The organism is Limimaricola hongkongensis DSM 17492 (assembly GCF_000600975.2).
Lineage (GTDB): Bacteria > Pseudomonadota > Alphaproteobacteria > Rhodobacterales > Rhodobacteraceae > Limimaricola > Limimaricola hongkongensis.
In genome coordinates this window covers 80,749-135,285 of sequence record NZ_KK088649.1, presented here as the reverse complement: position 1 = coordinate 135,285, position 54,537 = coordinate 80,749, and the positions used below count along the sequence as shown (strand labels likewise).

The following is a 54,537-nucleotide window of genomic DNA, read 5'->3' as shown; positions in this document are numbered from 1 at the left end:
CGCCGCCGATGCAGAACACGCCGTTGGGCAGCATCCCGAAATTGCCGGGCCCGGCATTGGTGACGAGACGCATCACCTCCTTGCCCTCTTCGAGATAATGGCCGACGGGGCGGCGGTCGGGGTGATACATCCCTGCGTTCATCGCGAAGACCAGCGCTTCGCCGCTGGCGGCGCGGTCGATCGCCTGGAAGCTGCCGTAAAGGCCGCCATCATCGTCGGTCAGGAACAGCCGCAGGTCGTCGGCGGCGGGATCGACCTCGCAAATCGTGTAGGACAGCCCCTCATGCGCGATGTCCTCGCAAGGCGAAGCCAGTCCCGGCAATGGCAACGCGCAGGCGGTGGCAAGACCGAGCGCGGCCAGGGCGGAGCGTGGCGTCACGCCCCGTCCTCCTCCGGCGCGTCCCCGGAGGCGGCCACGTCGCGGCGGACCTTCTCGTCCGACAAGAGGCGGCGGGTTTCGTCCATGCGGTCGAAGGTGCGGTCGATCTCGAATTTGAGATCGGGCGCGTGCTTGAGCTTCATGTTGCGCGCCAGCAGGTGGCGGATCTCGGGCTTGGCCCGGCGCAGCGCCGCCAGCATCGTCTCTTCGTCGCCGCCGCCCAAGGGCAGCACGAAGCAGGTGGCGCGCTTGAGATCGGGGGTCGCGCGGACCTCGCCGACGGTGATCGACATGGCCGACAGGTCCGGCTCGTGCAGGTCGCCACGGGCCAGCAGCTCGGACAGGCTGCGGCGGATCAGCTCGCCCACGCGCAGCTGGCGCTGCGAGGGGCCACGGGGTTCGGAGGAACGGGATTTGCTCATGCGGCTCCATCTAGTCTTCGCGGGCGGGCTTGCCAAGCGGGCGCGGAGCGCGCGAGACAGGGGCAATCGATGAAAGGACGGCGCATGACCGAGACGACACCGGGGATCGTGATCATGGGGGCGGCGGGCCGGATGGGCCGGATGCTCGTGCAGGCGGTCTGCGACAGCGATCACGCGCGGCTCGCCGGCGCGGTGGTGCGCGCGGGGCATGACTGGGTCGGGCAGGATGTGGGCCACGCCATGGGCGGCCCGGCGCTGGGCGTCATCGCTTCTGACGACCCGCTCGAGGCGATGGCCCGCGCGCAGGCGGTGATCGACTTCACCACGCCCGAGGCCACGCTCGAGATCGCGCATCTCGCGGCGCAGGCACGCGCGGTGCACGTGATCGGCACCACCGGCTTCGACGCCGCGCAGCTGGAACGGCTGGTCCCGGCTTCGCGCCATTCGGTGCAGGTGCGGGCGGGCAACATGAGCCTCGGGGTGAACCTGCTCACCGGGCTTACGAAGATGGTCGCGGCGGCGCTCGACGATGGCTGGGACATCGAGGTGGTCGAGGCGCATCACAACCGCAAGGCCGACGCGCCGTCGGGCACCGCGCTGATGCTGGGCGAGGCCGCCGCCGAGGGGCGCGGCGTGACGCTGTCGCAGGTCGCGGATCGCGGCCGCGACGGCATCACCGGCGCCCGGACCGAGGGGCATATCGGTTTTTCCGCGATTCGCGGCGGCGACATCGTCGGCGAGCACGACGTGATCTTTGCCGGTCAGGGCGAACGCATCGTGCTGCGCCACATGGCGACCGACCGGATGATCTTTGCCCGCGGCGCGCTCAAGGCCGCGCTCTGGGGGCCAGGGGCATGCGCCCGGCGCCTATGACATGATCGACGTGCTCGGGCTCGACCGCTGACCTCTCAGAAATCGATGGCGAGACCCTGTTTTTCCCAGTCGCCGTAGCGCACCGGCTCGGGGCCGTCGCGGCCGCCGAGCTCGGTCGGCAGTTTCGCGGCGGCGGCGTCGCGTGCCGCGCGGCGGGCGCGCGCTTCCTCAAGCGCGCGCTGCGCGGCGGGGGGCAGGTCGCGGGCTTGGGTCGGGGTCTCGTCGGCCATGGCGGCTCTCCTGATGCGGGCGCGGGGCGGGGCGGCGCTTGTGCGGCGGATGCTTGGGATATACGTGCTGGGCCGTCTCCAACAACCCCCGGACCCGCCATGACACCCGACCGCACCGCCCCAGAGGACGGCATTGCCGCGCGCCGCGCCGCGCTGCACCTCATCGAGCAGGCGACGGGCGGGCAGCGCCTCTTGTCCGAAACCATCGGCGCGGGCGCGCTGGAGCGGCTGTCGCCGCCCGACCGGGCCCGCGCGCAGCGGCTTGCCACGCAGACCCTGCGCCAGCTGCCGCGCGCCGACCGGGCGCTCAAGCCGTTTCTCGTGAAACAACCGCCCCTCGCGGTGCGCAACGCGCTGCGGCTCGGCGCGGTCGAGATCATGGAAGGCGCGGCTGCGCATGGCGTGGTCAACGCGCTGGTGCAGATCATGTCCAAGGGCAAGCGCACCCAGAGCTACAAGGGTCTCGTCAACGCGGTGCTGCGCAAGCTCGGCGACCAGCCGCCAGAGGCCTTCGCCAAGCTGCCGGTGCCCAAGCTGCCGAACTGGCTGCGCGGCCCGATGGTCGAGGCCTGGGGCCGCAAAGCGGTCGACGCGATGGAGGCGGTCCACGCCGCCGCCCCGCCGCTCGACCTCACGGCCAAGGGTGATCCGGCGGCGCTGGCCGAACGGCTCGGCGGCGCATTGCTGCCGACCGGGTCGGTGCGGCTGACCGGGGCGGGGCAGGTCTCGGCCCTGCCGGGCTTCGAGGCCGGCGACTGGTGGGTGCAGGACGCCGCCGCCGCGGTGGCCGCGCGGGTGCTCGACGCGCAGCCCGGCGAACGGGTGCTCGATCTGTGCGCGGCGCCGGGCGGCAAGACGCTGCAGCTTGCTGCCGCGGGCGCCGAAGTGACGGCGCTCGATCTCTCCGAAACCCGGCTCGGGCGGCTGCGCGAAAATCTCGGCCGCACCGGGCTCGCGGCGCGGGTCGTGCAGGCCGACGCGCTCGAATTCGACGAGACCGGTTTCGACGCGATCCTGCTCGACGCGCCCTGTTCGGCCACCGGCACGATCCGCCGCCACCCGGACCTGCCCTACGCCAAGGACGGCGCGGAGTTCGGCGCGCTGATCGGCTTGCAGGCCGAGATGATCGACCACGCGCTGACGCTGCTGAAACCCGGCGGGCGGCTTGTCTTCTGCACCTGTTCGCTGCTGCCAGACGAGGGCGAGGTGCAGGTCGAGGAGGCGCTGGCGCGGCACGGGGATCTCACGCTCGACACCGGGGCGCTGGCGCGTCCGGGCATCGAGGCGGGCTGGATCGGCCCGGAGGGGCTGCGCCTGCGCCCCGATTACTGGGCCGATCGCGGCGGCATGGACGGTTTCTTCATCGCCTGTCTCCGGCGCGGGCCCGAGCGCGGGTGACAACCGCCCGCCTCCGGCCCTAGCATGGCGTGGCGCGGGAGAGGGAGAGACAGGCCGGTGGCCGTGATGCAGCTTGGATGGGGGATCGAGCGGCTCAGGTGGCGCGCGGATGCGCGCGCCCCGGTGCCCCACGCCCTGTCGCGCCCCGCCGCGCCGGACGGCGCGGGCGATGCGGGCCGGGGGCGCGACCTGCTGGCGGGGCGGCATCACCGGGCCGGGCAGCTGGTGGAGGCGCAGGGCCGCGCGATCTGGGCGCTCGGCCCGGAAACCGACCCGCAGGGCATCGCGCTGCACGGCTTTGGCTGGCTCGACGATCTCGCGAGTTTTGGCGGCCCGGCGGCGCGCGATCTCGCCTGGCGCTGGCTGCGCGACTGGATCGCGCGATACGGCGAGGGGCGCGGGCCGGGCTGGACGCCGGACATGCTGGCGGCGCGGCTGTCGCGCTGGGTGGCGCATGCGGCCTGGCTGGGCGAGGCGCCGTCGCCCGAGGCCGAGATGGCGGCATTCCTGCGCAGCCTGTCGCGGCAGTCGCGCTGGCTGGCGCGGCATTGGCGCCGCGCCGCCGCCCCGGCGCGCATCCATGCGCTGGCCGCCTTGATCGGGGCCGAGACGGCGCTGCACGGCGCGCCGCGCCAGCCCGCGCGCCGCGCCGCCGCGCTGGGGCAGGCCGCCGCCGACACGATCGGCGCCGATGGCGCCATCGCGTCCCGCACGCCCGAGGGGCTGCTCGATCTGGTCTGCGATCTCAACGCCGCCGCCGCGCTGCTGGGCGATGCCACGGCGCCCGCGCATCGCGACGCGCTTGGCCGTGCCGCCGCCGTGCTGCGGTCCTTGCGCCATGCCGATGGCGGGCTGGCGCGGTTTCATGGCGGCGGGCGCGGCGCGCCGGGGCGGCTCGACCGGGCGCTGGCCGAGGCGGGCGTGCCTCCGGGGCCGCCTGCCGTGGGGCTGCGCATGGGCTATGCCCGGCTCGCGGCGGGGCGGACCAGCGTGATCCTCGACGCCGCCGCGCCGCCCAGCGGCCCGCGCGCGATCCATGCCCATGCCTCGACATTGGCCTTCGAGATGACATGCGGGCGGCGGCCGGTGATCGTCGGTTGCGGCTCCGGCGCGCATCACGGTCCCGACTGGCGCCGCGCCGGGCGCGCGACGCTGTCGCATTCGACGCTCTGCCTCGAAGGGCTGTCCTCGGCCCGGCTGGGCCGCGGCGCGGATGGCGCCGAGCCGCTGGTCGAGGGGCCGGGCGAGGTGCTGGCGCATCGCGCCGATTCCGACGATCTGCAGCGGATCGAGGCCAGCCACGACGCGTGGCGCGCCAGCCACGGGCTGACGCATGACCGCAGGCTCGGTCTCGACCGGAGCGGCGCGGCGCTTCTGGGCGAGGATCTTCTCACCACGCTCGGCCCCGCCGACGAGCGCGCCTTCGACTGCGGCGAGCCGGGCCGGGCGCGATCCGGGCGTCACCTTCGCGATCCGGTTTCACCTGCACCCGCATGTGACGCCCGAGCTGGACGCCCAAGGCACCTGCGTGCGGCTCCGGCTGCGCTCGGGCGAGGTCTGGACGCTCGCGCATGACGGCGGCGCGCGGTTGTCGCTGGCGCCCTCGGTCTATCTCGAAAAGAGCCGTCCCCGCCCGGTCCCGACGCAACAGGTGGTTTTATCCGGCCGCGCGATGGCCTATGCGACCCTCGTTCGTTGGTCGCTCGTCAGCTCGGGCGACGCCGGGACCGCCCTGCGCGATCTGCGCAACGGCGAGGACGATCCGGCGTGAGACCCGCGGACGTGGACCAGGAAGGACGCCCCATGACTTCGCTTGCCCCGCTGCGCCGCGCGCTGCTCTCCGTCTCCGACAAGACCGGTCTGATCGACCTTGCCCGCGCGCTCGATGCGCGCGGCGTCGAGCTGCTCTCCACCGGCGGCTCCGCGAAGGCGCTGCGCGAGGCGGGCCTGCCCGTGCGCGACGTGGCCGAGATCACCGGTTTCCCCGAAATGATGGACGGGCGGGTCAAGACGCTGCATCCGCGCGTGCATGGCGGGCTGCTCGCGGTGCGGTCGGACGAGGCCCATGTCGCGGCGATGGACGAACACGGCATCCCGGCGATCGACCTTCTGGTGGTCAATCTCTACCCCTTCGAGGAGACGGTCGCCAAGGGCGCGGATTACGACACCTGCATCGAGAACATCGACATCGGCGGCCCGGCGATGATCCGCGCGGCGGCCAAGAACCACGCCGATGTCTGCGTCGTCACCGATGTCGAGGATTACGACGCGCTGCTGTCGGAGCTGTCGGAGAATGACGGCCAGACCGGCCTGCCGTTCCGCAAGCGGCTCGCCCAGACCGCCTATGCCCGCACCGCCGCCTATGACGCCGCCGTCTCGACTTGGATGGCGCAGGCCATCGGCGAGAGCACGCCGCGCCGCCGCGCCTTTGCCGGCACGCTCGCGCAGACGCTGCGCTATGGCGAGAACCCGCATCAGAACGCGGCCTTCTACACCGACGGCTCGGGCCGCCCCGGCGTCGCCACCGCGCAGCAGGTTCAGGGCAAGGCGCTGAGCTACAACAACATCAACGACACCGACGCGGCCTATGAGCTGGTGGCGGAATTCGGCGGCGACGCGCCCGCCTGCGCCATCATCAAGCACGCCAACCCCTGCGGCGTCGCCACCGGCGGTTCGCTGGTCGAGGCCTATGCCCGCGCCTTCGATTGCGACCGCACCTCGGCCTTCGGTGGCATCGTCGCGCTGAACCGCCCGCTCGACGGCGCGACCGCCGCCGAGATCGCCAAGATCTTCACCGAGGTCGTGATCGCGCCCGGCGCCGATGCCGAGGCACGCGAGATCTTCGCGGCCAAGAAGAACCTTCGCCTGCTGGTGACCGAGGCGCTGCCCGATCCGCGCAGCCCCCGGCTCACCTACCGGCAGGTCGCGGGCGGGCTTTTGGTGCAGGATCACGACACCGGCGCCGTGGCGCGGGGCGATCTGAAGGTCGTCACCAAGCGCGCGCCCTCGGCGCAGGAGCTCGACGACCTGATGTTCGCATGGACCGTGGCGCGGCACGTCAAATCCAACGCCATCGTCTATGCCAGGGACGGCCAGACCGTGGGCGTCGGCGCGGGCCAGATGAGCCGGCTCGACAGCGCGCTGATCGCGGCGGCCAAGGCGGGCCGCATGGGCGAGGCGCTGGGCCTCTCCGAAAGCCCGGCCAAGGGATCGGTCGTGGCCTCGGACGCCTTCTTCCCCTTTGCCGACGGGCTGATGGAGGCGGCGGGCGCGGGCGTGACGGCGGTGATCCAGCCCGGCGGCTCGATGCGCGACGACGAGGTGATCGCCGCCGCCGACGAAGCCGGTCTGGCGATGGTGCTGACCGGCATGCGGCATTTCCGGCACTGAGGGGCTTGTTGTGCGGCTGACCCTCTGGACCGGGTTTTGGGTGTTTCTCGCCGATCAGGCGACGAAATACATCGTGGTGCATGCGCTCGGGCTGATGGAGCGGCTGCAGATCGAGGTGATCCCCGGCATTCTCGAATTCCGCATGGCGTGGAACCGGGGCGTCAATTTCGGGCTGTTCGCGGGCTTCGACATGCGCTGGGCGCTGATCGGGCTCGCGCTCGCGATCTCGGGGGCGGTGCTGGCCTGGATCGCGCGCGACGGCGGCGGGCGGCTGGCGCTGGTCTCGGCGGGGCTGCTGGTCGGCGGCGCGCTCGGCAACGTGGTCGACCGGGTGCTCTATGGCGCGGTGGCCGATTTCCTGAATGTGAGCTGCTGCGGCATCTCCAACCCCTATGCCTTCAACATCGCCGATATCGCGATCTTCGTCGGCGCGGTGGGGCTGGTGATGTTCGGCGGCGACAAGACGCGCCCCGAACGGGGGCCGGGCCGGGGCGGCAAGGGCCGCTCCGGGCACGACGCAAAGAACCCGTGACCCGGCGCGCGTCATGCGCTAGGCAGTTGATCGGACACAAGGACGGGGACGACTGATGCGACTGGCACTGGCCGCGGGGCTTTTTGCGCTGACACTCGCCGCCTGCGGCGGGAGCGACGGCCCGGCGGGCCCCGATCCCAACACCGTCGTGCCGCAGCAGCCGCTCGAGATCCCGGCGCGGCTCGACCTGCCGCCGCCGGCGCCGGGCAGCCCGAACCGCGCCGCGCCCGCCGCCTCGGAGATCGCGCTGCGGACCAATAACGGCGAGACGCAGCTGCGCCCGCCCTACTGAACGCTCGCGCCGCCTCACGAAGCCGTGGCGGTGCTTGCGGTGTCCGCGTGACGCCGTAGGTTGAGCGCAGCGAAGGAGGCACCCCATGCTGCGCAGACTGGCTTTGGCCGCCCCCGTCATCCTTGCCGTGCCCGCGATGGCGCAGGACGCCGCGCCCGCATCGGCGCCGGATGACGCGGTGACGACCTACACCCTCGACAACGGCCTCGAGGTGGTGGTGATCGAGGATCACCGCGCCCCCGTGGTCACCCAGATGCTGTGGTACCGCGTCGGTTCCGCCGACGAGCCCGAGGGTGCCTCGGGCGTCGCGCATTTCCTCGAACATCTGCTGTTCAAGGCCACCGACGATCTCGCTTCTGGCGAGTTTTCGGCCACGGTCGCGGCCAATGGCGGCACCGACAACGCCTTCACCTCGACCGACTACACCGCCTATTTCCAGCGCGTCGCCGCCGACCGGCTGCCGCTCATGATGGAGATGGAGGCCGAGCGGATGAACGACCTCCGGCTGACCGATCAGGACATCGAGACCGAGCGGCAGGTGATCGTCGAGGAGCGCAACCAGCGGGTCGAGAGCAACCCCGGCGCGCTGGCGCGCGAACAGATGAACGCCGCGCAATACATCAACCACCCTTACGGCCGCCCGGTGATCGGCTGGATGCACGAGATCGAGGGGCTGGGCCGCGAGGATGTGCGCGACTTCTACGAGACCTATTATTCGCCCAACGACGCGATCCTCGTGGTCGCGGGTGACGTCGAGCCCGAGGAGGTGCTGGCGCTGGCCGAGGCGCATTACGGCCCGATCCCGGCCGAGCCCGAGCTGCCCGAGCGCATCCGCCCGCAAGAGCCGCCGCAGCGCGCCGCGCGCAGCCTCGTCTATGCCGATGAGCGGGTCTCGCAGCCCTATCTCACCCGCAGCTACCTCGCGCCCGAGCGCGACGCGGGCGACCAGCGTCGCGCCGCCGCGCTGACCTATCTGGCCCGGATCCTCGGCGGCTCCTCCTTCACCTCGGTGCTGAGCGAGGAGCTGGTGTTCGAGCGCGAGATTGCGCTGCACACCGGCGCGGGCTATGACGGCATGTCGCTCGACGACACGACCTTTTCGCTGTCGGTGGTGCCCAAGCCGGGCGTGTCGCTCGGTGACGCCGAGGCGGCGCTCGACGAGGTGCTGACCGGCTTTCTCGACACCGGGCCCAGCGCGGCGCAGATGCAGCGCATCCGCACCCAGCTCGGCGCCTCCGAGATCTATGCCCGCGATTCGGTCGAAGGGCTGGCGCGGCGCTACGGCGCGGCGCTGAGCCAGGGGCTCACCGTCGAGGATGTCGCGGCCTGGCCCGAGATCCTGCAATCCGTCACCGCCGAAGAGGTGGTCGAGGCGGCCCGCGCCGTGTTCGACCCCGACCAGAGCACGACCCTGCGCGTCGTCCGGGACCGCGAGGAGGAACCGAAATGATCCGCATCCTGAGCCTGACCCTCGTGCTGTGCGCCGGCCTGACCGGCATGGCCCGCGCCGCGATCGAGATCGAGGAAGTGACCTCGCCCGGCGGCATCACCGCCTGGCTGGTCGAGGACCACACCATCCCCTTCACCGCGCTGGAGATCCGCTTCGATGGCGGCACCTCGCTCGACGATCCCGACCGGCTCGGCGCGGTGAACCTGATGACCGGGCTTTTGGAGGAGGGCGCGGGCGAAATGGATGCGCGCGCCTTCCAGGCCGCGCGCGAGGATCTCGCGGCGAGCTTTTCCTTCGATGTCGGCGCCGACACGCTGCGGGTGTCGGCCCGGATGCTGACCGAGAACCGCGAGGAAGCGGTTGCCCTCTTGCGCAAGGCGCTGGTGACGCCGCGCTTCGATCCGGTGGCGGTCGAGCGGGTGCGCGGGCAGGTGCAGTCGATCCTCGCGCAGGATGCGCAGAACCCGCGCCGCCTTGCGGGACGCGCCTTCTACGAGGCGGCCTTCGGCGACCACCCCTATGGCCGCCCCGACAACGGCACGCCCGACAGCGTGGCACGGCTCACCCGCGCGGATCTCGTGACGGCGCACAAGGCGGCGCTGACCCGCGACGGCGTGCATGTCGGCGCGGTGGGCGACATCACCCCCGAGGCGCTGGGCGCGCTGCTCGACGATCTTCTGGGCGGGCTGCCGCAATCGGGGCCCGACCTGCCCGGCCATGTCGATTTCGGGCTGCCCGGTGGGGTCGAGGTGATCGACTATCCCTCGCCGCAATCGGTGGCGCTGTTCGGCCAACCGGGGCTCAAGCGCGACGACGAGGATTTCTTCGCGGCCTACGTGCTCAACCACATCCTCGGCGGCGGCGGGTTCGAAAGCCGCCTGATGACCGAGCTGCGCGAAAAGCGCGGGCTGACCTACGGCGTCAGCACGGATCTGGTGCCCTTGGAGAACGCCGAGTTCTGGATCGGCTCGGTGGCCTCGGCCAATGACCGCATGGCCGCCGCGATCGAGGTGATCGGCGACGAATGGGCCCGCATCGCGCAAGAGGGCGTCACGCAGGCCGAGCTGGACGCGGCCAAGACCTTCCTCACCGGCGAGTACCCGCTGCGCTTCGACGGCAACGGCCCGATCGCGGACATCCTCGTCGGCATGCAGGTCACCGGCCTGCCCAAAAGCTACGTCACCGAGCGCAACGCCTTCATCGAGGCGGTGACGCTCGACGAGGTGAACCGCGTGGCGGCCGAGCGGGTCGACCCGGAGGCGCTGCATTTCATGGTGGTGGGCCGCCCCGAGGGGCTGGAGGCCGCAAGCGCCCCGCGGGTCGTGCTGCCCGAAGTCGTGCTCGGGGCGCAGTGAGCCCCTCGCGCCGCGCGGGCGCGCCGTGCTAGTCTCGGCCCCATGACGCTGCAAGACGCCCCACCGCCCGCGCGCCCCGTGATCCGCCAGCTCGACGAGGCGGCGATCAACCGCATCGCCGCCGGCGAGGTGGTCGAGCGCCCGGCCTCGGCGGTCAAGGAGCTGGTCGAGAACGCGCTCGACGCCGGGGCGCGGCGGATCGAGGTCACCATCGCGGCGGGCGGCAAGCGGCTCATCCGCGTGAAGGATGACGGCTGCGGCATGACGCCCGACGAGCTGCCGCTGGCGCTGGCGCGCCACGCCACCTCGAAGATCGACGGCTCCGACCTGCTGGCGATCCACTCCTTCGGCTTTCGCGGCGAGGCGCTGGCCTCGCTCGGCGCGGTGGGGCGGCTGACGCTCACCTCGCGCGCCCATGGCTTCGAGGCGGCGGCGATCCGGGTCGAGGGCGGGCGGCTCGGCCCCGTCACCCCCGCCGCGCTCGATCGCGGCACGGTGGTCGAGCTGCGCGATTTGTTTCACGCGACCCCCGCCCGGCTCAAGTTCATGCGCACCGACCGGGCCGAGGGGCAGGCGCTGGCCGAGGCGCTGCGCCGCCTTGCGATGGCCGAGCCGCATGTCGCCTTCACCTTGCGCGATGCGACCGAGGGGCGCGACCGCGAGATCTTCCGCGTCGATGCCGAGACCGGCGATCCGGTCGCGGCGCTGGGCCGCCGTCTCGCCGCCATTCTGGGTCGCGCGTTCCACGACAACGCCCTGCCCGTGGATGGAACGCGCGAGGGGCTGCATCTCACCGGTTTCGCGGCGCTGCCGACCTATTCGCGCGGCGCCGGGGTGAGCCAGCACGTCTTCGTCAATGGCCGCCCCGTCACCGACCGGCAGCTCACCGGTGCGCTGCGCGCGGCCTACATGGATTTCTTGTCGCGCGACCGCTTTCCCGCCGCCGCGCTCTTTGTCGAATGCGACCCGCATCTCGTGGACGTCAACGTGCACCCCGCCAAGTCCGAGGTGCGGTTTCGCGACGCGCAGGCGGTGCGGGGGCTGATCGTCTCGACCATCCGCGCGGCGCTGTCGGGGGCGGGGCACCGCGCCTCGACCACCGTGGCGCAGGAGACGCTGAGCATGATGCGCCCCGGTCCGGCGGCGGAGCGGGCGGGCGATGCGGGCGGGCTGATCGACGAAGAGGACCGCCCGGAACGTTCGGAGCGCGGCACTGCCCCGGCGCGCGTCTACCAGATGGACCGCCCCTCGATGGGGGCGATGCAGGTGGCGCGGACGGGGCAGGCGCCGCTCGCGCAGGGCTTTGGCGAATCGAGCTTCGGCTTCGAGACCGCGCCGCCCGCGCCCGCCGCGCGGCTGCCCGGCACCGAAACCCCTTCGGCGCGGGTCGAGCCGGAGGAGACGCCGGGCGGCGAATCGCTGCCGCTCGGGGCGGCGCGCGCCCAGCTGCACGGCAACTGGATCGTCGCGCAGACCGAAACCGGCATGGTGCTCGTGGACCAGCACGCCGCGCATGAGCGGCTGGTCTATGAGCGGCTGAAACGGCAGATGGCCGAGACCGGGGTGGCGGCGCAGGCGCTGCTGGTGCCCGAGATCGTCGATCTCGGCGCGGGGGCGGGGCGGCTGCTGGAGGCGGCCGGGGAGCTGTCGAAGCTCGGGCTCAGCATCGAAGCCTTCGGCCCCGGCACGGTCGCGGTGCGCGAGACGCCCGCCATCCTGGGCCGGATCGACGCGGGGGCGCTGTTGCGCGACATCCTCGACGAACTGGAGGATCTCGACGCCTCGACCGCGCTGCCCGCGCGGCTCGACGCGATCCTGAGCCGGGTGGCCTGCCATGGTTCGGTGCGGTCGGGCCGCCGGATGCGGGCCGAGGAGATGAACGCGCTGCTGCGCGAGATGGAGGCGACGCCGGGATCGGGCCAGTGCAATCACGGGCGGCCCACCTATGTGGAACTGCAACTTGCGGATATAGAGAAACTGTTCGGCCGGCGCTGAGCGCGCTTGCCGGGAACCCGGTCACGGTTATGTGGGCGGACGGGATCGAAAGAGGAGGGACGCGATGCGATACGTGATGACGGGGGGCGCTCTCGCGGCGCTGCTGCTGGCTGGATGCGCCGAGGTCGGCCCCGTGGCGGGGCCGATCGCGGCCTCGTTCGCCGCGCCGCCGGTTCTGCCGCCCAGCGCGCCGGTGCGGGCGCTGCCCGAGCCCGAGCCCTTCGCGGCCGAGTTCGCCGAGCCGCCGTTTTCCGAAGGCATCGTGTCGGTCATCACCGAGGACGGGCAGGGCCGCATGGCGACATACCGTCTCGTGCCCTGCCAACAGGGCCGCGCGATCTGCGTCGGCGGTCGGGCCGGGCAGCTGTCGCGCGCGGGCGACACCTATGTCGTGAGCGGCGTGGGCGGGAAAAGCTTTCACCTCCAGACCGGCGGTGACGGTTTCGTCACCTATGGCGGCAAGACGGCGCGCGGGCAGGTGCCGCTGGCCTGGGAGCATTTTCCCGAGATCGGCATCTGATCGCGGGCGGGCGGATCGACGTCGCGCCGCGCCGCCGATCCGCCGCATCCGGGGTTTCGCCGGAGCGCGCCGATCGTTATGGAGGAGGCCGACGAAGCCCAAAGTGGCCGGAACGGTAGGTGGCGTGGCGGTCGACCCAGACAGGGGGCCAAGGCGCCGCGTCGTCCTCGCATCGCCGCGATCCTCGCGGCGGGCGCCGGCCATTGCCAGATCGAGAGGTCCGCGATGCGCCACATCTTCCTGCCGACCACCGCCCTTTTGGCCGCGCCCGGCGCGGCATTCGCCCATCCCGGCCACGTGGCCGATCTTGCCGGTCACGACCACTGGGTCGCTGGCGCGGCCATTGGCCTTGCCATCGCGCTGGGCCTGTGGGGTGCGCTGAAGGGCGGGCGCAAGGAGGAGACCGCCGAGACCTCCGAGGCCTCCGAAACCGGGGATCAGCAGGGCGACGAGGCCCGCGCATGAACGCGCCCCAGCCCAAGACCGGGGTGATGATCTGCGGCCACGGCTCGCGCAGCCAGTCGGCGGTGGACGAATTCGCGGTGCTGGCCGAAAAGCTGCCCGCGCTGCTGCCGCCCGACTGGCCGGTGGAATACGGCTATCTCGAATTCGCCAACCCGGTGATCCGCGACGGGCTCGACCGGCTGCGCGAGCAGGGCTGCACCCGCATCCTCGCCGTGCCCGGCATGCTGTTCGCGGCGATGCACGCCAAGAACGACATCCCCACCGTCCTGAACACCTATGCCGCCAAGCATGGCATCGAGATCATCTATGGCCGCGAGCTGGGGGTGGACCCGCGCATGGTCGCCGCCGCCGCCGACCGGATTCAAAGCGCGCTCGACGCCAACCCCTCCGACGTGCCGATGCACGAGACCTGCCTGGTGGTGATCGGTCGCGGCGCGTCTGACCCCGACGCCAACGGCAACGTCGCCAAGATCGCGCGGCTGCTGTGGGAGGGCATGGGTTTCGGCTGGTGCGAGACCGGTTATTCCGGCGTCACCTTCCCGCTGGTCGAGCCCTGCCTCGAACACGTGGCGAAACTCGGCTACCGCCGCGTCGTCGTGTTCCCCTATTTCCTGTTCTCGGGCATCCTGATCGACCGCATCTACGGCTTCACCGACCGGGTGGCCGAGGCGCATCCCGATCTCGAGGTGGTGAAGGCGGGCTATCTCGGCGACCACCCCGAGGTGATGAACACCTTCTCCGAGCGCGTGACCGAGCTGGTGGGCGAGGTCGTCCCGCCGACCTGCGGCATGTGCAAGTACCGCACGCAGGTGCTCGGCTTCGAGGCCGAGGTCGGCGCGGTGCAGGAAAGCCATCACCACCATGTCGAGGGGCAGGGGGCGAACGCGCCCGGCTCCAACGTGGCCGATTGCGCTCTCTGCGACGATTTCTGCACCGGCATGTGCCGGCTGGACGCCGAGGCGCAGCACGCGCATGCCCATGCCCATGGCCTGCCGCATGACCACGCGCATGACCCCGGCCACGCCCATGGCCACCATCACCACCACGGCCATGACCACGATCACGACCACCACCACGCGCCCTACCCGCAGGCCGATCACCCGCTCGGACCGCTCAGCGTGTTGAAGTCGCGCAAGTGATCTTCACCATTCTCCAAATACGCAGATCCCCCGGCCTGTGCCGGGCGGAACGGAGGCCGTGATGCGCCCCTACGAGACCGACCCCGCGAAGATCTACGCCCAGAGCTTTGCCACGGTGCGCGCCGAGGCGCGGCTCGATCGTTTTCCCGAGGATCTCCAGCCGATGGTGATCCGTCTCATCCATGCCTGCGGCATGGTCGAGATCGCTGACCGCCTGGCCTTTTCGCCCGCTGCCATGGCGGCGGGGCGCGCGGCGCTGGCTTCGGGCGCGCCGGTCTTGTGCGATTGCGAGATGGTGGCGGCGGGGATCATCCGGCGGCACCTGCCGGGCACCGAGGTGGCGGTGACGCTGAACGACGAGCGCGTGCCCGACATGGCGCGCGATCTCGGCACGACCCGTTCGGCGGCGGCGGTCGATCTGTGGCGCGACCGGATCGAGGGCGCGGTGGTGGCCGTGGGCAACGCGCCCACCGCGCTGTTCCACCTTCTGCAGCGGCTCGATGCGGGCTGGCCGAAACCGGCGTTGATCCTGGGCTTTCCGGTCGGCTTCGTCGGCGCGGCGGAATCCAAGGCGGAGCTTGCGAATGACCCGCGCGGCTGCGATTTCGTGGCGCTCAGGGGCCGCAAGGGCGGCTCGGCCATGGCTTCGGCGGCGGTGAACGCGCTGGCCAACGGCATTTCGGAGGAACGGGGATGAACGCGGTCGCAGCACAGGAGCCATGGCTCCACGTCGTCGGCATCGGCGAGGACGGCATGGACGGGCTCTTGCCCGCGACCCGCGCCGTGGTCGAAGCCGCCGAGATCATCGTCGGCGGCGACCGGCACCACGAGCTGGCCGGCGCGGTGGGCGCCGAGCGCGTGGCATGGCCCAGCCCGTTCGATGCGCTGGTCGACCGTCTCAAGGGCTACAAGGGCCGCCGCGTCGTGGTGCTGGCCACCGGAGATCCGCTGTGGTTTTCGGTCGGCGCGCGGATCGGCCGGGCGATCCCGGCGTCTGAGATCGTCTATCACCCGCAGCTTTCGGCGTTCCAGCTGGCGAGCGCCCGGATGGGCTGGAGCATGGCGGACATCGAAACGCTGACCGTGCATGGCCGCCCGGTCGAGCAGATGATCGCCTTCATCCAGCCGCAGGCGCGGCTGCTGATCCTGACCACCGGTTCGGAGACGCCCGGACAGATCGCGCGTTTTTTGACCGAGCGCGGTTTCGGCAAGAGCCCGATGACGGTGCTGGCCAATATGGGCGGCGCCGACGAGCAGCGGTTCGACGGGATCGCCGAGGCCTGGGATCATGATGTGCCTGCCTTCAACACGCTGGCGGTCGATTGCGTGGCCGCGCCCGACGCCGCGCTGATCCCGCGCGTGCCGGGGCTCGACGACAGCCTGTTCGTGTCCGACGGCACGATGACCAAGCGCGAGCTGCGCGCCGCCACGCTGGCGAAACTGATGCCGATGCGCGGCGCGCTGTTGTGGGACATCGGCACCGGGTCGGGCTCGGTCGCGATCGAATGGATGCGGGCGGCGCGCTACGCCAATGCCATCGGCATCGAGCCGCGCGCCGACCGCCGCGCCATGGCAGCGGCCAACGCGCTGGCGCTTGGCACGCCGCGGCTTCGGCTGGTCGAGGGCGAGGCGCCAGCGGCGCTCGCGGGCTTGCCCCCGCCGGACGCGATCTTCATCGGCGGCGGGCTCACGGCGGAGGTGTTCGAGGCGGCATGGTCGGCGCTGCGCCCGCTCGGGCGGCTCGTGGCCAACGCGGTGACGCTTGAAAGCGAGGCGGCGCTGATCGGGCTGCACGCGAAGCATGGCGGATCGCTGGTGCGGATCTCGGTCGCCCGCGCCGAGCCCGTGGGCCGTCTGACCGGCTGGCGCCCGGCGATGCCGGTGATGCAGTGGAGCCTGATCAAACGATGACCTCTCCCGCAACGGGCACGCTTTACGGCGTCGGCCTCGGCCCCGGCGCGCCCGATCTGATCACCCTGCGCGCGGCGCGGCTGATCGAGGGCGCGCGCATCGTCGCCTACCCGACGCTGGCGGGCGGCGCGAGCTTCGCCCGCTCCATCGCCGCCGATCTCATCGCGCCAAAGGCGCGCGAGATCGTCATGGACGTGCCGATGACGGTCGAACGCGGCCCGGCGCAGGCGGCCTATGACGCGGGCGCGTCGCAGATCGCCGAGGCGCTGGAGGCCGGTCAGGACGTGGTCTGCCTGTGCGAGGGCGACCCGTTCTTCTACGGCTCCTTCATGTATCTCTTTGCGCGTCTCTCAAGCCGCTTCCGGGTCGAGATCGTGCCCGGCGTCACATCGCTCACCGCCGCCGCAGCCGCCGCACGCCGCCCGCTGGCCGCCCGCAACGAGCGGCTGACCGTGCTGCCGGGGCCGCTGCCGGAGGCGGAGCTGCGCGCCCGGATCGAGGGCGCCGAAAGCGTCGCGATCATGAAGCTCGGGCGGCATTTCCCCAAGGTGCGCGCGGTGATCGACGATCTCGGCCTCACCGCGCAGGCTGTTTACGTCGAGCGCGCCACGCTGGAGGCGGAAGTGGTCCGCCCGCTGGCCGAGGCGCCCGACACCGCCCCCTATTTCTCGATGATCATTCTCACGAAGGGAGCCGATCCTTGGCTGTGACCCCCGTTGTTCTCGCACTCTCCCGCTCGGGCGAGGCCGTGGCCCGCAAGGTGGCCGAAGGCTTGGGCGCGCCGCTGCATGGCCGCGAGGGCCGGGTCGAGAGCGCCGACGCCTTTTTCGCCGATGCGCTCGACCACGCGCGCGATCTCTTCGCCGCCGGAACGCCGGTGATCGGCGTCTGCGCCTCCGGCATCCTGATCCGCGCCGTGGCGCCGATGCTGTCGGACAAGCGCGCCGAACCGCCGGTGGTCTCGATCTCCGACGATGGCCGCGTCGTGGTGCCGCTCCTGGGCGGGCATCGCGGCGCGAACCGGCTGGCCAAGCGCATCGCCGAAGCGCTCGACGCCCAAGCCGCCGTCACCACCGCGGGCGACGTCTCGCTCGGCGTGGCGCTCGACGAGCCGCCCGCGGGCTACCGGCTGGTGAACCCGCAGGACGCCAAGGGCGCGATGGCGGCGCTCCTGTCGGGCGGCGGCGCGACCGTCGCGGGCGAGGCGCCTTGGCTGGCCGAACTGCCGCAAGGGGACGCGCTGCGCATCACCGTTTCCGACGCGCCGCAGCCGGATCTCGGCCCCGGCCACCTCCATTTCGCGCCGCAGCGCGCCGTGCTCGGCCTCGGCTGTGCGCGCGATTGTCCGCCCGAGGAACTCGCCGCACTGGTGCGCGACACGCTGGCCGAGGCCGGGATCGCGCCGCAGGCCGTGCAGGCCGTCGCCTCGATCGATCTCAAGGCCGACGAGCCTGCGATCCTGAATGTTTCACGTGACATCGGCGTGCCGCTGCGGCTCTTCACCGCCGCCGAACTCGAAGCCGAAGCGCCGCGCCTCGCCACGCCCTCTGACGTCGTCTTTGCCGAAGTCGGCTGCCACGGCGTGTCCGAAGGCGCGGCTCTGGCGCAGGCCGGGCCCGACGCGACGCTCGCCGTGACCAAGCGCAAGACCGCCAACGCCACCTGCGCGCTGGCCATGGCGCCTGCGCCGATCACCGATCTGCGTGGCCGCCGCCGGGGCCGCCTCTCGGTCGTCGGCATCGGGCCGGGACAGTCCGGCTGGCGCACGCCCGAAGCCAGCCGTCTCATCGCGGAGGCCGAGGAACTGGTGGGCTACGGGCTCTACATCGACCTGCTCGGACCGCTCGCCGCCGGCAAGCCGCGCGCCGATTTCCCGCTCGGCGGCGAGGAGGATCGCTGCCGCTACGCGCTGGAACGCGCCGCCGAAGGTCGCGACGTGGCGCTGATCTGCTCGGGCGATGCGGGCATCTACGCCATGGGGGCGCTGGTCTTCGAACTGCTGGGCCGCGAGGCGGGCAATGGCGGCGTCACCGATGCCGCGCGCCGCGTCGAGGTGGTCTGCACGCCAGGGGTTTCGGCGCTCCAGGCCGCCGCCGCGCGCGCCGGTGCGCCGCTCGGCCACGATTTCTGCGCCATCTCGCTGTCGGACCTGCTCACCCCGCGCGAGGACATCGTGAAGCGGCTGCACGCCGCCGCCACAGGCGATTTCGTCATCGCTTTCTACAACCCGGTGTCCAAGCGGCGGCGGACGCTGCTGGCCGAAGCGCGCGACATCCTGCTGGCGCATCGCCCCGCCGATACGCCGGTGCTGCTGGCCTCTTCGCTCGGCCGCCCCGAGGAGGAGATCCGCTACCGCCGCCTCGACGAGCTGCAGGTCGACGAGGTCGACATGCTGACCGTCGTGCTGGTCGGCTCATCGCAGTCGAAGCTGGTGCCCTTGGGAGAGGGGCCGCGCATGGTCACGCCGCGCGGCTACGCAAAGAAGATCGATGCGCGCTGAACGACCGGCGCGGCACGAAGCGCCGGTCGCCATGCGTATTTGGGGAATGGTGAAAGGGATCGCCGCGACATGACCGTCTATTTCATCGGGGCCGGGCCGGGCGACCCGGAGCTTCTCACGCTCAAGGCCGCGCGGCTGATCGGGGCCTGCCCGGTCTGCCTCTATGCGGGGTCGCTGGTGCCCGAAGAGGTCGTCGCGGGCGCGCCCGAAGGGGCACGGGTTCTCGATACAGCGCCGATGACGCTCGACGAGACCCACGCCGAGATCGCGGCGGCCCATGCGCGCGGGCAGGACGTGGCCCGCGTGCATTCGGGCGACCCGTCCCTTTACGGCGCCATCGCCGAGCAGATCCGCAGGCTCAAGGCCGACGGCATCCCCTATGAAATCGTGCCCGGCGTGCCCGCCTACACCGCCGCCGCGGCGGCGCTCGGGCAGGAGCTCACGATCCCCGAGCTGGCGCAGTCCATCGTGCTCACCCGTATGTCGATGAAATCGACCTCCATGCCTGCAGGCGAAACGCTCGAGAACTTCGCCGCCACCGGCACCACGCTGGCGATCCATCTCGGCATCCGGGCGCTGCGCGACATCGAACGGCGGCTCACGCCGTTCTATGGCGCCGATTGCCCGGTCGCCGTGGTCTACCGCGCCAGCTGGCCCGACCAGCAGGTGATCCGCGGCACGCTGTCGGACATCCACGCCAAGGTGCGCACGGCGAAATTGACCCGCACCGCGCTCATTCTCGTGGGCCCGGCGCTGGGGGGCGATCAGGGTTTTCCCGACAGCGCGCTCTACGATCCGGCCCAGCCGCATGTGCTGCGGCCGAAAGCGCGGGCCTGACCGGGAATTTTCCGGGAACGTCGCTTGAATTTCATATTCTTCTGCGCAGGATGGGACGGAGGGGGAGGACCAGCCATGACCGATTACCTGACCAAGGACCTGCAGGACGCCATCGAGGCCGCGCGCCGCGCCGCGCAACGCAGGTCGGGCCGGCTTTGCGTGCATGATGGCGACGACGTCCACCCGGTGCTGCGCATGTGGGACACCGGCTTTGCCCTCGCCGCCAAGGATGCGCCGATCCTGCACGGCTTCGTCGACCTCTATGACGGGCCGCGCCATCTCTACCAATGCCTCGTCATGACCTCCCGCGTCGAGGAGGGCGAGCGCGTCTACGAGTTCAAGCGCCACAGCCGCGTCGCCGACAGCGCCCCCGTCGATTTCGAGCGGAGCGAGGCGGAGCCGGCGCTGCGGCTGCCCCGCCTCTGACCGGCTATTGCAGGTCCGAAAAGGCGGCCTGCAAACGCGATACGGCCTCGGCCACCCGCGCGCGCGGCGTGGCGATGTTGAACCGCTGGAAGCTTTCGCCGCCCAGGCCAAAGCTGGTGCCGTGGTTCACCGCGATCTTCGCATCGCCCTCGATCCGCGCCAGCACCTCTTCGCGCGTCATGCCGGTGCCCGAGAAATCCACCCATTCGAGATAGGTGGATTCGAGCGGCATCGGTTTCACGCCCGGGATCTGCGCGACCCCGTCCTCGAACAGGCGCCTGTTGCCGTCGAGATAGAGCCGCAGCGCCTCGAGCCAATCGACCCCCTCGGGCGACATCGCCGCCGTCGCCATGGCAAGGCCGAAGGAATTGGGCGACAGGCCGAGCGCCGACATCCGGGAGGCGAAGCGCGCCTTGAGCGCGGGGTCCGAAATGATGACGTTGCCGATATGCGCGCCCGCGATGTTGAACGTCTTGGTCGTCGCGGTCAGCATCACGAGCCGGTCGGCCACGCCGTCGATCCGCGTCATCGCGGTATGGGTGAGGCCGGGCATGGTCAGGTCGCAATGGATCTCGTCGGAGACGAGGATCAGGTCGTGCCGCCGCGCGAAGGCGGCCCAGCCCTCGAGCTCGGCCCGGCTCCAGACCCGGCCGCCGGGGTTCTGCGGCGAGCACAGGATCATCATCTTCTCGCGGCCCGTCATCATCGCGTCCCAGGCGTCGAAATCGGGCACGTAGCGGCCGTGATCGAAGGCCAGGGGACACTCGACCACCTCGCGCCCCGCCGACCGGATCACGCGGGCAAAGGCGTGGTAGACCGGGGTGAACAGCACGATCCCGTCGCCCGGATCGGTCCAGGCATCGACGCACAGCCCCGTGGCGTTGACGAGACCATGGGTGGTGAAGATGTCGTCGGCGGCGGGCCGCCAGCCATGGCGGCGATCCATCCACCAGCCGATCGCCGCGCGCTGCGCCGCGTCCGAAGCCGCGTAGCCGTAAATGCCATGCGCGGCCATGTTCTCGACCGCCGCCTGCACGCAGGCGGGCGGGCGGAAATCCATGTCGGCCACCCACATGGCCAGCCCCTCGTCGGGGCTGACGCCGTAGACCCGCTCCATCATGTCCCACTTGGAACAATTGGTGCCGCGCCGGTCGATGATCTCGTCGAAATCAGGGGCGGGGTGGTGGTCACGGCTCATGGCGCTCTCCTGCAGCTTCAGGCCGCGAGGCTGCACATGCGACGCGCCGGGCGCAAGGGGCGCGATATTGCCATGCGGGCCGCTTGGCCCTAGATCGGCGCCATGACATTGCGCCCCATCCTCATCCACCCGGACCCGCGTCTCAAGACCGTGGCCGATCCCGTAGACAGCATCACCGACGAGATCCGCCGGTTGGCCGACGACATGCTGGAAACCATGTACGACGCGCCGGGCATCGGCCTCGCCGCGCCGCAGATCGGCCAGATGTGCCGGCTGCTCGTGATGGATGCCGCCAAGGAGGAGGACGAGAGCGCCCGCCCGATGGTGCTCGTCAATCCGACCGTGACCTGGACCTCCGAGGCACGCTCGGTCTACGAGGAAGGCTGCCTGTCGATCCCCGAGCAGTTCGCCGAGGTCGAACGCCCGGCGGAGGTCGAGGTGCAATGGCTCGGGCTCGACGGCGAAACCCATGCCGAGCGGTTCGACGGGCTCTGGGCGACCTGCGTGCAGCACGAGATCGACCATCTCGATGGCAAGCTCTTCATCGACTACCTCAAGCCGATGAAGCGGCAGATGATCACCCGCAAGATGGTCAAGCTCAAACGCGAGCGGGCGCGCGGCTGATGGCCGTGCTCGACATCGTCACCCACCCCGCGCCGGTGCTGCGCGCCAAGGCGAGGCCCGTGGCGCTGTTCGACGCGACGCTGTCGCAGCTTGCCGCCGACATGATCGAGACGATGTATGACGCCCCGGGCCGCGGGCTCGCCGCGCCGCAGGTCGGCCTGCCGATGCGGATCTTCGTGACCGACGTGGATTGGCGAACCGGCAATCCCGCGCCCAAGGTCTTCGTGAACCCCGAGATCGTCGAGGTCTCCGAAGAGACCGTGCTGCGCGAGGAGGGGTGCCTGTCGATCCCCGACACGCCCTGCCGCGTCCGGCGGCCCGCGCGCGTCACGTTGACATGGCAGGATCTGAAGGGGCTGGGGCAGGAGGCCGTCTTCGAGGGCATCGAGGCCACCTGCGTGCAGCACGAGCTGGATCATCTCGACGGCATTCTCTGCATCGACCGCCACGAAGAGGAAGACTTTTCATGACCCGTCCCTTCCTGCGCTGGCCGCACGCCACGCTGCGCAAGCCCGCCGCCCCGGTCGAGGCGATCACCGACGAGATCCGCGCCCTGTGGGACGAGATGATCGACGCAATGGATGCGATGCCCGGCGTCGGTCTCGCCGCGCCGCAGATCGGCGTGAGCCTGCGCCTCGCCGTGGTCGATGCCTCGGATGCGCGCAAACAGGCCATCCGCATGGCCAACCCCGAGATCCTGCACGCCTCCGTGCAGCTGCGCGAGCACGAGGAGGCGTCGCCCAACCTGCCGGGCGTCTCGGCGGTGATCTCGCGGCCCCGCGCGGTCACGGCGCGGTTCCTCAACGCGGATGGCGAAATCGAGGAGCGCGATTTCGTCGGGCTCTGGGCGACCTCGCTGCAGCACCAGATCGACCATCTGGACGGCCGGATGTATTTCGACCGGCTGAGCCGGCTCAAGCGCGACCGGCTGGTCGCCAAGGCAAGAAAGTTTTCCTGATGCGCATCGTCTTCATGGGCACGCCGGATTTCTCGGTCTTTGCGCTCGACGCGCTGGTGCGCGCGGGCCACGAGATCGTCTGCGCCTATACCCAGCCGCCGCGCCCGGCGGGGCGGGGCAAGAAACCGCGGCCCAGCGCGGTGCAGGCCCGCGCCGAGGCGCTGGGGCTGGAGGTCCGGCACCCGGTTTCGCTCAAAGGCGCCGAGGCACAGGCCGAGTTCGCCGCGCTGGACGCCGACATCGCCGTGGTCGTGGCCTATGGGCTGATCCTGCCGCAGGCGGTGCTCGACGCGCCCAAGCGCGGCTGCCTGAACATCCACGCCTCGCTGCTGCCGCGCTGGCGCGGCGCCGCGCCGATCCAGCGCGCGATCATGGAGGGCGACAGCGAAACCGGCATCTGCATCATGCAGATGGAGGCCGGGCTCGACACCGGGCCGGTGCTCTTGCGCGAGGCGACGCCGATCGGGGCGACCGACACCGCCGCCGACCTGCACGACCGGCTCGCCACGCTTGGCGGCCGGCTGGTGGTCGAGGCGCTGCGCGACCTCGACGAGCTGCGCCCCGAACCGCAGCCCGAAGCGGGCGTCACCTATGCCGCCAAGATCGACAAGTCCGAGGCGCGCATCGACTGGACCCGCACTGCCGCCCATGTCGCGCGTCACGTCAACGCGCTCTCGCCCTTTCCGGGCGCATGGTGCATGGCCAATGGCGAAAGGCTGAAGCTTTTGCGCGCCGCCGCCGGGCCGGGCGAGGGTGCGCCGGGCGCGGTGATCGGCCCCGCCACCGTGGCCTGCGGCGATGGCGCGGTCGCGCTTCTGGAGCTTCAGCGCGAAGGCAAGCGCCCGCTGCCCGCCGCCGAGGCGCTGCGCGGCAAGGGGCTGCCAGAGGCGCTCGATTGACCGGCCAGGCGCGCCGATCCCTTTCACTGCTCTCCAAATACGCATGGCGCGCGGGGGACCACCGGCGCGCCATGCGTATTTAAGGAATGGTGAAGGGGATCAGCGCCTGACGATCAGCCGCGCGCCGGGGATGACGTGGCGGGCGAGCCAGATGAGATCGGGGCGCGCAAACGCCACGCAGCCCTCGGTCGGATAGCCCGCGCGGCGGCGCTGGTGCAGGAAGATGGCCGAGCCTTTGCCGGGTTCGCCGCCTTCGTTCCAATCCGTGACAAGCACGATGTCGTAGAGCGGATCGGCCCGGCGCAGCGCCTCGTGGCTGGCGGGGTAGGGCGCGCGGACATGGCTGTTATAGGCCGGGTCGCCGCTTTCGTCCGACCACAGATCGCCCGGCCGGATCGGCTCGGCCCATGGCTGCGGCGCGGCCAGCCGGTCGGGGCGGTAGAACATGCCGGTGATCCGGTGCGCGCCCACCGGCGTCGCACCATCGCCTTCGCGCTTGTCCGCCCGGATGCCGCCCTTGCCGATCGAGCAGGGCAGGTGACGGCCCATGAAGCGCAAACCGCGGCGGGTGAGGACGAGATCGGCAGGGGAATGGATCACAGAAGGTGTCCCGACTTGGCCGCCTTGGTAGCGAGGTAGTGGTGATTGTGCAGCCCCTCGCCGACCTTGAGCGGCACCCGCGCCTCGACCGCGATCCCGGCCTCTTGCATGCGGGCGACCTTGTTGGGGTTGTTGGTGAGCAGGCGAATGCGCGAAAAGCCCAGCCGCTTGAGGATCTCCGCGCCGATGCGGAAATCGCGTTCGTCATCCTCGAAGCCAAGCCGGTGGTTGGCCTCGACCGTGTCGAAGCCCTGGTCCTGCAACGAATAGGCCCGCATCTTGTTGGCAAGCCCGATGCCGCGGCCCTCCTGGTTGAGATAGAGCAGCACGCCCTGCTGCGCCGCGCCCATCTGGTCGAGCGCGGCGTGCAGCTGCGGGCCGCAATCGCATTTGAGCGAGCCCAGCACGTCGCCGGTGAAACAGGCCGAATGCAGCCGCACCAGCGGCGCGCCGTCGCGCGGCGGCTGGCCGATCTCGACGGCGTAATGCTCCTCGCCGCCATCGCCGGGGCGGTACACGTGCAGGCGCCCGCGTTCGGCGGCCTCCATCGGCAGGCGCGCGGCGGCGACGGGGGCGTAGGCCGGGGTGATCGCGGGCGGCAGCGGCAGCTCCAGCCGGGTCAGCTCGTTGGCCGCGGCAAAGCCCGCCGCATTCTCGAGCGGCAGCACCAGGGCGGCCGGCAAGAGCCGCGCCGCCTTGACCAGCGCGATCGCGGCGCGGTGCGTCTCGGCCGAGCCGTCGCGCAATGTCTTCAGCGGACCTTTCATCGGCGTGTCGAGATCGCCCGCCGGGTCGGCCACCGCGCGCACCCATGCGCAACCGGCGTCAGGGGGCAGCACCACGCGCGCGATGTCCTCGTCATAGGCGCGCGCGCGCAGCGTCACCGCGCGCCGCCCCGTGATCGCCAGCACCGGCGCACCGCCCATCTTGCGCAACTCGGTCAGCCGCTCGGGCCGGACCGCCTCCGCCGCGAGCACCAGCGCGCCCGTCTCACCGCCCAGAACCACGGGCACGCCGAGACGCAGATCGGCCAATGCGCGGGCGCGGCGTTCGACGGGATCGGGGCGAAAGGGCATGGGCGCATCCTCGCGGCAGGCCGGGCAGCCCCGGCGCGAGTGGCGAATGTAACATTTCCCCCGGCGGCGACAACTCGACGTGAGAGATGGACACGAAACTTGAGCCACATGTGATCGTTACACATCTGTAGAGCGGACAGGTCATGGAGGCGTCGAGATGGCACAAGTGAAGAAGATCCTTTTGGTCGACGACGAGGACGACCTGCGCGAAGCGCTGAGCGAACAGCTCGTCATGACCGAGGATTTCGATGTCTTCGAGGCGGGCAACGGCCACGAGGCCATGGCGCAGGTCAAGGCGGGGCTGTTCGATCTCGTGATCCTCGATGTCGGCCTGCCCGACACTGACGGGCGCGAGCTGTGCCGCGTGATGCGCAAGCAGGGCGTGAAATGCCCGGTGCTCATGCTGACCGGTCACGACAGCGACAGCGACACCATTCTGGGCCTCGACGCGGGCGCGAACGACTATGTCACCAAGCCGTTCAAGTTCCCGGTGCTGCTGGCGCGCATCCGCGCCCAGCTGCGCACGCATGAACAATCCGAAGACGCGGTGTTCCAGCTCGGGCCCTACAGCTTCCGCCCGGCGCAGAAGCTCCTGGTGACCGAGGACGACCGCAAGATCCGGCTGACCGAGAAGGAAACGAACATCCTCAAGTTCCTCTACCGCGCCTCCGAGGGCGTGGTGGCGCGCGACGTGCTGCTGCACGAGGTCTGGGGCTACAATGCGGGCGTGACGACGCATACGCTGGAAACCCACATCTACCGGCTGCGCCAGAAGATCGAGCCCGACCCCTCGAACGCGCGGCTGCTCGTCACCGAATCCGGTGGCTACCGGCTCGTCGCCTGAAGGGCGGAACCGGCGCGGCCCCGGCGCGTTGTCCAAGCGAACCCCTTGTGGCGGGGTCATGCCACATACCTCCCTGTTGGACTTGGCCGGGCCTTCGTGCCCGGCTTTTTTTCGACCAGCGACCAGCGACCAGCGACCAGCGACCAGCGACCAGCGACCAGCGACCAGCGACCAGTGCGCGCGAGGCCGGGCGGGACCTTTGGTCGCGCGGGCGTGAGCGGAACCCGCTGGGGTCGCGGGCCGGGGAAGGCTAGGCTGGCACGGCCCCTCGACAGGAGAGCCCTGATGCAAGTCTTCCGCCCGTTCCTTTTCGCCGCCGCGCTCGTGCCGCTGCTCGCGACCACCGCATTGGCCGAGACCGAGACGCTGCAGGTGCGCAACCGCTCCGGCGTGGATCTGGTGCGCATGTTCGCCTCGCCGGTGACGGATGAATACTGGCGCGACGATCTTCTGGGGGAATACGTGCTGCCCTCGGGGCGCAACGCCGACGTCACCATCCGCAACGTGTCCGAATGCCTCTATGACCTGCTCATGATGTTTTCGGACGGCGCCGTGGTGCCGGGCCGGGTCGATGTCTGCGAATCCGAACGCTTCACCATCCAGCCCTGAGATCCGGGGCCGGGGCGGTGGGTGGCGCTCGGGCGCGCGACCGGCTAGGCAGGCCCGGCCCGACAGCCCGGAGACCGCGCATGCCCTTCACGCTCTGCACCTGGAACATCAACTCGGTCCGCCTGCGCGAAACGCTGGTCGCGCGGCTCTTGCAGGAGGAGGGGCCGGACGTTCTGTGCCTGCAGGAATGCAAGAGCCCGGTCGAGAAGATCCCGCTCGAAGCCTTCCGCGCGCTGGGCTACGACCACATGATCGCGCGCGGCCAGAAAGGCTATAACGGCGTCGCCATCCTGTCGCGCCTGCCGATCGAGGAGGTCGCGGCGCATGATCACGCGGGGCTCGGCCATGCCCGGCACATCGCCGGGCGGCTGGAGAACGGCGTGACGATCCACAATTTCTATGTTCCCGCGGGCGGCGACGAGCCGGACCGCGAAAAGAACGAGAAGTTCGGCCAGAAGCTCGACTACCTCACCCATATGCGCGACGATTTCCACGCCAACCGGCCCGAACGCGCGATCCTCGTGGGCGATCTCAACATCGCGCCGCGCGAGGATGACGTCTGGAGCCACAAGCAGCTTTTGAAGGTGGTCAGCCACACGCCGATCGAGGTCGAGCATCTCGCGCAGGTGCAGGATGCGGGCGACTGGGTCGACGTGACCCGGCAGGACATTCCCGACGGGCCGCTCTATTCGTGGTGGTCGTACCGGGCCAAGGACTGGGAGGCCGCCGACCGGGGCCGCAGGCTCGATCATGTCTGGGCGACCTCGGACATCGCGGGCGCCGCGCATGGCAGCCGGGTGCTGAAATCGGCGCGCGGCTGGGACAAGCCGTCGGACCACGCCCCGGTCTTCGCCAGCTTCGACCTCTAGAGGGGCTTGGCGCGAGGGCGCCGGGCCCACATATAGTCTCATCGAAACATCAGGCCCCACGGGGCCGCCACGCATGCAAGCAGGAGCCTCTCAATGCTCGGTCTCAACGACAGCGCCCCCGCCGCCCCCGCCAAGGACGACCTGATCCGCGAGGGCTCCGACGCCACCTTCATGCAGGACGTGGTCGAGACCTCGAAGACGGTGCCGGTGATCGTCGATTTCTGGGCGCCGTGGTGCGGGCCGTGCAAGACTCTGGGCCCGGCGCTGGAGGCGGCGGTCCAGAAGGCCGGCGGCAAGGTGAAGATGGTCAAGATCGACGTCGACCGGAACCAGGCCTATGCGGGCCAGCTGCAGGTGCAGTCGATCCCGACCGTCTATGCCTTCTGGCAGGGCCAGCCGGTCGACGGCTTCCAGGGCGCGCTGCCCGGCTCGGAGATCGAGACGTTCGTCCAGAAACTCGTCGCGCTGGGCGGCGGCGAGGAGGATGGCGGCCTCGCGGACGCGATCGAGGCGGCGCAGGGCATGCTCGACGAGGGCGACGCCGCGAGCGCGGCCGAGGTGTTCGGCGCGATCTTGCAGGAAGACGACAAGAACGCCGCCGCCTATGCCGGTCTCGTCGCCGCGCATCTGGCGCTGGACCAGGTCGAGCAGGCCGAGGCGATCCTCAACGGCGCCCCCGCCGAGATCGCCCGCACGCCCGAGCTGGACGCGGCGCATGCGCAGATCGCGCTGGCCAAGCAGGCGTCGAACGCCGGGCCGGTGGCCGAGCTGCGCGGCCGCGTCGAGGCCGATCCGGCGGATCTGCAGGCGCGCTACGACCTTGCCACCGCGCTGCATGCCAAGGGCGAGACCGCCGAGGCGGTCGACCAGCTTCTGGAGATCTTCCGTCGCGACCGCGAATGGAACGACGCCGCCGCCAAGGCCCAGCTCTTCACCATCTTCGAGGCCTTGCCCGCCAAGGACCCGATCGCGCTGGCGGGACGGCGCAAGCTGTCCTCGATGATATTTGCCTGAGCCGCGCGGCAGGCTAGGTCGCCCCGCATGATGACAGGCGTGGATCTCCCCGACACTATCCCGGTCTTCCCGCTTCCGGGGGCGCTGCTCTTGCCGCGCGCCCGGTTGCCGTTGCACATCTTCGAGCCGCGTTACCTCGCCATGGTCGAAGACGTGATGAAGACGCCGGAGCGGCTGATCGGCATGATCCAGCCCTATGAAACCCCCGCGGGCGAGACGCGGCTGCACGATATCGGCTGCGCCGGTCGGCTCACCGCCTTTTCCGAGACCGAGGACGGGCGCTACATGATCACCCTCGCGGGGATCTCGCGGTTCCGGGTCAGGCGCGAGCTGGACGGGTTCACCCCCTATCGCCGCTGCGAGATCGGCTGGACCGGCTTCGAGCGCGACCGCGGCGCGGTCGAGAGCGATCCGGGAATGCGGCGCGCGCCCTTTCTCGACCTGCTGGGCCGGTTCTTCGAGGAGCAGGGGCTTTCGACCGACTGGGAAAACCTGCAGGAGGCCGAGGACGAGCTGCTGATCAACTCGCTCTCGATGCTCTGCCCCTTCGATTGCGAGGAGCGGCAGGCGCTTCTGGAGGCGCCGACCCTGTCCGAGCGGCGCGAGACGCTTGTGACGCTGATCGAATTCGCCCTGCGCGGCGGTTCCGGCGAGGAGAGAATGCAATGAGCGACGACCCGAACCTGCCGCCCGACACCCCGCCCGACCCGGTGCCGCCCGTCGATCCGATCCCCGAGCGCGAGCCCGATCCGCGTGCCGGGCGCGCCGCCTTCGACCGGCGCATGCTCGAGGCGCTGGTCTGCCCGCAGACACAAGGACCGCTGCGCTACGATGCCGAGGCGCAGGAACTCGTCAGCCGTGCCGCCGGGCTGGCCTACCCGATCCGGGGCGGCATCCCGGTGATGCTCGCCGACGAGGCGCGCACGATCGATTGAGGCGACCGGTGCGGCGGCCCCCGAGAGGGGCCGTCAGCGCATCAGCGGCGGCAGGTCGCCGGTAAGCCCCGCCGCCTCGCGGATCATCGCCCGCCGCAGCGGCGAGATGGCGTTGATCGCTCCCATCCCGGCATCGCGCGCCAGCCGCAAGACCGGGTTGTCGTTCGAAAACAGCCGCGTCGTCAGGTCGGTGGTCGCCGCCAGCGTCGCGGTGTCGAACCGCCGCCAGCGCGCGTAGCGGTCGAGCACAAGCGGGCTGCCGATCTCCTCGCCGCGCATGCGCGCTTCGCGCAGCACCTCGGCCAGCGCCGCCACGTCGCCGCAGACCGGCATTGAGCCCCTGTCCCGCGACCGGGTGCAGCCCATGCGCCGCATCGCCCACCAGCGCCACGCGCGGCGCGGTGAACCGCTCCGCGAGGCTCAGCCCGAGCGGAAACAGCCCCCGCGCCCCGGTGAGGGCGATCTCGCCGAGGAAATTGCCGAAGGCCGGGCGCAGCGCGTCGAGAAAGGCCGCGTCGTCCATCGCCACGAGCCGCTCGGCGCGGGCGCTGCGTTCGCTCCAGACGATCGAGCTGCGATTGCCGGTGAGCGGCAGGATCGCCAGCGGCCCGCCGGGCATGAAGAACTGGTGCGCGATGCCCTTGTGCGGCAGCTCGTGTTCCACCGTGCAGGTCACGGCGCTCTGGTCGTAGCCCCAGCCGCTGCGCCGGATGCCCGCCCGCGCGGCGGTGCCGCTTGCGCGCCCGTCGCAGCCGACCAGCAGCCCCGCGGTCAGCACATCGCCCGAGCCGAGCGTCACCGACACGCCCTCCGCGCGGCTCTCCTGCGCCACCACCCGGTCGGGGGCGCGCAGCGTCACGCCTTCCGTTTCCGCCAGCGCTGCGGCGAGCGCGGCGCGCAGGTGCCGGTCCTCGACCATGTGGCCCATCGGGCCGTCCTCGATCTCGGCCGAATCGAAATGCAGCCACCAGGCCGAAGCGCCTTCGCCGGCGCGCCCGTCGGTGACCTTGATCTCGACCATTTCCTGCGCCTGCGCGGCGAACCGCTCCCACACCCCGAGCCGCGCCAGCATCCGCCGCGACCCGGCGGCGATGGCATAGGCGCGCCCGTCGAAGGCCCCGGATGCCGGGGCGGGCGGGGCGGCGTCCACGAGGGTCACGAAGAGCCCCGCGCGGGCCAGCGCGAGCGCGAGCACCGGGCCGTTCAGCCCGCCGCCCGCGATGAGGATGTCGCTGTCGTGTTTCATGCCGCTGACTATGGGGCGGGGGAGGGGATTGTCCATGCGCCCCGGCGTCGCCGGTCGCCACGGGCGCGCGGCGTTCGCGGCGCGGCGGGGCCGGGTGGCGCTGGCTCGAAAGACACATGCGGGCCGGGCAGGGGGCGAATGCTGGACATCGTCCTGCCCGCGCGGGTAGTTTCCTGCCAAGAGGGGCATTGGCATGACCCCCGTTCATGAGGCAGCAATGGATTTCCCCGAACGGTTCTCGGACCTACCGGAATACGCGTTCCCGCGTCTGCGGAGCCTGCTCGATGCGCACAAGCCGGGTGGTGCGCCGCTGGCCATGACCATCGGCGAGCCGCAGCACCCCTACCCGGACTGGGTCGGCCCGACCATCGCCGACGCCGCGCAGGGATTCGGCAAATACCCGGTCAACGAAGGCTCGGAGATGCTGTTGGGCGCGATCTCGGACTGGATCGGGCGGCGCTACGGCATCGCGGTGGCGCAAAACCGGCTCCTGGCGCTCAACGGCACCCGCGAGGGGCTCTACAACGCCGCCATGGCGCTGTGCCCCGAAACCAGGCGCGGTCAGGCGCCGCTGGTGCTGATGCCCAACCCGTTCTACCAGGTCTACGCCGTGGCGGCGCTGTCGGTCGGGGCCGAGCCGCGCTACCTGCCCGCCACCGCCGGGACCGGTTTCCTGCCCGATCTCGACGCGATCGGGGCCGAGACGCTCGATCGTACGGCGATCTTCTATCTCTGCTCGCCCTCGAACCCGCAGGGCGCGGTGGCCTCCGAGGCCTATCTGAAACGGCTCATGGAGCTGGCCGAGCGCCATGATTTCCGCGTCTTCGCGGATGAGTGCTATTCCGAGATCTGGCGCGATACGCCGCCGCCGGGCGCGCTCGCCGTGGCCGACGCCATGGGCGCCGACCCCGAGCGGCTGGTGGTGTTCAACTCGCTCTCCAAGCGGTCGAACCTGCCGGGCCTGCGCGCGGGCTTTGCCGCGGGCGGCCCCGAATCGATCCGGCGGATGCGCCAGCTGCGCAATTATGCCGGCGCGCCGCTGCCGCTGCCGCTGCAGGCGGTGGCCGCCAAGGCGTGGTCGGACGAGGATCACGTGGTGGAAAACCGCGCGCTCTACGCCGCGAAATACGACATCGCGGACGCGGTGCTTGGCAACGCGCCCGGATATGCCGCGCCCGAGGCCGGGTTCTTCTTGTGGCTGCCGGTCGCGGATGGCGAGGCGGCGGCGCTGAAATTGTGGCGCGAGACGGGGGTGCGGGTGCTGCCCGGCGCCTATCTGGGGCGCGACGTGAACGGAGAAAATCCCGGCAAGGGATATGTCAGGGTCGCCATGGTGGCCCCGGCGGATGAGATGCAGCGCGGGCTCACGACACTCCGCGACTGCCTCTACGACTGAGCGAGAGGACGAGCGACATGGCGTATCAGACGAGGGGGCGAGAGCCCCTGCTGGACAGCAACACGCAGGCGGCGCTGGAAAAGCGCGGCAAGGAGCTGCTCGGACTTGTGCTGATCGCGCTGGGGCTGATGGTCGCGATGATGATCGGCTCCTATTCGCCCGACGATCCCAACTGGATGCTGGCCTCGGACGCGCCGGTGCAGAACTGGCTCGGGCGGTTCGGCGCCTCGGTGGCGCAGCCGATCGTGATGATCGTCGGGCGCGGCGCGTGGATGCTGCCGCTTGTGCTGCTGACATGGGGGGGGCGGCTGGCGCTGCACCGGGGCGAGGAACGCGTGGTGTCGCGTCTCATGTTCGCGCCGATCGTCGTGGCGCTGGCGGCGGTCTTTGCCGCGACGCTGACGCCGCCCGCGGGTTGGAGCCACAATTTCGGCACCGGCGGGCTGTTCGGCGACACGGTGCTTGGCCTGCTCTTGACGATCCTGCCCTTCGGCGCGGGGTTCGGGGTGAACCTGCTGGCGCTGCTGCTCGGGGCGGGGGTGGTGGCCGCCGGGGCCTATGTCACCGGCTTCACCCGCGAGGAAACACAGTCGCTGTGGCGGTTGCTGCTGCTGGGGCTGGTGCTGGCCTATGCGCTCGGCCTGCGGCTGATGGGGCGCGGGGCCACCGTGTCGATGCGCGCCGCCGAGGTGATGCGCGCCCGGATCGGCGACGAGATCGAGACCCGGCGCGAGCAGATGCGCCGCGAGGCCGCGCTTGCCGCGGAGGAAGAGGCCGCCGCCCGCGCCGTGCCAGAGCCCGACCGCAACCAGCGTGTCTCTGCCGTGGTGCGGGCCCATGCCGCCAAGCGCATGGCCAGCGCCAGCACCGCGCCGGTCGAGCCCCGCGACGACGATGACGACGCCCTGATCGAAGAGGCGGCCCCGGCGCGCCGGATGCCGCCCGCCGTGACGCGGGTGAAACCGCGCAGCTCGCCGGTGCCGCCGCCGCCGCCGATGCCCTCCGAGGATGCCGGCTGGCCCGATGACGACCGGGCCGATTGGGTCGAGACCGGCCATGCCGATGAGGGCTGGCCCGAGCAGGCCCACGCCGACCGGGACGCGCCCGCCTCGCAGGCCCCGGCGCGCCGCCTGCCGCCCGCGCCGCCGGGCACGCTGGCCGCGCCGCCGCGCCCGAGCCGCGCCGAAGAACCCTCCGGCGGGCTGCTGTCGCGGATGCCGCAATTGCTGCGCCGTGGTGAGCCGCGCGAGACGCCGCAGCCCGGCCCGGTGGAGCCGCCGCTGACCGCGCAGCAGGCCCCGCAACAGGCCCCGGTCGACGAGGACCGGGTCCGGTCGCGCATCACCGACGCGATCCGCGCCCGCACCGGCGCCGACACCATGCCGCCGTTCCAGAAGGGCCGGATCGAACCGGCGCTGACGCGCGGCCGCGGCCCCAAGCCGCTGATGATCACCAAGACGCCGCGTGCCGTCGCGGGGGCCGGTCTCGCCGCCGCCGGGGCCGGGCTGGCCGCCGCAGGCCAGGCGATCGCGGGCCAGGCGCTCGGGGCGAGCCGCACCGAGATGGCCCCCGGCCCGCGTGTCGAACCGCCGCTGGCGCGCGACCGGGCCGCGCCGCAGGACGTCGATGCGCAGCCCGCGCCCGAACCGACGCAGGCCGGGACCGGCACGCCCCCCGGCTGGGCCGAGACCGCCTCCGAACAGGCGGGCTGGAACGACGCCCCCATGGCGGATGGCGATGACGCCTCGGTGCAGGGCTGGGACGAGACCCCCGAGGCGGACGCGTATGACGATGCGCCCCTGCAGGGCCGGGACGCGGCGCCCGCACCGCGGGACATCGATGCCCCGGATCGCGACGAGACCCCCGCTGCCGCCCCGCGCATGGCAGAGCCGCCGCTGACCGGGCCGTGCGCACCCGCCGCGCCGGCCCCCGCTGCCGCTCCGGCCCCCGCAGCGCAGCGATCCGCGCCCGCTGTGCCCGCCGCGCCCGCGCGACCGATGAGCCCGACCGCCGAGATCGCTCGCGCCGCGCCGCAGCCCGCGCCGGTGGCGCCGCCGAGCCAGCCCGCCGCGCCGCAGGAGGCCTATCCCGACTACGAATACCCGCCGCTTGATTTGCTGATGGACCCCTCCGCGATCGAACGGCACCATCTTCCCGATGCGCAGCTCGAAGAGAACGCGCGCATGCTCGAAGGCGTGCTCGACGATTACGGCGTGAAGGGCGAGATCGTCTCGGTCCGTCCCGGCCCCGTCGTCACCATGTACGAGCTGGAGCCCGCGCCGGGCCTCAAGGCGAGCCGGGTGATCGGCCTTGCCGACGACATCGCGCGCTCCATGTCGGCGCTCTCGGCGCGGGTCTCGACCGTGCCGGGCCGCTCGGTCATCGGCATCGAGCTGCCCAATGCCCGGCGCGAGATGGTGGCGCTGCGCGAGATCCTCACCGCGCGCGATTACGGCGATCAGCAGATGAAGCTGCCGCTGGCGCTCGGCAAGGACATCGGCGGAGAGCCGGTGATCGCCAACCTCGCCAAGATGCCCCACCTGCTGATCGCGGGCACCACCGGCTCGGGCAAGTCGGTCGCGATCAACACGATGATCCTGTCGCTCCTGTACAAGCTGTCGCCCGAGGAATGCCGGTTGATCATGATCGACCCCAAGATGCTGGAACTCAGCGTCTATGACGGCATCCCGCACCTGCTTTCGCCCGTGGTCACCGACCCCAAGAAGGCGGTCGTCGCCCTGAAATGGGTCGTCGGCGAGATGGAGGAGCGCTACCGCAAGATGTCGAAGATGGGCGTGCGCAACATCGACGGCTACAATGGCCGGGTGCGCGACGCGCTGTCGAAAGGCGAGATGTTCTCGCGCACGGTGCAGACCGGCTTCGACGAGGAAACGGGCGATCCGATCTTCGAGACCGACGAGTTCCAGCCCGAGGTGCTGCCCTACATCGTCGTCATCGTCGACGAGATGGCCGACCTTATGATGGTCGCGGGCAAGGAGATCGAAGCCTGCATCCAGCGCCTCGCGCAGATGGCGCGGGCGAGCGGAATCCACCTGATCATGGCGACGCAGCGGCCTTCGGTCGATGTCATCACCGGCACGATCAAGGCCAACTTCCCGACCCGGATCTCCTTCTCGGTCACCTCGAAGATCGACAGCCGCACGATCCTTGGCGAACAGGGCGCCGAGCAGCTTCTGGGCATGGGCGACATGCTCTACATGGCGGGCGGCTCCAAGATCACCCGTGTGCATGGGCCGTTCTGTTCGGACGAGGAGGTCGAGGAGATCGTGACCTACCTCAAGGGCTTTGGCCCGCCCGATTACGTCGGCGGCGTGGTCGAGGGCCCGGACGAGGAGAAGAGCTCGGACATCGACGCCGTGCTCGGCCTCGCGGGGGGCGGCTCCTCGACCTCCGGCTCGGACAGCGAGGACGCGCTTTACGACCAGGCGGTGCAGATCGTCGCGCGTGACCGCAAATGCTCCACCTCCTACATCCAGCGCAAGCTGGCGATCGGCTACAACAAGGCGGCAAGGCTGGTCGAGCAGATGGAGGATCAGGGCGTGGTCTCCGCCGCGAACCATGTCGGCAAGCGCGAGGTGCTGGTGCCCGAGGTGCACTGACATCGCCGCGAGCCCCGCGTGAGGGGCAGCCGCCGGATTGATATCAATGGCTTAAGCCCCCTGCCCCGCCGGGTGGGGGGCTTTTTTGCGGCCCGGTCATCGGCTGACGGGGCGCGCGATATCGCCTAGCGGCGGACAATCGGGCAGAGCGGACCTATATCGAGTGGCAAGGCGCCCCCTCCCTGTTTGCCGGGGGCCACGACATGAAGGACCACGCCAGACATGACCATGATCCGACGCAGCTTCCTCGCCTCGCTCGCCGCCGCCGGGCTCGCTCTCGCCGCCGGTCCCGCGCTCGCGCGCCAGCTTTCGCTGGGCGAGATCTCGGGCTATCTCAACGGCCTGCAATCGGCGACCTCGGGCTTTACCCAGATCAACGGCGACGGTTCGATCCAGACCGGCACGATGTACATCAAGCGTCCGGGCCGGATCCGCTTCGAATATGCGGGCGACCGTTCGATGATGATCGCGGGCGGCGGCCAGGTGGCGGTGTTCGACGCCCGCTCCAACACCGGGCCGGAGCGCTACCCGCTGAACCAGACGCCGCTCAGCATCATTCTCGAGCGCAACGTCGATCTCGGCCGCGCCGGGATGGTGACCGGGCACAGCTCCGACGGGACCAAGACCACCGTGACCGCGCAGGACCCGGCGCGGCCGCAGATGGGGTCGATCCAGATGGTGTTCACCGCCGATCCGGTGGAGCTGCGCCAGTGGGTGGTCACCGACGATGCCGGCCGGAAGACCACCGTGGTGCTCAACGACCTGGCCGCCGGGGCGGGCATCTCGGATGCGAAATTCAACATCCGATCGGAAATGTCGAACTGGTGAGACCCGCCGCAATGCGAAAGGGGGCGGCCCGGTGGCCGCCCCCTTGGCGTTTCAGCGCTTGTTGCAGGCGCGCAGCTGGCTGTCGTAGAGCAGGGTGCGCCGGGCCAGCGAATCCGACACGTTGATCAGCCAGCCCTTGGATTTCCACGTGCCGCGCCGGTAGCCCGCGCGCCCGTCGTGATAGGCGAGATACTGGTTGCGCGTGTCATAGAGCGGAATGCCCAGCTCGCGCTTGGTGCCGTTCATGTACCAGCCCATGAAGTTGGTGGCATGGCGGATGTTGTCGCGCTTGTGGCGCCAGCCGCCCTCCTGTTCGAGATACTCGTCCCAGGTGCCGTCGAGCGCCTGGCTGTAGCCATAGGCCGAGGATTGCCGCCCCACCGGGATCACGCCGAGCTTCCATTGCAGCGGCGTGCGCGCGTTGCCGACGAACTTGCTCTCCTGGTAGATGATCGCCATCTGCACCGGGACCGGCACGCCCCATTTGCGTTCGGTCGCCCGGAAGGCGCGGAGATAGTCGGGATGCTCACGCACGATGCTGCAGGCGTCGTCCAGCTCGCGCGGCGCGGCGAAATCGCGCGGTCCGCATCCGGCCAGGACGGTCAACAGGATCATGGCGCGAAAGAGTCTGCTCATCTGCCCCTCGCATGTTCTGGTTTTTCCGTGAGCCTAGCCGAAGCCGCAGGGTTGCGAAACAGGCGAGGCGGGGTCAGGCGATCACGATTGCAAGGATGAGCGGCAAAGCGACCACCGACAGCAGCGTCGAGGTCACCACCAGCCCGGCCACGGCCTGGGCGTCGGCGCCGTATTTCTCGGCCAGAAGATAGGAGGTGACCGCGACCGGGGTGGAGATCTGCAGCACCAGCACCGCGAAGGCGACCGGCGGCAGCCCGAACCACAGCCCCAGCCCGGTGGCGATCGCGGCGCAAAGCGCGATCTTGGCCGCCGACAGCCCGGTCGACAGCGCCAGCGTGCCGGGCCGCAGCCGCGCCACCGCCACGCCCAGCGTGATCAGCATCATGGGAATCGCCATCTGGCCCACCAGATCCAGCGTGTTGGTGACCACATCCGGCGTCTGCCAGCCGCGCCACAGGAACAAGGCGCCCAGCACCGTGCCCCAGACCAGCGGCTCGCGCAGCACCCGGCCCAGCGATCCGCGCCCGGCCACCAGCCAGATCCCGAAGGTGAAGGAGCCGATCGCCATCACCGCGAAGACCACCACCGCGTAGCCCAGCCCTTCCTGCCCGAAGGCGAACAGCGCCAGCGGCAGGCCGAGATTGCCGGTATTGCCGAAGATCAGCGGCGCCAGGTAGGTCGGCATGTCGAGCCGCAGCGCGGCCAGCAGCAGCGCCAGCAGCGCCGCCAGCACCGCGTAGCTCGCCGCCGAAGCCAGCGACAGCGCCGCCAGCGCCGACGGGTCGATCTCGGTCTGCATCAGGGCCACGAAGATCAGGCAGGGCACCGAGATCGTCATCGCCATGCGGCTGACGAAGGGCACGTCATAGGCGAGGCCGAGCCGCACCCAGACATAGCCGATCGTGGCGAGGACAAAGACCGGCGCAGTGATCTCCAGCACTGTCAGGACAAGGTTCACGGACTGTTTCTCCCCCACTTGACCGCCCCGCATGGACCTGTGAGGGGCTTTGAGGGTAATACTGGTGGAAAGGACGGTCTGCCATGCTGAAGTCGCGCGCCAAATATTCACTGGGCCAGGTGGTCCGCCATCGCAAGCACCCGTTCCGCGGCGTGGTCTTCGATGTCGATGCGATCTTCTCGAACACCGAGGAATGGTACCAGGCGATTCCCGAAGACAGCCGCCCGGCCAAGCAGCAGCCCTATTACCACCTGCTCGCCGAGAACGCGCAGAGCTATTACGTCGCCTATGTGAGCGAACAGAATCTCGTGGCCGATTATTCCGGCGAGCCGGTCGACCACCCCGATCTGGACGACCTGTTCGGCCCGTTCGAGGACGGGCATTACCCGCTTCAGGTCGATCTGAACTGAATGTGCGATTTCGGCGGTTTGCGCGGATGGCGCGGACCGCTACACCTGCCGGATCGCCGAGCAGGAGCCCCTTATGACGATGCCATTGCCCTTCGACGAACTGCGCGGGAGAATCCTCGCCCTGACCGAGGGAGAGACCGATGAAATCGCCCTGATGGCGACCATCGCCTGCGAATTGCATCATTCCGACGACCGCTTCGACTGGACCGGGTTCTACCGCGTCACCGCGCCCGGCCTGCTGAAGATCGGGCCCTATCAGGGCGGCCATGGCTGCCTGACCATTCCCTTCGATCGCGGCGTCTGCGGCGCGGCGGCGCGCAGCGGCGAGACGCAGCTGGTCGCGGATGTGGAGGCGTTTCCGGGCCATATCGCCTGCGCCGCCTCGACCCGCTCCGAGCTGGTGATCCCGCTGCACGACGCCGATGGACGGGTCTTCGCGGTGCTCGACATCGACAGCGACCAGCCCGACGCCTTCGACCACACCGATGCCGAACGGCTCGAAACCCTGCTCGGCACCGTGTTCGCCGGGCACCAGAGCGCCCGGCGTGCATAAATCCGTTGCAGTGGCGCCCGTCCTGAGGGAGAAGCGTGACAGCCTGTACTAAAAGGCATTTTTTGTGAGTGATGGCGTGCCGGAGTCAAGCGAACTAGGACAGGACCTGCGGCGTCTGCGCAAGGCGCGGGGGCTGAGAATCGCCGACCTCGCGGCGCTGACCAATCGCTCCACCGGCTGGATCAGCCAGGTGGAGCGGGGCCGGTCCCGGCCCGATTACGCCGATCTCGTGGCCTTCGCGCGGGCCTTCGACATGCCGCTGTCGCAGATGTTTCGCAACGGCACCGCCCTGATCCCCGAGGAATCCGACGTGCTGCGTGCCGCGCAGCGCCGCTCGCTTCCGGCCGACAATACCGGCGCGGTGGATGACATGCTGACGCCCGATATTTGCGGGCTCCAGTTTTTCCGCAGCCAGCTTTTGCCACGCTCGGCCTCCGAGCAACCGGCCCGGCGCGGTGGGATCGAGCTGGGCCACGTGCTCGAGGGCGAATTCGAGATCTGGATCGGCGGGCGCCACCACGTGCTCGGCCCCGGCGACAGCTTCTGGGCCCGCGACGAGGAGATAACCTGGCTCAATCCGCACGACACCCCTTGCACGGTGATCTGGCTGCTGGCACCGCTGCCGGATGACCCGGACGCCTGACACCCCGCCCGCACCCGATTTCGGAAGCGCCTACGACCCGCCCATGGAGCCGCTCGCGGTGGTCCACGAGGATCACGAGCTGCTGATCGTCGACAAGCCCGCCGGGCTTTTGTCGGTGCCGGGCAAGGGCGAACATCTCGCCGATTGCCTGCTGAGCCGGGTGCAGGAGGCGTTTCCGACGGCGCTGCTGGTGCATCGGCTCGACCGCGATACCTCGGGCGTCATGGTCTTCGCGCTCAGCCCGCACGCCCAGCGCCATCTCGGGCTGCAATTCGAAAAGCGCCAGGCCAGGAAAACCTATGTCGCGCGGGTGCAGGGGCGGCTCGAACCCGCGACCGGCACGGTCGACCTGCCGCTCATCGTCGACTGGCCGAACCGGCCGCGCCAGATGGTCGATCACGAGAACGGGCGGCAGGCGGTGACCGATTGGCGCGTGCTGCGCGCCGGCGACGCCGAAAGCCGGGTGCGGCTCAGCCCCAAGACCGGGCGCAGCCACCAGCTCCGGGTGCACATGCTGGCGCTCGGGCACCCGATCCTGGGCGATCCCTTCTATGCCGAGGGCGCGGCGCGCGACGATCACCCCCGGCTGATGCTGCACTCCGAATCGCTGCAGCTCAGGCATCCCGATGGCGGGCGCGGCGTGCGGTTCAAGGCCAAGGCCCCCTTCTAGCCGCGCCCGGCAGGGCTCAGGCGCCGTCGAGCGGCTCCAGGCTGCGCTCCAGCTTCTCGCGCAGATGCTCGTGCTGTCGGGGCAGCTTCAACGCCTCGCCCAGATGCGCGCGGTCCTCGTCGCGGTCGAAGCCCGGCTCGTTGGTGGCGATCTCGAACAACACCCCGCCGGGGCTGCGGAAATAGATCGCGAAGAAATAATCGCGGTCGATCTGCGGCGTGGTCTGCCATCCCGACTCGGCGAGACGCTGCGCCACCTCGGCCTGCGCGTCGCGATTCTCCACCGCGAAGGCGATGTGATGCACCGAGCCCGCGCCCGACGCGGCACGATGCGCGGCGGGGTCGAGCCGGATGTCGACCGCGTCGGCGGGGTTGCCGCCCGCGACCGCGTAGCGGGTCACGGCGCCCTCGGCCGCGGTCTCGCGGTAGCCCATGAAGGTCAAGAGCTCGACCGTGGCGGCCTTGTCGCGCAACAGCATCTCCACGCCGCGAAAGCCGCGGATGGCGATGTCCGCCGCCACGCCGCCGCCGGTCCACGGCGCCCGGTCGTCGCCCGGCGTCTCGACCAGCGCGAGGCGTTCGCCATCGGGGCCGTCGACCAGTAGCCGGGCCGCGCCGAAGGCGGTGTCGCGCGACAGGTTCTGCACGCCGCGCGCGTCGAGCCGCGCCTGCCATGCGTCGAGGCTGCCCTCGGGCACGGAAAACGAGGTCAGGGAAACCTCCCCGGCGCCCCGGCGACCGCGCGCGGCGTCGGGAAAGGGGAAATAGGTCATCACCGTGCCGGGCGTGCCGATCTGGTCGCCGTAATAGAGGTGATAGACATCCGGCGCGTCGAAATTCACCGTCTTCTTGACCCGGCGCAGGCCGAGCGTGTCGGTGTAGAAGGCATTGTTGGCGCGCGCGCCCGATGCCATCGCGGTGACGTGGTGCAGGCCACGGATCTGGGTCAGCATGTCTTGGCTCCTGTGACGTTGACCCAAGACATAGCGCGCGGCGCGGCGGGCCAAATCCCCGGCCCGGGCGCGGGATCGGTGCGTGGATGCACAAGGCGGCGACCTTCGGCCCGGCGCGGGCCCGGATCGGTCGCCATGCGTATTTGGGGAATGGTGAAACGGGGCGCGCGCGATGGAGAGCGCACGCCCCGTTCCGGTGTCACTCGGCGGCGTCGAGCCCCCAGCCGGAGATCGCCTTGACCTCGAGGAACTCCTCGATGCCCCAGACGCCACCCTCGCGCGCGCGGCCCGATTGGCCGACGCCGCCAAAGGGCGCGCCGGCGCCGCGCGGGCGGCCGTTCATCTCGACCATGCCCGAGTGCAGGGCGAGCGCGAGGCGGTTGCGCCGGGCCGGGTCGGCGGACTGCACGTAGTTGGTCAGGCCGTAAGGCGTGTCATTGGCGATCTCGATCGCCTCCGCCTCGTCCTCGAAGGGCATGATCGACAGCACGGGGCCAAAGATCTCCTCGCGGGCGATGGTCATGTCGCGGGTCACGTCGGCAAAGACGGTGGGGCGGACGAAGTAGCCGCGATTGACGCCCTCGGGCAGGCCGGGGCCGCCCGCGACCAGCCGCGCGCCTTCCTTGATGCCGGTCTCGATCAGGCCCTGCACCTTGTCCCACTGGGCCTTGTTGACCAGCGGGCCGATATGGCGGCCCTCCTCGCTCGCCGGGCCGACGCCGGTCTCCTGCGCGGTGCGGGCGGCGATCTCGACCGCCTCGTCGTAGAAGCCGCGCTCGACCAGCATCCTTGTCGGCGCGTTGCACGACTGGCCGGTGTTCTGCATGCAGTGCCGCACGCCGCGCACCACCGCCTTTTCACCCGCATCGGCAAAGACGAGATTCGCGCCCTTGCCGCCAAGCTCCAGCGTCACCCGCTTGAGCGTCTCGGCCGCGGCCTTGGAGATCGCGCGCCCCGCGCGGGTCGAGCCGGTGAAGGAGATCATCTCCACGTCTTCATGCGTCGACAGCTGCGTGCCGACGCCCGCGCCGTCGCCGTTGACGAGGTTGAACACGCCCGCGGGCACGCCCGCCGCATCGAGCATCTCGGCGAAGACGATGGAGGAGAGCGGCGATTCTTCGGACGGCTTCAGAACGATGGTGCAGCCCGCGAGCAGCGCCGGGATCACCTTGAGCGTGACCTGATTCATCGGCCAGTTCCACGGCGTGATCAGCCCGACCACGCCGATCGGCTCCAGCGCGATCATCGTGTCGGGGGCGTGCTCGCCCAGCGGGCGAAGCCATTCGATCTCGTCGAAGGCGCGCAGAAAGGCCTTGAGATGGCCGGGCAGGGCGGCGGCCTGGCTGTTGCGCGCCAGATCGATCGGCGCGCCCATCTCGCGGCTCATCGCCTGCGCGAGATCCTCCTTGCGGGATTCGTATTGCGCGAGGATGCGCTCGACCACGGCGCGGCGCTCGGCGGGGGGCGTGGCGCGCCAGCCGGGCAGGGCGCGGCGGGCGGCGGCCACGGCGGCGTCGGTGTCGGCCTGATCGCCCAGCGAGATCACCGCGCAGGGCTCTTCGGTCGAAGGGTCGATCACTTCGCAGTCGCGTGGCGAGGCGGGCGCGACCCAGCGCCCGTCGATGTAGAAGTCGCGTTTCTCGATCATGGGGTGTCCTCCGTCTGGCGCGAAGAGTGTCACCGCCGAAAGCCGGCTTCAAGCGGTGGTGCACCCGGCGCCCCGTGCCTATGTTCCGGGCGTGACCGGTACAGCAGGAGGATGACATGGGACTGCGCATCAATGACGAGATCCCGGATCTCGAGGTCGAAACCGATCAGGGCCGCTACGGGCTGCACGAATTCGTGGGCGACAAGTGGACGATCCTGTTCAGCCACCCCAAGGACTTTACCCCGGTCTGCACCACCGAATTCGGTGCCGTGGCCCGGCTGTCCGAGGAATGGAAAAAGCGCGACACCAAGGTGATCGGCGTGTCCGTCGACGGGGTCGAGGATCACAAGCGCTGGAAAAAGGACATCGAGAAGGCCGGTGGAGCCGCGCCCGATTTCCCGATCATCGGTGACGAGGGGCTGGAGGTGTCGAAAGCCTTCGACATGCTGCCCGCCGAGGCGCATCTGCCCGAAGGGCGCACCCCCGCCGACAGCGCCACGGTGCGGGCGGTGTTCATCATCGGCCCCGACAAGCAGCTCAAGCTGTCGATGACCTACCCGATGACGGTGGGCCGCAACTTCGCCGAGGTGCTGCGCGCGCTCGACGCGCTGCAGATGTCGACCGGCAAGGGCGTGGCGACCCCGGCCGACTGGCAGGTGGGCCAGGACGTGGTGATCCCGGCGACGCTCTCGGACGAAGATGCCCGCGCGAAGTTCGGCGAGTTCGAGACCGTGCTGCCCTATCTGCGGATGACCAAGGCGCCGCAGTAAGGCGATCGGGGCGCCCCCAGCGCGGGGGCGCCCCGTTTCAGGCGACCACGACGGTCGTGCCGACCGGCACGCGGGCATAGAGATCCTCGACATGCTCGTTGATCAGACGCACGCAGCCCGATGAGAACTTGCGCCCCATGGTCCATGGCTGCGGCGTGCCGTGGATGCGGTAATAGGTGTCGCGGCCGTTCTGGTAGAGATAGAGCGCGCGCGAGCCGAGCGGATTGCGCGCGTGGCCGCCCGGCAGCCCGCCCGCATAAGGCCCGTAGATCTCGGGCTCGAGACGGATCATGTTGGCGGTGGGGGTCCATGCGGGCCATTCGGCCTTGCGCGCCACCTGCGCGGTGCCGGCGAAATTGCGCCCCGCCGCGCCCAGCGCCACGACGTAGCGGATCGCGCGGCCATGGCCGAGCGTCCAGTAAAGCCGGTTCTGCGCGATGCGCACATGGATCTGGCCCGGTGCCAGCGCCGCGTTCACCGGGATCTCCGTCGGCAGCCATTCGCGCGGGATCTTCACCACGCGCGGCGGCGCGGCCAGCACCGGCCCGGTGGCAATGGTTGCGGCCGCGGCCGCGAGAATGCCTCGTCTCGTGAGTTTCATGCCTGCTCCTTTCCGGGCTCTGCGGCCCGGTTCGCCTCGATGCAGGCAAGCATAGCACCGAATCGGGACGGCTTGGTTAATTCCGCCAAAGCGAAAAAGGCGGCCCCGAGGGGCCGCCTTGGATCGGGAATGCGCCGGATCAGAACCGGTAGCTGACGCCGAGCGAAAGCCACGGGTAGACCACGAGATCCTCGCCCATCTCGTTGGCGTCGTCTTCCATCTCCTGAAGGTCCCGCTCGAACTCGGCATCGACGCTGGAATCGCCGCTCGTGCCGTCGAGCGTGACGTTGACGCCGCCAATGCCGATCAGGCCGATCTCGCTTTCAAAGCCCCAGCCGCGCGCGCCGCCGCTGACATAGCCGATGGCAAGCATCGGGGCGACGTCCTCTTCGAAACGCATCGAGGCGTCGATGCGCGCGTCGTCGTAGCGCATGCCGTCATCGGCCTCGAAGCCGGTGCCGCTGCCGTCGAGGGTGCTGTCGGAGAAAAACAGGCCGCCCGAGAGGCGGAAGCCACCGCCATTGGGGTAATAATCGGCCAGCGCCGCGATGCCGCCAAGGCTGCCATCGGCGGTGATGTCGGTGCCGAAATCATCCTTGTCGCCCTCGAACTCGAAATCCGGAATGCCGGTCAGCACGCCGCGCAGGCGCAGCTTGGGCATCACCTCGTAGGCAGCCGAGCCATAAAGGCCGAAGGTGGAGACGCCGAAACCGGCGGATGCGCCTTCGACGGACTGTGCCTGCGCGGTGGCGGCAGCAAAGACGAGGGCGGCGGCGAGGGGAAGAGTGCGGGGCATCGGGGATATCCTGTTGAGTGTCCCCGCATCTGCCGAAAAGGCCTGATCCTGCGCAACCTGAAGGTGATGGGGCACGCAATGGTCACAATTCCGTGTGGCCATATCGCCGCAGTGCGGCACGCACGAAAAAAGGGGCCCGAAGGCCCCTTTTCCCGTCTGCGAAAACGGCGGGCCTCACTCGGCCTGCGCGTCCGCCTTGGCTTCCTCGCCGGTCTCCTGGTCGACGACCTTCATCGACAGGCGCACCTTGCCGCGATCGTCGAAGCCCAGAAGCTTGACCCAGACCTCCTGGCCTTCCTTGAGCACATCCGACGGATGGTTCAGGCGGCGGTTCTCGATCTGGGAGACGTGCACGAGGCCGTCGCGCTTGCCGAAGAAGTTCACGAAGGCGCCGAAATCGACGAGCTTCACGACCGTGCCCTTGTAGACCTTGCCCTCTTCGGGCTCCGCCACGATCGAGTAGATCATGTCATAGGCCTTCTGGATCGCTTCGCCGTTGGCGGAGGCGATCTTGATCACGCCGTCATCATTGATGTCGACCTTGGCGCCGGACACCTCGACGATCTCGCGGATCACCTTGCCGCCCGAGCCGATCACTTCGCGGATCTTGTCGGTCGGGATCTGCATGGTCTCGATGCGCGGGGCGTGGACCGAGAAGTCCGCGGCGCCGGACAGCGCCTTGTTCATCTCGCCCAGGATGTGCATCCGGCCATCCTTGGCCTGCGCCAGCGCCTTTTTCATGATCTCGGGGGTGATGCCCGCGACCTTGATGTCCATCTGCAGCGAGGTGATGCCCTCGGCGGTGCCGGCGACCTTGAAGTCCATGTCGCCCAGGTGATCCTCGTCGCCGAGGATGTCGGTCAGCACCGCGTAGGAGCCGTCATCTTCCAGCACGAGACCCATGGCCACGCCCGCGACCGCGCCCTTGAGCGGCACGCCCGCATCCATCATCGCCAGCGACCCGCCGCAGACCGAAGCCATCGACGAGGAGCCGTTCGATTCGGTGATCTCGGAGACGAGGCGGATGGTGTAGGGGAAGTCGGTCGCCGCCGGCAGCACCGCCTGCAGCGCCCGCCAGGCGAGCTTGCCATGGCCGATCTCGCGGCGGCCGGGGCTGCCCACGCGGCCCACTTCGCCCACCGAGTAGGGGGGGAAGTTGTAGTGCAGCAGGAAGTTGGATTTGAAGTTGCCGTGCAGCGCGTCGATGAACTGCTCGTCATCGCCGGTGCCCAGCGTGGTCACGACCAGCGCCTGCGTTTCGCCGCGGGTGAACAGCGCCGAGCCATGGGTGCGCGGCAGCATGCCGGTCTCGGCCACGATGTCGCGCACCGTGTCGAGGTTGCGGCCGTCGATGCGCTGGCCTTTCTTGACCACGTCGCCGCGCAGCACGGTCGATTCGAGCTTCTTCATCGCGGAGCCGAGATTGGCGTCCTCGAGCTGCTCCTCGGTGAGCTGCGCCTTGATCTCCTCGCGGGCGTTCGCCACGGCGGCGGTGCGCTCCTGCTTGTCGGTGATCGCGAAGGCGGCGCGCATCTTCTCCTCGCCCGCCGATTTCACGGCGTCGAACAGCGCCGAGTAATCCGGGGGGGTGAAGTCGAACGGCTCTTTCGCGGTCTCTTCGGCCAGATCGATGATCAGGTCGATCACCGGCTGGATCTGCTCATGCGCGAAGGTGACGGCGCCGAGCATCTCGTCCTCGGTCAGCTCGTAGGCCTCGGACTCGACCATCATGACCGCGTCCTTGGTGCCCGCGACCACGAGGTCGAGGCGCTGCTCGGGGTTCGCGCGCAGGTTCTGCATGTCGTCGACGGTCGGGTTCAGCACGTAATCGCCATCGACGAAGCCGACGCGGGCACCCGCGATCGGGCCCATGAAGGGCGCGCCCGAAATGGTCAGCGCGGCCGAGGCCGCGATCATCGCCACGACGTCGGGGTCGTTGACGAGGTCATGGCTGAGCACGGTGCACATCACCAGCACTTCGTTCTTGAAGCCCGGCACGAAGAGCGGGCGGATCGGCCGGTCGATCAGGCGCGCGGTCAGCGTCTCCTTCTCGGTCGGGCGCGCCTCGCGCTTGAAGAAGCCGCCCGGGATCTTGCCGGCGGCATAGTATTTTTCCTGGTAGTGGACGGTCAGGGGAAAGAAGTCCTGACCGGGCTTGGGCGCCTTGGCGAAGGTGACGTTGGCCATCACGCTGGTTTCGCCCAGCGTCGCGATGACCGAACCGTCGGCCTGACGCGCGACCTTGCCGGTTTCCAGCGTCAGCGTCTCTTCGCCCCACTGGATCGATTTTTTCACGTCGTGAAACATCGTCTTTTCCATTCTGGCCCGACCTTCGGGCCCTTGTGCCCCCCTAATGCGTGAACAATCCCTGGGGGCGGGTTGCGGAGGGGCCGGATGCCCCTGGCTCTCGTGTTTCCGTGACGCGGGGCGAGCCCGGTCCGCGCCATCCCGGATATGAAAGGGACCGCGCCGATGGCGCGGTCCCGAAAACCTTAGCGGCGGATGCCGAGGCGGCCGATCAGGGCCTTGTAACGCTCGACGTCCTTGCCCTTGACGTAGTCAAGCAGCTTGCGGCGACGGGCGACCATCTTGAGAAGGCCACGGCGGCCGTGGTTGTCCTTCTTGTGGGTCTTGAAGTGCTCGGTCAGGGTCGCGATGCGCGAGGTCAGGATCGCGACCTGCACCTCGGGCGAACCGGTGTCGCCTTCCTTGGTGGCGAAATCGCTGACGACCTTGGCCTTGTCTTCCACGGTGATCGACATCGGGGTCTCCTTTTCAAAGTGAGAGGTGATGGCACAAGCCGGGATGTCGTCCAGCAGGGCCCATGGAGCTCCACCCCCCATATAGGGCGGTGGATGCGTGCCCATAGTGCAAATCACCCGAAAAGGAAAGCGTCATGCTGCGGCGCGACGCCGCGCGGGGTCAGGCCGCCCGATCGGTCAGGAACAGCACCGCCCCCGGCGGCAGCGCCGCCACCCCGTCGAGCCGCGCCAGCGCCGCGCCGTCGGCGCGCAAGAGCACGCCTTCGGGCGCGGGCTCGAGCGTCAGCTCGGGCACGGCCCCTTCGGGGTGCAGCACCATGATCCGGTCCTGCGCGGCGTCGAAATCGGCGATCACCGCGGGCGCGCCCGCCTCGGCGCTGCGCAGCGCGAACAGGTCGCCGCCCGCGCCGCCATGCGCGATGTCGCCCGCGCCCGCCGCGATCCTGTCGTCGCCCGCCCCGCCATTGAGCCAGTCGCCCGCGCCGTCGCCCGTGCCCGACAGCCGGTCGTCGCCCGCCCCGCCATGCAGCACGTCGCGCCCGGGCCCGCCATCGAGCGCGTCGTCGCCCCGATCGCCGCCGAGCGCGTCGTCGCCCGCGCCGCCGAACAGCCGGTCGGCCCCGTCGCCCGCGCGCAGCCGGTCATCGCCATCCCCGCCCCAGAGCGCGTCGTCGCCGACATGGCCCCACAGCGCATCGGCCCCCGTGCCGCCGCGCAGCGCGTCATCGCCGCGCCCGCCATGCATCTCGTCCCCGCCCGCGCCGCCATCGGCCCGGTCGTCGCCATCGCGCAGGTCGACATGATCGTCGCCGGGGCCGGCCATGATGTCGTCATCCGCCGCGCCGCCGAAGATCACGTCGGAACCGCCCGTGCCGGTGTCGGACAGGCGCTGGGGCGGTGCGGATGGCGCGTCTTGCGGCTCGGGCGGCGGCGGGGCGTCCCCGGGCGCGGCGGCAGGGGCGGGGCCGAACACGGCGTCGGGCGGCAGCGGATCGCGCATCTCGTCATCGCCGATATCGCCGGGATCGGGTTCCTCCTCGATCAGCGTGGGCGGCAGCAGCGCCGCGCCGGTCAGGGCAAGACCGAGCAATCCGAGCAGGGCAAACATGGCGATCTCCGCGGCGGGGGCGGAGCGCAGGCTAGCACGGCCAAGGCCGGCCCCGGCCCGAAAGCCGGGCCGAGGGTTAATGGGGTGTCTTCAGCGGTTGGCGCCGGGCTGCCACAGCACGTCGGCGCGGCCTTCGTCATTGGCCATGCGCGAGGCCACGAAGAACCAGTCCGACAGCCGGTTGAGATAGCGCACGGCATGCCCGTTCACCGATTCGGCGCGGGCCAGCGCCACGGCCAGCCGTTCGGCCCGGCGCGACACGGTGCGGCACAGGTGCAGCTGCGCGGCCAGCGCCGAGCCGCCCGGCAGCACGAAGCTGCGCAGCGGCTCCAGCTTGTCGTTCATCGCGTCGATCTCGCGCTCCAGCCGGTCGGTCTGCCCGGCCACCATGCGCAGCACCGGGTGTTTCGCCTCGGCGTCGCGCGCGGGCTCGGGGCGGCACAGATCGGCGCCGAGATCGAACAGATCGTTCTGGATCCGGCCCAGCGCCGCGTCCAGGTCGCCGGTCGCGTGCTGCCGGGCCGCGCCGATCGCGGCGTTGGTCTCGTCGACCGTGCCATAGGCTTCGACCCGCAGGTCGTCCTTGGCCACCCGGCTGCCATCGCCGAGCGCGGTGTCGCCCTTGTCGCCGGTGCGGGTGTAGATGCGGTTCAGAACGACCATCAGCCCGCCCCCCTTAGAAAGACGTAAAGCAGGATCAGCAGCACCGCGACGAATTGCGCGCCGATGCGCCAGCGCATGATCTTGTTGGCGTATTTGCGGTTGAACTCGCCGCCCTTGCCGAAGGTGCCGACCCCGAGCATCAGGATTCCGGCGACGATCAGGACGGCGATGACGACGAGGATGAATAACGGATCTTGAAGCATGAGCGGCCTTTCGCGGTTGGGTCACGATCTAGCGGCCCGGCGGGCCAAGGCAAAGCGGGCGCGGTGTCGCGCCCCCTTCGGGGCCGTCACCCCCGCGACAGCACCCGGTCGAGCGCGCGGGTCGGCAAAAGCCGGCGCAGCGTGCCCGACAGGTAGGTCGGCGTGGTGACGTAGTAGCGCGGCCGCGGGCGCCGGGCCTCCAGCGCGTGGGCCAGTTTGACGGCCACGGCCTCGGGCGGCAGCTCGAACCGGTCGGGGCCGCGCGCGGTATAGAGCCGCTCAAGCAGCCCGCCCTCGTATTCCGCGCGCCGGGCCGAATGCCGCCAGTCGATCCAGCGTTCGAAATGCGGGATCGAATTGGCGCGGATGCGCGAGGTGACGGGGCCCGGCTCGATCAGGCTCACATGGATGCCGGTCCCGGCCATCTCGAGCCTGAGCACGTCGGTCAGCCCTTCGAGCGCGAACTTGGTCGCGACATAGGCACCGCGCCACTTGATCCCGACGAGGCCCAGCACCGAGGAGCAGTTGACGATCCGTCCATGGCCCTGATCGCGCATCACCGGCAGGACGCGGGCGGTCAGGTCGTGCCAGCCGAAGAGGTTGGTCTCGAAGATCTCGCGCAGCGCCTCGCGCGGCAGGTCCTCGACCGCGCCGGGGCAGGCGAAGGCGCCGTTGTTGTAAAGCGCATCCAGCCGCCCGCCGGTCGCGTCGAGCACCGCGGCCAGCCCCGCCGCGACGCTGTCGGGATCGGCGTAGTCGAGCCGCGGGGCCTCGAACCCCTCGGCGCGGCGGGCGGCGCAATCGGCCTCGGCCCGGCAGGAGGCGAAGACGCGCCAGCCGCGATTTCGCATGTGGCGGGCGCAGGCGAGGCCGATACCGGAGGAGGCGCCGGTGACGAGAAGGGTGCGGGGCATGTCCATTCGGATCGTCATGGCGGGGCCGGGGCGGGGCCGCAACGAAAAAGGCGCCCCGTATGGGACGCCCTTTCCTGCAGGTCGTGAGGTCGGCCCCGGCGGGTTCAGCTTTCGACGGGGGCGAGCAGCCGCTCCGACATCCAGCCGCTTTCGCCGGTGGCGGTGATCTCGATCCGGGCCCAGCCATCGGCGCGTTCGATCAGCTTGGCCTCGGTGCCGCGCGGCAGCGTGTCGAGCACGGCATGGCCGGTGCCGGGGCCCTGGCGCATGTTGACCCAGTCGCCGCTCACCTGCCGAAGCTCGACGGTGGCCACGGTCTCTTCGGCGGCGACGGTTTCTTCGGGGGCCGGCTGCGGGGTCTTGGGCATGAAGGCGGCGGAGATCAGCTCGACATTCTCGGGGAATTCGCGCATCGCACTGACCGGAATGCCCGACTCGCTGCGCTCGATGTCGTTGCGGGCGATCATGTCGGCGGAGGGGGTGCTTGCCTGCACCGCCCCGATCATCGTTTCGGGTTGGAAATCGGCGCCGCCGGACATTTCGTAATAGCCCACGCCAAGCAGCAGGAAGGTGGCACCGATACCGAAAACATGCTTCATGACGACCTCTTTTGCTCTGCTCAACACCCCCGCCGGACGGGTCACCTTGGCGTGACGCCTGCCGCGGCGCGGGATCTTGCTGACCCTGTGCCTGTCCAACCGCGACTTTACGCCGATGGTTCCCGCCGATAGGAAGCTTTTCATGCCTGACCCCCTTGACGACGCCGTCCAGCCCGCCCCCGACACGGGTCTCACGGAGCCGCTGCGCCGCGCCTTAGGCGAGCGGTATCTGAGCTATGCGCTCTCCACGATCATGAACCGGGCGCTGCCCGATGCGCGCGACGGGCTCAAACCCGTGCACCGCCGCATTCTTTATGCCATGCGCGAGCTCAAGCTGTCCTCGACGGGCGGCTTTCGCAAATCGGCCAAGATCTCCGGCGACGTGATGGGCAACTATCACCCACATGGCGATGCCGCGATCTACGACGCGATGGCCCGCCTCGCGCAGGATTTCGCGGTGCGTTATCCGCTCGTGGACGGGCAGGGCAATTTCGGCAATATCGACGGCGACAACCCCGCCGCTGCCCGCTACACCGAGGCCCGGCTGACCGCCGCCGCCGAGGCGCTGATGGAGGGTTTGACCGAGAACGCGGTCGATTTCCGCGGCAATTACGACGGCACGCTGACCGAACCCGCGGTGCTGCCCGCCGCCTTTCCGAACCTGCTCGCCAACGGCTCCTCGGGGATCGCGGTCGGCATGGCCACCAACATCCCGCCGCATAACCTGCACGAGCTGATCGAGGCCTGCCTTTACATGATCAGGACGCCCGGCGTCTCGGATGAGAAGCTGGTCGATCTCGTGCCGGGCCCCGATTTCCCCACGGGCGGCGTTCTGGTCGAACCGCGCGAGAACATCCTCGCGGCCTATCGCACCGGGCGCGGCTCGTTCCGCCTGCGCGCGCGCTGGGAGGTCGAGGAGCTGGGCCGCGGCCAGTGGCAGGTGGTGGTCACGGAGATCCCCTACCAGGTGCAGAAATCCAAGCTGATCGAGCGGCTGGCCGAGCTGATCCAGACCCGCAAGATCCCGCTTCTGGCCGATGTGCGCGACGAAAGCGCCGAGGATGTGCGCATCGTGCTGGAGCCGCGCGCCAAAACGGTCGAGCCGGAAATGATGATGGGGATGCTGTTCAAGAACAGCGATCTGGAGATCCGCTTCGGGCTCAACATGAACGTGCTGATCGACGGGCTGACGCCCAAGGTCTGTTCGCTCAAAGAGGTGCTGCGCGCCTTTCTCGACCATCGCCGCGAGGTGCTCGCGCGCCGCTCGCAGCACCGGCTGGAAAGGATCGACCACCGGCTCGAGGTGCTCGAAGGCTTCATCACCGCCTTTTTGAACCTCGACCGCGTCATCGACATCATCCGCTACGACGATCAGCCGAAACAGGCGCTGATGGCCGAGGACTGGGACCGCGACCACGTGCGCGCGGTATCCGAGCGCGACTACCGCTCGCCGTTGAGCGAAGCCTTGGGCGGCGGCGGTCTGACCGAGGTGCAGGCCGAGGCGATTCTCAACATGCGGCTCAGGAGCCTGCGCCGTCTCGAGGAGCTGGAGCTCCTCAAGGAGCAGGACGCGCTGATGCAGGAGCGGGCCGGGCTCGAGGACCTGCTCGCCTCCGAGGAGCTTCAGTGGAAATCCATCGCCGCGCAGCTGCGCGAAACGCGCAAGCTGATGGGTCACGGCACGCCCGGCGGCGACCGGCGCACCGGCTTTGCCGAGGGCACCGAGATCCCCGACGTGCCGATCGAGGCGATGATCGAGCGCGAGCCGATCACCATCGTCTGCTCGGAGATGGGCTGGATCCGGGCGATGAAGGGTCACATCGCGCTCGACAGCGAGCTGAAGTTCAAGGATGGCGACAAGGGCCGCTTCATCCTGCACGCCGAAACCACCGACCGGATTCTCGTCTTCGGCTCGAACGGGCGGTTCTATACCGTTTCGGCCACCAGCCTGCCCGGCGGGCGCGGCATGGGCGAGCCGCTGCGGCTCATGGTCGATCTGCCGAACGAGGCGCAGATCGTGGCGCTGCATCTCTACCGCCCCGAGCGGCGGCTTCTGGTCGCGTCCTCTGCCGGTGACGGCTTCGTCGTCAACGAGGACGAGGTGCTGGCCCAGACCCGCGCCGGCAAGCAGGTGCTCAACGTCAAGGGCGACGTGGCCGCGCGGATCTGCAAGCCGGTGACCGGCGACGCGGTCGCGGTGGTGGGCGACAACCGCAAGGTGCTCGTCTTCCCGCTCGACGAGCTGCCCGAGATGACCCGCGGCAAGGGCGTGCGGCTTCAGAAATACAAGGATGGCGGGCTGTCGGACGCCACGACCTTCGTCATGGAGGCGGGGCTGTCGTGGAAGGATCCGGCTGGCCGGACCCGGACCCAGAGCGATCTGGCCGACTGGACGGCCAAGCGCGCGACCGCCGGGCGCATGGCGCCGCGCGGCTTTCCGCGCGACAACATGTTCAACTGAAGCGGCGCGTCCCGGACGGGGCAGGAGAGGCGCGCGGCGAAAGCCGCGCGCCTCTTGCCGCTTGATTTCTGTCCCGGATGCAAATACATCGCCCGCGATGTCGAACCGGGCCACACGGAGGCCCCCGAACACGCGAGGCGCCAGCGCAGATGGCAAAGGCTAAATTCGAACGCACCAAACCGCACGTGAACATCGGGACCATCGGTCACGTGGACCACGGCAAGACCACCCTGACGGCGGCGATCACCAAGTATTTCGGTGATTTCCAGGCCTACGACCAGATCGACGGCGCGCCGGAAGAGAAGGCCCGCGGGATCACCATCTCGACCGCCCATGTCGAGTACGAGACCGAGACCCGCC

The 54,537-nt window shown here is 70.1% G+C and carries 57 protein-coding genes and 2 pseudogenes (1 of these 59 only partly in view); 39 read left to right on the top strand and 20 right to left on the bottom strand.

All coding sequences use genetic code 11. The features are described from left to right. Both LOKHON_RS02655 and rbfA read right to left on the bottom strand, forming a co-directional pair. Window positions 1–379 carry the 5' portion of a phosphodiester glycosidase family protein gene (locus LOKHON_RS02655; protein WP_017927955.1) on the bottom strand. Its footprint begins 386 nt before the window's first position, so the window shows 379 of its 765 coding nt (coding positions 1–379); it begins with the start codon at window positions 377–379; its stop codon lies off the left edge, out of view. Further along, window positions 376–801 (bottom strand): 30S ribosome-binding factor RbfA, encoded by a 426-nt coding sequence (rbfA, locus tag LOKHON_RS02650; RefSeq protein WP_017927956.1) that lies wholly within the window; start codon window positions 799–801, stop codon window positions 376–378. The genes LOKHON_RS02655 and rbfA overlap by 4 nt, the downstream gene beginning before the upstream one ends. Before the next feature lie 84 nt (window positions 802–885). Between rbfA and dapB the strand changes: the two are divergent. Next, window positions 886–1,705: pseudogene (gene dapB / locus LOKHON_RS02645) on the top strand (4-hydroxy-tetrahydrodipicolinate reductase). 4 nt (window positions 1,706–1,709) lie between these two features. Here the strand turns inward: dapB and LOKHON_RS02640 are convergent. Beyond that, the gene (locus LOKHON_RS02640) at window positions 1,710–1,904 is read right to left on the bottom strand and encodes a DUF1674 domain-containing protein (protein ID WP_017927958.1); all 195 of its coding nucleotides are present in this window, start codon (window positions 1,902–1,904) and stop codon (window positions 1,710–1,712) included. A gap of 99 nt (window positions 1,905–2,003) precedes the next feature. Between LOKHON_RS02640 and LOKHON_RS02635 the strand changes: the two genes are divergently transcribed. The 18 genes from LOKHON_RS02635 (at window position 2,004) to LOKHON_RS02550 (ending at window position 20,114) form a co-directional block, all read left to right on the top strand. Continuing rightward, window positions 2,004–3,302: an RsmB/NOP family class I SAM-dependent RNA methyltransferase gene (locus tag LOKHON_RS02635; protein ID WP_017927959.1), complete on the top strand. Its 1,299-nt coding sequence runs from the start codon at window positions 2,004–2,006 to the stop codon at window positions 3,300–3,302. Between the two features lie 66 nt (window positions 3,303–3,368). Then, window positions 3,369–4,877 carry a heparinase II/III family protein gene (locus LOKHON_RS02630; RefSeq protein WP_245631425.1) on the top strand — a complete coding sequence of 503 codons (1,509 nt, stop codon included), beginning with the start codon at window positions 3,369–3,371 and terminating at the stop codon, window positions 4,875–4,877. Continuing rightward, window positions 4,798–5,073, top strand: coding sequence for a heparinase II/III domain-containing protein (locus LOKHON_RS16285; protein ID WP_245631419.1), 276 nt, complete (start codon window positions 4,798–4,800; stop codon window positions 5,071–5,073). Before LOKHON_RS02630 ends, LOKHON_RS16285 begins: the two co-directional genes overlap by 80 nt. A gap of 32 nt (window positions 5,074–5,105) precedes the next feature. Beyond that, the gene (gene purH, locus LOKHON_RS02620) at window positions 5,106–6,692 is read left to right on the top strand and encodes a bifunctional phosphoribosylaminoimidazolecarboxamide formyltransferase/IMP cyclohydrolase (RefSeq protein WP_017927961.1); all 1,587 of its coding nucleotides are present in this window, start codon (window positions 5,106–5,108) and stop codon (window positions 6,690–6,692) included. 10 nt (window positions 6,693–6,702) lie between these two features. Beyond that, window positions 6,703–7,224 carry a signal peptidase II gene (gene lspA, locus LOKHON_RS02615; RefSeq protein ID WP_017927962.1) on the top strand — a complete coding sequence of 174 codons (522 nt, stop codon included), beginning with the start codon at window positions 6,703–6,705 and terminating at the stop codon, window positions 7,222–7,224. A gap of 55 nt (window positions 7,225–7,279) precedes the next feature. Then, window positions 7,280–7,516, top strand: coding sequence for a DUF3035 domain-containing protein (locus LOKHON_RS02610; protein ID WP_017927963.1), 237 nt, complete (start codon window positions 7,280–7,282; stop codon window positions 7,514–7,516). 85 nt (window positions 7,517–7,601) lie between these two features. Further along, window positions 7,602–8,966, top strand: a complete 1,365-nt coding sequence (locus LOKHON_RS02605) for a M16 family metallopeptidase (RefSeq protein ID WP_017927964.1) — start codon at window positions 7,602–7,604, stop codon at window positions 8,964–8,966. Beyond that, on the top strand, window positions 8,963–10,321 hold the full coding sequence (locus LOKHON_RS02600; RefSeq protein ID WP_017927965.1) for a M16 family metallopeptidase: 1,359 nt from the start codon (window positions 8,963–8,965) through the stop codon (window positions 10,319–10,321). The genes LOKHON_RS02605 and LOKHON_RS02600 overlap by 4 nt, the downstream gene beginning before the upstream one ends. Window positions 10,322–10,363: 42 nt before the next feature. Next, window positions 10,364–12,316 (top strand): DNA mismatch repair endonuclease MutL, encoded by a 1,953-nt coding sequence (gene mutL, locus LOKHON_RS02595; protein ID WP_033315442.1) that lies wholly within the window; start codon window positions 10,364–10,366, stop codon window positions 12,314–12,316. A gap of 64 nt (window positions 12,317–12,380) precedes the next feature. Further along, window positions 12,381–12,836: a hypothetical protein gene (locus LOKHON_RS02590; protein ID WP_017927967.1), complete on the top strand. Its 456-nt coding sequence runs from the start codon at window positions 12,381–12,383 to the stop codon at window positions 12,834–12,836. Between the two features lie 225 nt (window positions 12,837–13,061). After that, a complete protein-coding gene (locus LOKHON_RS02585; RefSeq protein ID WP_017927968.1) occupies window positions 13,062–13,301 on the top strand; it encodes a DUF6732 family protein in 240 nt (79 codons plus the stop codon). After that, on the top strand, window positions 13,298–14,440 hold the full coding sequence (locus LOKHON_RS02580) for a sirohydrochlorin chelatase (RefSeq protein WP_017927969.1): 1,143 nt from the start codon (window positions 13,298–13,300) through the stop codon (window positions 14,438–14,440). The genes LOKHON_RS02585 and LOKHON_RS02580 overlap by 4 nt, the downstream gene beginning before the upstream one ends. Before the next feature lie 61 nt (window positions 14,441–14,501). After that, window positions 14,502–15,137 (top strand): precorrin-8X methylmutase, encoded by a 636-nt coding sequence (locus LOKHON_RS02575; protein WP_017927970.1) that lies wholly within the window; start codon window positions 14,502–14,504, stop codon window positions 15,135–15,137. Continuing rightward, window positions 15,134–16,351, top strand: a complete 1,218-nt coding sequence (locus LOKHON_RS02570) for a bifunctional cobalt-precorrin-7 (C(5))-methyltransferase/cobalt-precorrin-6B (C(15))-methyltransferase (RefSeq protein WP_017927971.1) — start codon at window positions 15,134–15,136, stop codon at window positions 16,349–16,351. Before LOKHON_RS02575 ends, LOKHON_RS02570 begins: the two co-directional genes overlap by 4 nt. After that, window positions 16,348–17,061, top strand: coding sequence for a precorrin-2 C(20)-methyltransferase (gene cobI / locus LOKHON_RS02565; protein WP_017927972.1), 714 nt, complete (start codon window positions 16,348–16,350; stop codon window positions 17,059–17,061). The genes LOKHON_RS02570 and cobI overlap by 4 nt, the downstream gene beginning before the upstream one ends. Further along, on the top strand, window positions 17,052–18,851 hold the full coding sequence (gene cobJ / locus LOKHON_RS02560) for a precorrin-3B C(17)-methyltransferase (RefSeq protein ID WP_026147414.1): 1,800 nt from the start codon (window positions 17,052–17,054) through the stop codon (window positions 18,849–18,851). The genes cobI and cobJ overlap by 10 nt, the downstream gene beginning before the upstream one ends. A 69-nt stretch (window positions 18,852–18,920) precedes the next feature. After that, window positions 18,921–19,688 carry a precorrin-4 C(11)-methyltransferase gene (gene cobM, locus LOKHON_RS02555; protein WP_017927974.1) on the top strand — a complete coding sequence of 256 codons (768 nt, stop codon included), beginning with the start codon at window positions 18,921–18,923 and terminating at the stop codon, window positions 19,686–19,688. Between the two features lie 75 nt (window positions 19,689–19,763). Continuing rightward, window positions 19,764–20,114, top strand: a complete 351-nt coding sequence (locus LOKHON_RS02550) for a hypothetical protein (RefSeq protein WP_017927975.1) — start codon at window positions 19,764–19,766, stop codon at window positions 20,112–20,114. 4 nt (window positions 20,115–20,118) lie between these two features. On the opposite strand, the gene LOKHON_RS02545 is transcribed toward LOKHON_RS02550, so the two are convergent. Further along, window positions 20,119–21,312, bottom strand: a complete 1,194-nt coding sequence (locus tag LOKHON_RS02545; RefSeq protein WP_017927976.1) for a MalY/PatB family protein — start codon at window positions 21,310–21,312, stop codon at window positions 20,119–20,121. Between the two features lie 102 nt (window positions 21,313–21,414). Here LOKHON_RS02545 and def (LOKHON_RS02540) point away from each other — a divergent pair, with 102 nt between their 5' ends. Genes def (LOKHON_RS02540) through fmt form a run of 4 tightly spaced genes read left to right on the top strand, consistent with a single transcriptional unit; the run spans window position 21,415 to window position 23,793 of the window. After that, entirely contained in the window at window positions 21,415–21,936 is a 522-nt protein-coding gene (gene def, locus LOKHON_RS02540; RefSeq protein ID WP_017927977.1) for a peptide deformylase, read from the top strand. Then, a complete protein-coding gene (gene def, locus LOKHON_RS02535) occupies window positions 21,936–22,406 on the top strand; it encodes a peptide deformylase (RefSeq protein ID WP_017927978.1) in 471 nt (156 codons plus the stop codon). Before def (LOKHON_RS02540) ends, def (LOKHON_RS02535) begins: the two co-directional genes overlap by 1 nt. Further along, window positions 22,403–22,894, top strand: a complete 492-nt coding sequence (def, locus tag LOKHON_RS02530) for a peptide deformylase (RefSeq protein WP_017927979.1) — start codon at window positions 22,403–22,405, stop codon at window positions 22,892–22,894. The genes def (LOKHON_RS02535) and def (LOKHON_RS02530) overlap by 4 nt, the downstream gene beginning before the upstream one ends. Beyond that, window positions 22,894–23,793: a methionyl-tRNA formyltransferase gene (gene fmt / locus LOKHON_RS02525; protein ID WP_017927980.1), complete on the top strand. Its 900-nt coding sequence runs from the start codon at window positions 22,894–22,896 to the stop codon at window positions 23,791–23,793. Before def (LOKHON_RS02530) ends, fmt begins: the two co-directional genes overlap by 1 nt. Window positions 23,794–23,892: 99 nt before the next feature. On the opposite strand, the gene LOKHON_RS02520 is transcribed toward fmt, so the two are convergent. Both LOKHON_RS02520 and ribA read right to left on the bottom strand, forming a co-directional pair. Continuing rightward, complete coding sequence (locus LOKHON_RS02520; protein WP_033315484.1) at window positions 23,893–24,342, bottom strand: L,D-transpeptidase family protein; 450 nt, start codon at window positions 24,340–24,342, stop codon at window positions 23,893–23,895. Between the two features lie 47 nt (window positions 24,343–24,389). Next, on the bottom strand, window positions 24,390–25,469 hold the full coding sequence (ribA, locus tag LOKHON_RS02515) for a GTP cyclohydrolase II (RefSeq protein WP_017927982.1): 1,080 nt from the start codon (window positions 25,467–25,469) through the stop codon (window positions 24,390–24,392). Between the two features lie 157 nt (window positions 25,470–25,626). Here ribA and LOKHON_RS02510 point away from each other — a divergent pair, with 157 nt between their 5' ends. The 6 genes from LOKHON_RS02510 (at window position 25,627) to LOKHON_RS16420 (ending at window position 29,740) form a co-directional block, all read left to right on the top strand. After that, window positions 25,627–26,313, top strand: coding sequence for a response regulator transcription factor (locus LOKHON_RS02510; RefSeq protein ID WP_017927983.1), 687 nt, complete (start codon window positions 25,627–25,629; stop codon window positions 26,311–26,313). Window positions 26,314–26,598: 285 nt separating this feature from the next. Beyond that, a complete protein-coding gene (locus LOKHON_RS02505; RefSeq protein WP_017927984.1) occupies window positions 26,599–26,922 on the top strand; it encodes a hypothetical protein in 324 nt (107 codons plus the stop codon). Window positions 26,923–27,002: 80 nt separating this feature from the next. Continuing rightward, complete coding sequence (locus LOKHON_RS02500; RefSeq protein WP_017927985.1) at window positions 27,003–27,791, top strand: exodeoxyribonuclease III; 789 nt, start codon at window positions 27,003–27,005, stop codon at window positions 27,789–27,791. 93 nt (window positions 27,792–27,884) lie between these two features. Further along, window positions 27,885–28,805, top strand: a complete 921-nt coding sequence (trxA, locus tag LOKHON_RS02495) for a thioredoxin (protein ID WP_017927986.1) — start codon at window positions 27,885–27,887, stop codon at window positions 28,803–28,805. A gap of 27 nt (window positions 28,806–28,832) precedes the next feature. Continuing rightward, window positions 28,833–29,474, top strand: a complete 642-nt coding sequence (locus LOKHON_RS02490; protein ID WP_026147416.1) for an LON peptidase substrate-binding domain-containing protein — start codon at window positions 28,833–28,835, stop codon at window positions 29,472–29,474. 113 nt (window positions 29,475–29,587) lie between these two features. Then, complete coding sequence (locus tag LOKHON_RS16420; protein WP_245631424.1) at window positions 29,588–29,740, top strand: Trm112 family protein; 153 nt, start codon at window positions 29,588–29,590, stop codon at window positions 29,738–29,740. A gap of 33 nt (window positions 29,741–29,773) precedes the next feature. On the opposite strand, the pseudogene LOKHON_RS02480 reads toward LOKHON_RS16420, so the two are convergent. After that, window positions 29,774–30,986, bottom strand: a pseudogene (locus LOKHON_RS02480) (FAD-dependent monooxygenase). 217 nt (window positions 30,987–31,203) lie between these two features. Here LOKHON_RS02480 and LOKHON_RS02475 point away from each other — a divergent pair. The 3 genes from LOKHON_RS02475 to LOKHON_RS02465 all read left to right on the top strand — a co-directional run bounded on the left by LOKHON_RS02475 (window position 31,204) and on the right by LOKHON_RS02465 (window position 36,830). Next, entirely contained in the window at window positions 31,204–32,382 is a 1,179-nt protein-coding gene (locus LOKHON_RS02475; protein ID WP_017927990.1) for an aminotransferase class I/II-fold pyridoxal phosphate-dependent enzyme, read from the top strand. Between the two features lie 17 nt (window positions 32,383–32,399). Continuing rightward, window positions 32,400–36,002 carry a DNA translocase FtsK gene (locus LOKHON_RS02470; RefSeq protein WP_017927991.1) on the top strand — a complete coding sequence of 1,201 codons (3,603 nt, stop codon included), beginning with the start codon at window positions 32,400–32,402 and terminating at the stop codon, window positions 36,000–36,002. Window positions 36,003–36,224: 222 nt separating this feature from the next. Continuing rightward, window positions 36,225–36,830 (top strand): LolA family protein, encoded by a 606-nt coding sequence (locus LOKHON_RS02465; protein WP_017927992.1) that lies wholly within the window; start codon window positions 36,225–36,227, stop codon window positions 36,828–36,830. Window positions 36,831–36,881: 51 nt separating this feature from the next. Here LOKHON_RS02465 and LOKHON_RS02460 read toward each other — a convergent pair whose 3' ends face one another. Both LOKHON_RS02460 and LOKHON_RS02455 read right to left on the bottom strand, forming a co-directional pair. Further along, the gene (locus LOKHON_RS02460; protein WP_026147418.1) at window positions 36,882–37,466 is read right to left on the bottom strand and encodes a transglycosylase SLT domain-containing protein; all 585 of its coding nucleotides are present in this window, start codon (window positions 37,464–37,466) and stop codon (window positions 36,882–36,884) included. A gap of 73 nt (window positions 37,467–37,539) precedes the next feature. Then, entirely contained in the window at window positions 37,540–38,424 is an 885-nt protein-coding gene (locus LOKHON_RS02455) for an AEC family transporter (RefSeq protein WP_026147419.1), read from the bottom strand. 83 nt (window positions 38,425–38,507) lie between these two features. Here LOKHON_RS02455 and hspQ point away from each other — a divergent pair, with 83 nt between their 5' ends. The 4 genes from hspQ (at window position 38,508) to LOKHON_RS02435 (ending at window position 40,700) form a co-directional block, all read left to right on the top strand. Then, window positions 38,508–38,834 (top strand): heat shock protein HspQ, encoded by a 327-nt coding sequence (gene hspQ, locus LOKHON_RS02450; RefSeq protein ID WP_017927995.1) that lies wholly within the window; start codon window positions 38,508–38,510, stop codon window positions 38,832–38,834. Between the two features lie 79 nt (window positions 38,835–38,913). Further along, complete coding sequence (locus LOKHON_RS02445) at window positions 38,914–39,387, top strand: GAF domain-containing protein (protein WP_033315485.1); 474 nt, start codon at window positions 38,914–38,916, stop codon at window positions 39,385–39,387. A 76-nt stretch (window positions 39,388–39,463) separates the two neighbouring features. After that, the gene (locus tag LOKHON_RS02440) at window positions 39,464–40,030 is read left to right on the top strand and encodes a helix-turn-helix domain-containing protein (protein ID WP_017927997.1); all 567 of its coding nucleotides are present in this window, start codon (window positions 39,464–39,466) and stop codon (window positions 40,028–40,030) included. Then, window positions 40,014–40,700, top strand: coding sequence for an RluA family pseudouridine synthase (locus tag LOKHON_RS02435; protein WP_051059638.1), 687 nt, complete (start codon window positions 40,014–40,016; stop codon window positions 40,698–40,700). The genes LOKHON_RS02440 and LOKHON_RS02435 overlap by 17 nt, the downstream gene beginning before the upstream one ends. 16 nt (window positions 40,701–40,716) lie before the next feature. Here LOKHON_RS02435 and LOKHON_RS02430 read toward each other — a convergent pair whose 3' ends face one another. Beyond that, a complete protein-coding gene (locus LOKHON_RS02430; protein ID WP_017927999.1) occupies window positions 40,717–41,652 on the bottom strand; it encodes a ring-cleaving dioxygenase in 936 nt (311 codons plus the stop codon). Window positions 41,653–41,851: 199 nt separating this feature from the next. Continuing rightward, a complete protein-coding gene (locus LOKHON_RS02425; protein WP_017928000.1) occupies window positions 41,852–43,300 on the bottom strand; it encodes an aldehyde dehydrogenase family protein in 1,449 nt (482 codons plus the stop codon). 116 nt (window positions 43,301–43,416) lie between these two features. Between LOKHON_RS02425 and LOKHON_RS02420 the strand changes: the two genes are divergently transcribed. Next, a complete protein-coding gene (locus tag LOKHON_RS02420) occupies window positions 43,417–44,070 on the top strand; it encodes a peroxiredoxin (RefSeq protein ID WP_017928001.1) in 654 nt (217 codons plus the stop codon). 37 nt (window positions 44,071–44,107) lie between these two features. On the opposite strand, the gene LOKHON_RS02415 is transcribed toward LOKHON_RS02420, so the two are convergent. From LOKHON_RS02415 to LOKHON_RS02375, 9 genes are all read right to left on the bottom strand, one after another. Then, the gene (locus tag LOKHON_RS02415; RefSeq protein ID WP_017928002.1) at window positions 44,108–44,671 is read right to left on the bottom strand and encodes a L,D-transpeptidase; all 564 of its coding nucleotides are present in this window, start codon (window positions 44,669–44,671) and stop codon (window positions 44,108–44,110) included. Window positions 44,672–44,810: 139 nt separating this feature from the next. Continuing rightward, window positions 44,811–45,467, bottom strand: a complete 657-nt coding sequence (locus tag LOKHON_RS02410; RefSeq protein WP_017928003.1) for a hypothetical protein — start codon at window positions 45,465–45,467, stop codon at window positions 44,811–44,813. Between the two features lie 174 nt (window positions 45,468–45,641). Beyond that, on the bottom strand, window positions 45,642–47,774 hold the full coding sequence (pnp, locus tag LOKHON_RS02405; RefSeq protein WP_026147421.1) for a polyribonucleotide nucleotidyltransferase: 2,133 nt from the start codon (window positions 47,772–47,774) through the stop codon (window positions 45,642–45,644). 185 nt (window positions 47,775–47,959) lie between these two features. Continuing rightward, a complete protein-coding gene (gene rpsO, locus LOKHON_RS02400; RefSeq protein ID WP_017928005.1) occupies window positions 47,960–48,229 on the bottom strand; it encodes a 30S ribosomal protein S15 in 270 nt (89 codons plus the stop codon). A 160-nt stretch (window positions 48,230–48,389) separates the two neighbouring features. Then, window positions 48,390–49,337: a calcium-binding protein gene (locus LOKHON_RS02395; protein WP_017928006.1), complete on the bottom strand. Its 948-nt coding sequence runs from the start codon at window positions 49,335–49,337 to the stop codon at window positions 48,390–48,392. Between the two features lie 90 nt (window positions 49,338–49,427). Then, on the bottom strand, window positions 49,428–50,000 hold the full coding sequence (locus LOKHON_RS02390; RefSeq protein ID WP_017928007.1) for a cob(I)yrinic acid a,c-diamide adenosyltransferase: 573 nt from the start codon (window positions 49,998–50,000) through the stop codon (window positions 49,428–49,430). Then, complete coding sequence (locus LOKHON_RS02385; protein ID WP_017928008.1) at window positions 50,000–50,203, bottom strand: twin transmembrane helix small protein; 204 nt, start codon at window positions 50,201–50,203, stop codon at window positions 50,000–50,002. Before LOKHON_RS02385 ends, LOKHON_RS02390 begins: the two co-directional genes overlap by 1 nt. An 86-nt stretch (window positions 50,204–50,289) precedes the next feature. Further along, complete coding sequence (locus LOKHON_RS02380; protein WP_026147422.1) at window positions 50,290–51,117, bottom strand: SDR family NAD(P)-dependent oxidoreductase; 828 nt, start codon at window positions 51,115–51,117, stop codon at window positions 50,290–50,292. Window positions 51,118–51,221: 104 nt separating this feature from the next. Next, on the bottom strand, window positions 51,222–51,716 hold the full coding sequence (locus LOKHON_RS02375) for an SH3 domain-containing protein (protein WP_017928010.1): 495 nt from the start codon (window positions 51,714–51,716) through the stop codon (window positions 51,222–51,224). Window positions 51,717–51,858: 142 nt separating this feature from the next. On the opposite strand from LOKHON_RS02375, the gene parC reads away from it, so the two are divergent. Together parC and LOKHON_RS02365 are read left to right on the top strand one after the other, a co-directional pair. After that, complete coding sequence (gene parC, locus LOKHON_RS02370; RefSeq protein ID WP_017928011.1) at window positions 51,859–54,177, top strand: DNA topoisomerase IV subunit A; 2,319 nt, start codon at window positions 51,859–51,861, stop codon at window positions 54,175–54,177. 149 nt (window positions 54,178–54,326) lie between these two features. Next, window positions 54,327–54,537: GTP-binding protein (locus tag LOKHON_RS02365; RefSeq protein WP_036082276.1), on the top strand; the 211-nt coding region annotated here is incomplete at its 3' end.

Excerpts from the sequence above, each read along its gene's own strand:
- rbfA (WP_017927956.1), bottom strand. The coding sequence starts at position 801 with ATGAGCAAATCCCGTTCCTCCGAACCCCGTGGCCCCTCGCAGCGCCAG.
- LOKHON_RS02640 (WP_017927958.1), bottom strand. The coding sequence starts at position 1,904 with ATGGCCGACGAGACCCCGACCCAAGCCCGCGACCTGCCCCCCGCCGCG.
- LOKHON_RS02635 (WP_017927959.1), top strand. The coding sequence starts at position 2,004 with ATGACACCCGACCGCACCGCCCCAGAGGACGGCATTGCCGCGCGCCGC.
- LOKHON_RS02630 (WP_245631425.1), top strand. The coding sequence starts at position 3,369 with ATGCAGCTTGGATGGGGGATCGAGCGGCTCAGGTGGCGCGCGGATGCG.
- purH (WP_017927961.1), top strand. The coding sequence starts at position 5,106 with ATGACTTCGCTTGCCCCGCTGCGCCGCGCGCTGCTCTCCGTCTCCGAC.
- LOKHON_RS02610 (WP_017927963.1), top strand. The coding sequence starts at position 7,280 with ATGCGACTGGCACTGGCCGCGGGGCTTTTTGCGCTGACACTCGCCGCC.
- LOKHON_RS02605 (WP_017927964.1), top strand. The coding sequence starts at position 7,602 with ATGCTGCGCAGACTGGCTTTGGCCGCCCCCGTCATCCTTGCCGTGCCC.
- LOKHON_RS02600 (WP_017927965.1), top strand. The coding sequence starts at position 8,963 with ATGATCCGCATCCTGAGCCTGACCCTCGTGCTGTGCGCCGGCCTGACC.
- mutL (WP_033315442.1), top strand. The coding sequence starts at position 10,364 with ATGACGCTGCAAGACGCCCCACCGCCCGCGCGCCCCGTGATCCGCCAG.
- LOKHON_RS02590 (WP_017927967.1), top strand. The coding sequence starts at position 12,381 with ATGCGATACGTGATGACGGGGGGCGCTCTCGCGGCGCTGCTGCTGGCT.
- LOKHON_RS02585 (WP_017927968.1), top strand. The coding sequence starts at position 13,062 with ATGCGCCACATCTTCCTGCCGACCACCGCCCTTTTGGCCGCGCCCGGC.
- LOKHON_RS02580 (WP_017927969.1), top strand. The coding sequence starts at position 13,298 with ATGAACGCGCCCCAGCCCAAGACCGGGGTGATGATCTGCGGCCACGGC.
- LOKHON_RS02575 (WP_017927970.1), top strand. The coding sequence starts at position 14,502 with ATGCGCCCCTACGAGACCGACCCCGCGAAGATCTACGCCCAGAGCTTT.
- LOKHON_RS02570 (WP_017927971.1), top strand. The coding sequence starts at position 15,134 with ATGAACGCGGTCGCAGCACAGGAGCCATGGCTCCACGTCGTCGGCATC.
- cobI (WP_017927972.1), top strand. The coding sequence starts at position 16,348 with ATGACCTCTCCCGCAACGGGCACGCTTTACGGCGTCGGCCTCGGCCCC.
- cobM (WP_017927974.1), top strand. The coding sequence starts at position 18,921 with ATGACCGTCTATTTCATCGGGGCCGGGCCGGGCGACCCGGAGCTTCTC.
- LOKHON_RS02550 (WP_017927975.1), top strand. The coding sequence starts at position 19,764 with ATGACCGATTACCTGACCAAGGACCTGCAGGACGCCATCGAGGCCGCG.
- LOKHON_RS02545 (WP_017927976.1), bottom strand. The coding sequence starts at position 21,312 with ATGAGCCGTGACCACCACCCCGCCCCTGATTTCGACGAGATCATCGAC.
- def (WP_017927977.1), top strand. The coding sequence starts at position 21,415 with ATGACATTGCGCCCCATCCTCATCCACCCGGACCCGCGTCTCAAGACC.
- def (WP_017927978.1), top strand. The coding sequence starts at position 21,936 with ATGGCCGTGCTCGACATCGTCACCCACCCCGCGCCGGTGCTGCGCGCC.
- def (WP_017927979.1), top strand. The coding sequence starts at position 22,403 with ATGACCCGTCCCTTCCTGCGCTGGCCGCACGCCACGCTGCGCAAGCCC.
- fmt (WP_017927980.1), top strand. The coding sequence starts at position 22,894 with ATGCGCATCGTCTTCATGGGCACGCCGGATTTCTCGGTCTTTGCGCTC.
- LOKHON_RS02520 (WP_033315484.1), bottom strand. The coding sequence starts at position 24,342 with ATGGGCCGTCACCTGCCCTGCTCGATCGGCAAGGGCGGCATCCGGGCG.
- ribA (WP_017927982.1), bottom strand. The coding sequence starts at position 25,469 with ATGCCCTTTCGCCCCGATCCCGTCGAACGCCGCGCCCGCGCATTGGCC.
- LOKHON_RS02510 (WP_017927983.1), top strand. The coding sequence starts at position 25,627 with ATGGCACAAGTGAAGAAGATCCTTTTGGTCGACGACGAGGACGACCTG.
- LOKHON_RS02505 (WP_017927984.1), top strand. The coding sequence starts at position 26,599 with ATGCAAGTCTTCCGCCCGTTCCTTTTCGCCGCCGCGCTCGTGCCGCTG.
- LOKHON_RS02500 (WP_017927985.1), top strand. The coding sequence starts at position 27,003 with ATGCCCTTCACGCTCTGCACCTGGAACATCAACTCGGTCCGCCTGCGC.
- trxA (WP_017927986.1), top strand. The coding sequence starts at position 27,885 with ATGCTCGGTCTCAACGACAGCGCCCCCGCCGCCCCCGCCAAGGACGAC.
- LOKHON_RS02490 (WP_026147416.1), top strand. The coding sequence starts at position 28,833 with ATGATGACAGGCGTGGATCTCCCCGACACTATCCCGGTCTTCCCGCTT.
- LOKHON_RS16420 (WP_245631424.1), top strand. The coding sequence starts at position 29,588 with ATGCTCGAGGCGCTGGTCTGCCCGCAGACACAAGGACCGCTGCGCTAC.
- LOKHON_RS02475 (WP_017927990.1), top strand. The coding sequence starts at position 31,204 with ATGGATTTCCCCGAACGGTTCTCGGACCTACCGGAATACGCGTTCCCG.
- LOKHON_RS02470 (WP_017927991.1), top strand. The coding sequence starts at position 32,400 with ATGGCGTATCAGACGAGGGGGCGAGAGCCCCTGCTGGACAGCAACACG.
- LOKHON_RS02465 (WP_017927992.1), top strand. The coding sequence starts at position 36,225 with ATGACCATGATCCGACGCAGCTTCCTCGCCTCGCTCGCCGCCGCCGGG.
- LOKHON_RS02460 (WP_026147418.1), bottom strand. The coding sequence starts at position 37,466 with ATGAGCAGACTCTTTCGCGCCATGATCCTGTTGACCGTCCTGGCCGGA.
- hspQ (WP_017927995.1), top strand. The coding sequence starts at position 38,508 with ATGCTGAAGTCGCGCGCCAAATATTCACTGGGCCAGGTGGTCCGCCAT.
- LOKHON_RS02445 (WP_033315485.1), top strand. The coding sequence starts at position 38,914 with ATGCCATTGCCCTTCGACGAACTGCGCGGGAGAATCCTCGCCCTGACC.
- LOKHON_RS02435 (WP_051059638.1), top strand. The coding sequence starts at position 40,014 with ATGACCCGGACGCCTGACACCCCGCCCGCACCCGATTTCGGAAGCGCC.
- LOKHON_RS02430 (WP_017927999.1), bottom strand. The coding sequence starts at position 41,652 with ATGCTGACCCAGATCCGTGGCCTGCACCACGTCACCGCGATGGCATCG.
- LOKHON_RS02425 (WP_017928000.1), bottom strand. The coding sequence starts at position 43,300 with ATGATCGAGAAACGCGACTTCTACATCGACGGGCGCTGGGTCGCGCCC.
- LOKHON_RS02420 (WP_017928001.1), top strand. The coding sequence starts at position 43,417 with ATGGGACTGCGCATCAATGACGAGATCCCGGATCTCGAGGTCGAAACC.
- LOKHON_RS02415 (WP_017928002.1), bottom strand. The coding sequence starts at position 44,671 with ATGAAACTCACGAGACGAGGCATTCTCGCGGCCGCGGCCGCAACCATT.
- LOKHON_RS02410 (WP_017928003.1), bottom strand. The coding sequence starts at position 45,467 with ATGCCCCGCACTCTTCCCCTCGCCGCCGCCCTCGTCTTTGCTGCCGCC.
- pnp (WP_026147421.1), bottom strand. The coding sequence starts at position 47,774 with ATGTTTCACGACGTGAAAAAATCGATCCAGTGGGGCGAAGAGACGCTG.
- rpsO (WP_017928005.1), bottom strand. The coding sequence starts at position 48,229 with ATGTCGATCACCGTGGAAGACAAGGCCAAGGTCGTCAGCGATTTCGCC.
- LOKHON_RS02395 (WP_017928006.1), bottom strand. The coding sequence starts at position 49,337 with ATGTTTGCCCTGCTCGGATTGCTCGGTCTTGCCCTGACCGGCGCGGCG.
- LOKHON_RS02390 (WP_017928007.1), bottom strand. The coding sequence starts at position 50,000 with ATGGTCGTTCTGAACCGCATCTACACCCGCACCGGCGACAAGGGCGAC.
- LOKHON_RS02385 (WP_017928008.1), bottom strand. The coding sequence starts at position 50,203 with ATGCTTCAAGATCCGTTATTCATCCTCGTCGTCATCGCCGTCCTGATC.
- LOKHON_RS02380 (WP_026147422.1), bottom strand. The coding sequence starts at position 51,117 with ATGCCCCGCACCCTTCTCGTCACCGGCGCCTCCTCCGGTATCGGCCTC.
- LOKHON_RS02375 (WP_017928010.1), bottom strand. The coding sequence starts at position 51,716 with ATGAAGCATGTTTTCGGTATCGGTGCCACCTTCCTGCTGCTTGGCGTG.
- parC (WP_017928011.1), top strand. The coding sequence starts at position 51,859 with ATGCCTGACCCCCTTGACGACGCCGTCCAGCCCGCCCCCGACACGGGT.